Consider the following 44,315-nt stretch of genomic DNA (forward strand, 5'->3'; position numbering starts at 1 on the left):
CGGACGTCGCGGTCGTCGTGTGCGAGCCGACGGCGGACAAGGCGCCGATGCTGGCCCCCCTGTTCAAGTTCCTCGACGACAACGGCATCCCGCACATGCTGTTCGTCAACAAGGTGGACGCCATGGGCACCCAGGACGTCCGGGTGCGCGACCTGATGCAGGCGCTCCAGGCCGTTTCGGCCCGCCCGCTGGTGCTCCGCCAGGTGCCGATCCGCGAGGGCGACGCCGTCACCGGCTGCGTCGACCTGGTCAGCGAACGGGCCTACCACTACAATCCCCACGCCCCGTCCAACCTGGTCCAGGTGCCCGACACGGTGCGCGAGCGCGAGCAGGCGGCCCGGCAGGAACTGCTGGAGGCGCTGGCCGATTTCGACGACAGCCTGCTGGAGCAGCTGCTGGAGGACGTGGCGCCCGACAAGGAGGAGGTCTACCGGCAACTCGCCAAGGACCTCGCGTCCGACCTGATCGTCCCGGTCTTCATCGGCTCGGCGGAGAACGACAACGGCGTCCGGCGCCTGCTGAAGGCCCTGCGTCACGAGACGCCCGAGGTCGCCGCGACGGCGGCCCGGCTGGAGATCCCCGGGGCCGCGGGCGTGGTGGCGCAGGTCTTCAAGACCTACCATGCGCCGCACGCCGGCAAGCTCAGCTTCTCCAGGGTTTGGAAGGGCGAGGTCACCGACGGCATCACCCTGGGAGGCGACCGGGTCAGCGGCATCTACCGCATGCACGGGCACGAGCAGCACAAGCAGCAGGCAGCGGGAACCGGCGAGGTCGTGGCTTTCGGGCGGATGGACCATGTGGCGACCGGCGACGTGCTCGACGACCAGGGCGGCCGGACCCGGGCGCCGTTGTGGCCGTCGCCGCCGTCGCCGGTCTACTCCGCCGCGATCTCGGCCGAGCAGCGTAACGACGAGGTCAAGTTGAGCGCCGCGCTGGCCAAATTGACCGAGGAGGACCCGTCCCTGTCGGTCAACCAGAACGCCGATACCGGCGAGATCGTGCTGTGGGGGCAGGGCGACATCCATCTCCAGCTCGCGATGGATCGCCTGCGCACCAAGTACAACCTGCCGGTCCGGTCGCGGGCGCCGCAGGTGGCCTACCGGGAGACGATCCGCAAGGGAACCGCCCAGCATGCCCGCTTCAAGCGGCAGACCGGCGGCCACGGCCAGTTCGCCGACGTGCATGTGGAGGTCAGGCCGCTGCCGCGCGGCAGCGGGTTCGCGTATGACGACAAGGTGGTCGGCGGCGTGGTGCCTCGCCAGTTCATCCCGGCGGTGGAGGCCGGCGTGCGGGAATATCTGGCGCAGGGGCCGCTGGGCTTCCCGGTGGTCGATGTCGGGGTGACCCTGACCGGCGGCCAGTTCCACGCCGTGGACAGCAGCGAGCAGGCCTTCAAGACGGTCGGCCGCATGGCCATGGCCGAGGCGATGCCGAAATGCGATCCCGTGCTGCTGGAGCCGATCCTTCAGGTGACCATCGCGGCTCCGACGGAGTTCACGCCCAAGGTGCAGCGGCTGATCACCGGCCGCCGGGGCCAGATCCTGGGATTCGACGGACGCGCCGGCTGGGACGGCTGGGACGAGGTCAAGGCCCTGATGCCGGAAGCGGAACTGCGGGACCTGATCGTCGAGCTTCGCTCGCTGACCCTGGGTCTCGGCATCTTCACCACCAGCTTCGACCATCTGGCGGAACTGACCGGTCGGCTGGCCGACCGGGCGGTCGAGATGCGGCAGTCGCTGGTCGCGGCGCAGTGACGAACGGCGGGTCCGGCTCCCGGCAGGGGGCCGGCCCGCCCGCTCGGCCCGCGGCAAGCCGCGCCCGCGTCAAATATGCCGGCTCACGGCACCTTTTCCCCGATTTCTCGTTGAAACAGTGAAATCCGCCTGCCCCGAGCCCCTATGCGGCGGATGTGCCGCGACGGGGTTGACTTGGCCGAGGTGCGGCCAAGTTTGGATTGGCAGGGTGGACAAGTCAATCCACGATGTTTCAAGGAGAAAACCATGGCGTTCGAAAGTACGACCGCACAATCCCATGAGCCGATGGCCGTCCATACCGGTATCGCGGAAGACCAGCGGAAGGCGTTGTCCGATGGCTTGGCGAAGGTGCTGGCCGACACTTACACGCTTCTGGGCAAGACCCATGGCTTTCACTGGAACGTGACGGGTGCCCAGTTCCATAGCCTGCACGAGATGTTCGAGACGCAGTATACGGACCTCACCACCGCGGTCGACGAAATCGCCGAGCGCATCCGCGCCCTGGGCTATTTCGCGCCGGGCAGCCTCAGCCAGTTCCTGAAGCTGAGCACGATCGAGGACGAGCACGGCGTGCCCGACGCGCGCGGCATGCTGGAGCAGCTGGTGCGTGACAACGAGACCGTCACCCAGGCCTGCCGCGCCGTCGTCCAGATCTGCGACGACGCCAACGATACCGTCACCGAAGACCTGATGAACCATCGCATGGACGCCCACGAAAAGGCGGCCTGGATGCTTCGCTCGTCCATGAGCTGATCGGGCGAGCTGATCGGGCGAGCCTAACCCCCCACTGCCGCCGGCGGCGTCCAGCCCCCGGCGGCCGAAGGAACAGACGATCCGATGCCGTTCTTCGTTCTGGAACCCGTGCTCCCCCTGGCCCGCAAATGGGAGCATTACCGCAAGACCCGCCGGCTGATCGTCCGCGCGCCGGACGAGGCGGGAGCGCGCAAGGTCGCCGCCGACCAGGCCGAGCTGGCCGGGCGCGAAGGGATGCATCTGCTGCTTCCCGAGGCCGACGAAGGCGAGGTCCTGGCAAATCCCTGGCTCGACCATGAACTGGCCGTCTGCACGCCGCTCGATCCGGACGGACCTCCCGAAGTGCTGAGCGCCCAGGTCGACTGACGCTTTCGTGATGGGCCGGAAGGCATCCGGCCTGGATCGTTACGCTATGCGATTCGTGCAGGTCACAAACATTGGAACGATTCTAAAAAGAACCTTTGCCGGTTCGTGTCCGGTCCCCACATCTGTGCTACGGATCAGGTTCGGATCCGAGTTTCCAGGGGGACGAATAATGCAGATCGATATTGGCATCGCCGAGAACGACCGGCGCGAGATCGCCGAAGGCCTGTCCCGGCTGCTGGCCGACACCTACACGCTCTATCTGAAGACCCACAGCTTCCACTGGAACGTGACCGGGCCGATGTTCAACACGCTGCATCTCATGTTCGAGACGCAGTACAACGAGTTGGCGCTGGCCGTGGACCTGATCGCCGAGCGCATCCGCGCCCTGGGCTTCCCGGCTCCCGGCAGCTACGCCCAGTATTCGGCCCTGACCTCCATCCAGGAGGCCACCGACGTGCCCAAGGCGGAGGAGATGATCCGCCAGCTGGTCGCCGGCCAGGAAGCCGTGGTGCGCACCGCGCGCTCGGTCTTCCCCGCCGCCGAGAAGGTCGGCGACGAGCCGACGGCCGACCTGCTGACCCAGCGCATGCAGCTCCACGAGAAGACCGCCTGGATGCTGCGCAGCATGCTGGAAAGCTGAAGCCCGTCGGGGTCCCGGTGATCGCGCGTCACGGCGCGATCACCCGAACTTGATTTGCACGCGCACCGCTCCAAGGTCAAATCTGCAAGCGACGGGTCCGCGGACCCGAACGGAGATTGCCGAGGAAGGAATGCCATGCTGATCCGATCCAGACGGGGGTGGGAACTGCCGGAATCGGCGGCGACGCCCGAAGACGTCTTCCTGAACCGGCGCAGCCTGCTGAAGGCCGCCGTGGCCGCCCCGGCCATCGCTGCGGCCGGCTCCGTCTTCGGCGGACCGGCGTTCGGCCAGACGGAGGTGGCGGCGGACGATCCGACCGCCGGCCTCTACCCGGTGCCGCGCAACGAGCGATTCACTCTGGACCGCGCCGTCACCGACCCGGCCGAATCCACCACCTATACGAATTTCTACGAATTCGGTTCCCAGAAGAACATCTGGCGGGCGGCGCAGAAGCTGAAGCTGCGGCCTTGGACCGTGACGTTCGACGGCATGGTCGAGCAGGAGCAGACCGTCGATATCGACGATCTCCTGAAGCGGATGCCGCTGGAGGAGCGCCTCTACCGCCACCGATGCGTCGAGGCCTGGTCCATGGCGGTGCCGTGGAGCGGCTTTCCCATGAAGGCCCTGGTCGATCTCGCCCGGCCGCTCGGCTCCGCGAAATACGTGGTGATGCGGACCTTCCAGGACCCCGGGATGGCGAGCGGGCAGCGCCAGTTCTGGTACCCGTGGCCCTATGTCGAGGGCCTCACCCTGGCCGAGGCGACCAACGAACTGGCCTTCCTGGTGACCGGTATGTACGGCAAGCCGGTGCCCAAGCAGAACGGCGCGCCGCTGCGGCTCGCCGTGCCCTGGAAATACGGGTTCAAGTCGATCAAGTCGATCGTCAGCTTCACGTTCACCGACCAGCGCCCGGTCAGCTTCTGGGAACAGATCCAGGCCGCCGAGTACGGCTTCTGGGCCAACGTCAACCCCGAGGTGCCCCACCCCCGCTGGAGCCAAGCCAGGGAGCGGGTGCTGGGCACGGGCGAGATGGTGCCGACCCAGCTCTACAACGGGTACGGCGAGTACGTCGCGGATCTCTACAAGGATCTTGAGGGAGAGCGGCTGTACGTCTGAGCAGGGCGCGCCGTCACTCGGACCCGGTTTCCACGCGAACCGCGTCCAGGCAGGCCAGGATGGCGTCGCTGTCCTCGGCCATCGCCTCGGCCGCTCGGGCGGCGGGTCCGTCCGGCTCGATCCCGTTGTCGGGAGCGCCCTCGACCAAAAGCTGGGCGCCGCCCTTGATCGCGTTCAGGCAGTTGCGGATGGCGTGCCGGTGCGGCCGGCTCAGCAGGTCGGCCGGGGTACCAGTGCCGGTCAGGTCCTGGAGCGACGCGATCGAGACCGTGATGTATCCCAGCATCTTGAGGTCGTCCTCGTCGGTGATCGAGGGCTCGGCCTCCTTCACGCGGGCGCCGTGGCCGGCGATGCTCCCGGTCAGCCGCTTCAGTTCGCCGTGGGCCGCCTCGATGGTGAACGGGGCGTCGCTCATGACCCGCTCACCGCGGGGAAGCGGGTCAGCAGAGCCTCGATCTTCGCCAGCAGGCGGTCGATGTCGACCGGCTTGGTCTCGAACTCGTCGCAGCCCGCCGCCATGGCGCGCTCCCGGTCCTCCGTCATGGCATGGGCCGTCAGCGCCATCACCGGGATCGCCGAGGTCGCCGGATCGGCCTTGATGGTGCGGGTCGCCTGCCACCCGTCCATCACCGGCAGGCTCATGTCCATCAGGACGAGGTCGGGATGCTCGCGGATCGTCGTCTCCACACCGGCGGCGCCGTCGACCGCGACGATCACCCGGAACCCGCGTCGTGTCAGGCGGCGCGACAGCATGTCGCGGTTCAGGTCGTTATCCTCGACGATCAGGATACAAGTCAATCGACGCCTCCCGTCACGGTCCCGCAAGATCTGCAAGTTCGCGATCGGCCAGTTCCCCGACGATCAGCCGGCGGACCGTCCTGACCAGATCGTCCCGTTCATATGCACCTTTACGTAACACACGATCAACCTGCCCGTCCATTCGGACAACCTGCTCCTCGTCCAGGTCCAGCGCGGTCACCACGACGATGGGAATGCCGCTGAGCCGGCCGTCCCCGCGCATCATCTCCAGCACCCGGAAGCCGTCGGGCACCGGCATGTCCAGGTCGAGGACCACGGCCAGCGGCCGGCGGGTCTGCATCCGGTCTAGTGCCGCCAGCCCGTCCTCGGCCTCGGCGACGGTGAAGCCTGCGCGTTCCAGCGTCCGGCGCAAGACGTCCCGGGCGGCGGCATCGTCATCGACCACCAGCACGTCGCAGGCGCTGGCGACCTGCGCCGACGGCATCGGGGCGTCGGTGCCGGCGACGCGGCGGATCGCCTCGGCGATGGCGTCGGCGGAAGCGGGCTTGGCCAGGCACTCGGCGGCGTCGGCCAGCAGATGGAACGGGATCGGTTCCGAACCCGACGGCACCAGCAGGATCTGCGGCGGGCAAGCCATGCCGAATTCCGCGAGCAGGCTTTCCGGCAGCGACCGGCCGTCGCGGCAGGGCAGTTCCGCATCGAGCACCAGGATGTCCGGACGCAGCGCGCGGGCCATCCGAAGCCCCTCGGTCCCGCCGAAGGCATGGAGAACCATCAATATGCCGGCCAGCGGATCGGCCAGGCGGTCGGCGGCTCGGCGGCGCTCCACGACGCCGTCGACCGCGTCGTGCAGGTCGGGGTCGTCGCCGATCATCAGCACGCGGACCGTCCGGCCGGGCGCCGCCGGATCAGGATCGCCCGCCGGACCGGGTGCCGCGGCATCCGGCCGTGAGTCCTCCGCGGCCGTTCCGGGCGGCGCGGCCGCCGTGCCCCTGAACTCCGCAGGCAGGGTTATGGTGAAGGCGCTGCCCTTGCCGGGCTCGCTCGACACGTTGATCCGGGCGCCCAGCATGTCGGCGAAATGCCGGCTGATCGCCAGTCCCAGCCCGGTCCCGCCGTAGCGCCGCGTGGTCGAGGCGTCGGCCTGGGTGAAACGGCGGAACAGCCGGCTGAGCTGCTCCGGCGTCATGCCGATGCCGGTGTCGCTCACCGTGAACTCCACGGCAGGGGCGGGCGCCCTGATGCCGCGGGAGGAAATGCGGATGACTCCCCCGGAGGTGAACTTGCAGGCGTTCCCCACCAGGTTCAGCAGCATCTGCCGAAGCTTGGTCTGGTCGGACAGGACGATCCCCAGGGGAGGGCCGGCCTCGACCTCGATCCGGTTGCCGTTGGCGTCCGCCAGGGGGGCCGAGATCGCCCGGACCTCCTCGACCAGCAGGTCGGCGTCGAACGGCGCGATGTCGACCGACATGCGGCCGGCCTCGATCTTGGACAGGTCGAGGATGTCGTTGATCAGGGCCAGCAGGTGCTTGCCGCTGGAGCGGATCTTCTCCAGGTCGGGAACGTAGGCCTCGTCCCCCCGGTCCCCGGCGTCCTCGGCCAGCATCTCGGCATAGCCGATGATGGCGTTCAGCGGCGTGCGCAGCTCGTGGCTCATGTTCGCCAGGAACTCCGACTTGCTGCGGTCCGCCGCCTCGGCCTGCTCCTTGGCGCGACGGAGGGTGTCGGCGGCGCGCTGCGCGTCGGTCACGTCGAAGAAGGTGCCGATCATGCCGGCATCGGCGCCGTCCGCCCCGCGGAAGCCGGCTTCGCCGACCATCACCGTGCGATCCTCGCCCTCCGCCGCGTTGTGCAGCACCGCCTCGTACTGGCGGATCGCGCCGCCGTCCGAACCGGTGCTCGCCGTCGTGCCCGAGGCGTCGCGGCCGAACTGTGCCGCCGCCTCCCCGAACAGGTCGGCCGGCGTCCGTCCCGCCACCTGGTCGCGCGGCACCCCGGCGAACGCGGCGAAATGGCCGTTGCAGCCGATATAGCGGCCGGACGGGCCGATCATGAACAGGGGCACCGGCACGGTGTCGAGCATGGTCGCCAGCAGGCGGTTGCGTGCCTCCAGCGCGTCGGTGGTCGCCGTGATGGCCCGCCGGTGGTCGGCCAGCCGGTGTCCCATCGCCACGATGCGGTCGGCGGTCCGTTCGAGCTCCAGGATGCCGAAGCGGGGCGCCTGTTCCAGGTCCTGGCCGGCGCCGATCCGGTCGGTGATCGCGTCGACCTCGCCCAGCGGGCGGGAGATCGCGCGGCTCATGCCCTGGGCCCGGCGGTACAGAAGTGCGAAGAACCCGGCATAGAACAGGGTCACGGCGGCGATCAGCATCAGGCCGATGCGGTCGAACCGGTCCTTCAGCGCCGTCGCGTCGGCGAAGATGCTGCTTTCCGGCGCCAGCACCAGCAGCCTCCAGCCGGTCTCGCCGATGGTCGCCCAGGATGCCAGGCGCGACCCGCCATCGCCGTTTCCACCCCCGGCGGCACCGTCGAGCGCCAGGGTGCCGGCCCCGGCGGCGGAGGCCCCGACCAGGGCCGCCAGCGGCTTCAGGTCCGGCCGCCGGAAGATGTTGAAGTCGTCCGGCTTGAAGGTGTCGGCCATGATGGCCTTGTCGTAATGGTGCTCGGTCAGTTCGGTCAGCCCGAAATCGCGCTCGGCGGCTGGCGGCACCGCGAGGAGCACGCCGTCGCGGTTGAGCAGGACGGCATAGCCGTCCCAGGGCAGTTCCAGCCCGGCGATCCGCTCGACGAACCGGCCCACCGTGACGTCCACGCCGACCACGCCTTCCAGCGCGCCGTCCACATAGGCGGGGGCTATGGCCGACGCCATCCAGCCGCTGCCCGCCGGATCGACGTAGACGTCCGTCCAGACCGTCCGGCCGTCGGGATTATGGGCGGCGTCAGCCTCGTAGTAGAAATTGAAGGACGGTATGTCCATCAGCTCGGCATACTGGCCGGACACGTCGAAATACGGGTAGATGCGGTTGAGGCTGTCCCGGGTGTTGAGATAGGCCTGGACGATCAGCGGGTTGGTCTGCTGGAGGTTCTTCAGGAACGGATCGAGCTGGGACAGCCGGAGCGCCTTGGCCCGCTCCGCCTCGCCCACCGGCACGATGCCGCTGTAGAAGGCGGCTCCCTGGCCGATGTCGCGCGTGGTGTACCACGACCCCAGGGGCCCGTAGGCGTAGCGCCCGACCTCCTCCGGCGACGGCTCCCAGGGCGTGCGGTAGGCCAGTTCCGCCTGGCGCGCGAGCAGGGCCGTCGCGGAGCTTATCCCGGCCAGCGTCGCGTTCAGCGTCTCCGCCTCCTGCCGGGCGGTGCGCGTCAGCTGGTCGCGGGCGACGGCGCGCATCGCCTCCAGGTTCTCGTCCCGGATCAGGGCGTTGGAGAAGAGATAGACCCCGATCAGCGCCAGTTCGACGAACAGCAGCGGGATCAGGGCGGCGCGCAGGTAGGAGCGCCAGATCCAGCGCAGCAGCGACTGCGGTGCGGCTTGCGCCTCCCCGGCGGACGGCACCGGGATCTGGCTGGCGTGAGGCATGTCGGTGATCCTGGCCGCGGGCGCGTTGCTGAAAAGGCTAATCCAAAAGATCCGGGACGACAATTTCTCCAAATTGCCGGGACTCCGCAAGGCGTGATTGATAGACAGCGTAGCAAAGGCACGCGAACCGGCCCCCGGGGACCGGCAGAAAAGAGGAAACGTGATGACTTCCCAGGACCTGTGCGATCTCGACGCCGTCACCCTCCGGCGGATGATCGGACGCAAGGAGATCTCCCCGCGCGAGTTGGTGGATGCCTGCATCCGCCGAGTCGAGGCCGTGGACCCCACCGTCAACGCCCTGGTCAGCCGCTGCTTCGACCGGGCGCGCATGGAGGCCGCCGAGGCCGAGGCGGCCGTCATGGGCGGCGGCCCGCTGGGACCGTTGCACGGGCTGCCGATCGGCATCAAGGACCTGAGCGACACCGGCGGCGTGCGCACCACCTACGGTTCCCAGCTCTATGCCGACCATGTCCCGGCCGAGGACGAGCGGGTCGTCGCCGCGGTGCGCCGGGCCGGCGCCATCGTGCTGGGCAAGACCAACACGCCGGAATTCGGCACCGGCGCCAATACCCGGAACGCCGTGTTCGGGGCGACCCGCAACCCCTTCGATCCCGCCCGCACCTGCGGCGGCTCGTCCGGCGGTTCCGCGGTGGCGCTGGCCTGCGGCATGGTCCCGCTCGCCACCGGCTCGGACCATGGCGGCAGCCTGCGCACGCCGGCCGCCTTCTGCGGCGTCACCGGCTACCGCCCCTCGCCCGGCATGGTTCCCAGCGATCGCCGGGGCATCGCCTGGTCGCCGTCCTCGGTGGACGGCCCCATGGGCAGGACCGTCGCCGACGCCGCCCTGCTGATGTCGGCCATGGCCGGCACCGACCCGCGCGATCCGCTGCCCGGCTGCGCCGACCCCTCGGCCTTCCTGAACCTGCCGGAGGTGGACACGGCGTCGCTTCGCGTCGCGGTGTCGGAGGACCTGGGCTTCGCGCCGGTGGACGACGGCATCCGCGCCACCTTCCGGGCCGCGGTCGGACGGATGTCCGGCGCGTTCGGCAGCGTGGCGGAGGAGGGGCCGGACCTCGCCGGGATCGACACCGTGTTCGAGATCCTGCGCTCGGTCATCTTCGTCGGGTCCCACCGGGAGAAGTTCGAGAAGCACCGCGACGCCCTGGCCCCGAACGTGGTCGCCAACATGGAATCGGCCCTCAAGCTCGACATCCGGGACATCGCCTGGGCCATGTCCGAGCAGACCCGGTACTTCAGCCGGTTCGTCACCTTCATGGAAGGGGTCGACGTGCTGATCTGCCCCGCCGTGGCGGTCCCGCCCTTCCCGGTCGAGCAGTGGTACCCGGAGACGATCAACGGGGCGCCGACCCGGAATTACATGCACTGGCTCGCCATCACCTATGGATTGACCGTGCTGAGCCATCCGATCGTCGTGGTCCCGTGCGGGCTGGACGCGACCGGAACGCCGTTCGGCATCCAGATTTGCGGCCGCTACGGCGCCGACCGCGCGGTGCTGGGCGTCGCCCGGGCGATCGAGCGGCTGCTGGCCGGAATTCCCGGGCTGGAGCGGCCGGTGCCGGGCTTGGCAAAGACCCCATAGCTCCGTATGGTTCCTGCGGCCCCCACGCCTTTGGCCTGAAGCCGCAAGGAGAACGCCATGACGGAAGAGACCCGCGTCGCCCTGGTGACAGGAGCCAGCCGGGGGATCGGCAAGGCCATCGCCACCGCGCTGGCCGAAGCCGGCTTCGACCTGCTGATCACCTCCAGGACGGCGACCGCGCTGGAGACCCTGGCGAGCCATCTCGCCCGCGAGACCGGGCAGCGGATCGAGATCCTGCACGGCGACCTGCGCGAGCCCGACCTTGCCGAGACGCTGGTCGAAACCGCGGTCGACCTGTTCGGCCGGCTCGACCTGCTGGTCAACAACGCCGGGGCGACCAAGCGCGGGCCGTTCCTGGACCTCGCCGAGGACGACTGGCAGGACGGCTTCGCGCTGAAATTCTTCGGCGCGGTCCGGCTGTCGCGGGCGTCCTGGCCGCACCTGAAGCGGACCGGCGGGCAGGTGATCAACATCATCGGCTCGGGCGGGCGGACCCCGACGGCCGAGTTCACCATCGGCGGCTCGGTCAATGCCGGCCTGATGAACTTCACCAAGGCGCTGGCCGACCTGGGTCTCGCCGATGGCGTCCGGGTCAACGGCATCAATCCCGGACCGATCCGGACCGAGCGGCTGGAAACCCGCATCCGCCAGTTCGCCCAGTCCCAGGGCATCGACACGGAGGAAGCGGCGAGCCGGATGGTGCAGGCCCAGAAGGTCATGCGGTTCGGCGAGCCGGACGAGATCGCCTCGGTCGTGGAGTTCCTGGCCGGGGAGGGCGGCGAGTTCATCCACGGCGCCCTGATCGACGTGGACGGCGGCTCGACCAAGGGCCTCTGAGCCGGCCAGGAGGGTGCCATGAGGGACCGGCGGGGTGAGCCCCTTTCGACGGACGACCCCGCGGCGGTGGAGCGGCTCGACGCGGCGGTAACCCTGATGAACGGCTACTTCACCGACCCGCTGGCGGTGATCGACCGGGCGCTGGAGGAGCGCCCCGATTTCGTCATGGGTCACTGCTTCCGCGCCGGGCTGCTGCTGATCGCGGCGCAGAAGTCGGTCGGGCCGGAACTGCGCCGCAGCGTCGAGGCGGCGGAGGCGCTGGCGGGAACGGCCAACGACAGGGAGCGCGGCCACATCGCCGCGGCGCGGGCTTGGCTGGACGGCGACTTCCACCGCACGCCCGAACTCTACGGGCGCGTGCTGGAGGATCATCCCGGCGACCTGGCCGCCCTCCAGTTCGCCCATCAGTGCGATTTCTTCGTCGGCAATGCGGCGGCGCTCCGCGACCGGCCGGCCGGGGTGCTGGCGCAATGCGACCGGGATCTGCCCGGCCACGGCTTCGTGCTGGGCATGCACGCCTTCGGGCTGGAGGAGAACGGCGACTTCGCCGCGGCGGAAGAGGCGGGGCGCCGGGCGGTCGAACTGATCCCGCGCAATCCCTGGGCGATCCACGCCGTCGCCCACGTGATGGAGATGCAGGGCCGATCGGACGAGGGCATCGCCTGGATGGCGGACCGAGAGGCCGATTGGGCGCCGGACAACCTGCTGGCGGTCCATAACTGGTGGCATCTGGCGCTGCACCATCTCGACCGCTGCGAGACCGCGGCCGTGCTGGACATCTACGACCGCCATGTCCGGCCGCGGCCGGAGGCGATCGGGCTGGAACTGTCCGACGCCACGGCGCTGCTGTGGCGGCTGCACCTGGCCGGCATCGACGCCGGCGACCGCTGGCGCGAGGTCGCCGACGGTTGGGAGCCCATGGCCGGCGACGGCTACTACGCCTTCAACGACATGCACGCGATGATGGCCTTCGTCGCGGCCGGACGGGATGCTGCCGCGAGCCGGCTGGCCGCGACCCTGTCGGCGCGGGTGGCGGGAACCGGCACCAACGCCGCGATGACGCGGGAGGTCGGCCTGCCGGCGTGCCTGGCACTGCTGGCGTTCGGCCGGGGCGATTACGCCGCCGCGACGGACCTGCTGCTGCCCCTGCCGGCGATCTCCCGCCGCTTCGGCGGCAGCGACGCCCAGCGCGACGTCATAGCCTTGACCCTGCTGGAGGCGGCGCAGCGGGCCTGCCGGACGGAGACCGCACGAGACTTGGCGGCGCGGCGGATCGAACTGAAGCCCCGCAGCCGGTTCAACCGCCTGCTTACGGAAAAACGCCTGAACCTTGGGTGAGCAAGCCCGTTCCCCGGAGGATCGGACACACAGGACCTTTCCCATGCTCGCGGCCTTCCTGCTTTTCTGCGGCCTGTTCGGCGCCTCCGCGGCCTTCGCCCAGGAGGCCGGGGGCTTCCTGTCCGAGTCCCGCAGCACGGTCGTCCATCTGGCGGAACTGGTCACGAGCGCGATCGAGGCGGTCGGGATCGCCGTGATCGTTCTGGGGGCGACCATCGCCACGGCGCTTTTCCTGCGGGACGGCTTCGGTGCCGCCGGCTGGGACGATTCCTACGAGCGGTACCGGGCCAATCTCGGCCGCGGCATCCTGATCGGGCTGGAGCTTCTGGTCGCCGCCGACATCATCGCCACGGTCGCGGCCCCTCTGGACTTCAACACCGTCGGCGCCCTCGGAGTGATCGTCCTGATCCGGACCTTCCTCAGCTTCTCCCTGGAAGTCGAGATCAAGGGCCACTGGCCCTGGCAGGAAAGCCGGATCAAGAAGCAGGGAACCGATCCGGGCGGCAAAGCGGGAACGTCGCAAATGTGATTCAAGTTCTTGCCACAGATTACAGCGATGGACAAAGATGCGGCCTGGATGATCTGAGTGTATCGCCGTAATCTGTGGCCAATTCTTTTTCTTCCGGTTCAGAATCGTCCGGGGCAAGTATTATTATCTATCCACAGATGCACGCAGATGGACACAGATAAGATATTGATAAGTATCTGTGTCCATCTGCGTGCATCTGTGGCTAATTTCTCTTCTTCCCGCCCCAAAGTCGTCTATGGCAGGCCGAACCGGGCGATGATCCGGAACGGGGCGTCGCGGGTGTCCTGCTTGAACACGGACAGGGCGTCGATCTCCAGCGGGTCCCGGGTGAAGGGCGCCACCGCCGGTTCCAGCAGGGTCCTGGCGGCGGCCCTGGCATCGTCGTCCAGGCTGCCGGTCAGGGTCATGTGGAAGCGGAATTCCTCGAAGACATAAGGATAGCCCCAGCGCCGGAGATGCTCGTCCTGGCGCGGCGTCAGCCCGTGGGCGCGGCGCTTTTCCAGGTCGGACGCCGACTGGGGCGCTCTGAACGGGTCAAAGAATCGCACGCAGTCGGCGGCGAACGCGTCGAGATCCCCGGATGGGGCCGAGGGGATCAGGGCGAGGAATCGGCCCAGTTCCGCCAAGCGGAGGGAAGGCACGGTGAAACGCGGGTGATCCGCTACGAAGGTCTCGGCCGCCGCCAGCAGTTCCGCTTCGTCCCGGCCCGGCGCCAGCGCCATGGGAGGCTTCAGGGTAGCGTGGAACCCGTAACGGCGCGGATCGGCGGTCCAGTCCGGATGCACGCCGTCCGGGGGATCGAGGGTTTCGCCCGTCGCCGCGTCGCGGCCGAGCCAGCGGCCGGCGAATTTCCACAGGGCGCTGTCCGGGGGCGGGGCGAAATAGAGGGCGTAGCGGGCGGTCATGGGACGGCTTCTTCGGGAACGCGGGTAGCATATGCTATCGCCTTCAGCAGTCCCGGCGCCAGCCGCACGGCACCGGCGGCGAGACCCTGGAGCGCCGGGCGGCGGATCGCCTGCGCCAGCAGCGTGGCGGTGCGGATCTGCCCGGCGAAAGCCGACCCGTCCAGCGCCGGCTGCCCGTCGATCACCCGGCCGGCTGCCAGGAAGGCCGAGTGGAGGGCGATCGCCATGCCGTCGCCGCAGAAGGACGGGATCACCGCGAGCTGGTCGCCCAGCCGGTGCAGCCGCCGCGACGGGATGCCGGCCCGATGCACGAAGCCGTAGGGAATGCCATAGATCGACAGGGGCCGTTCCCAGCACGCCGTGGCGCCGGCCAGCCGGTCCGCGAAGGCGGGAGACTCCTCGCGAAGATGGTCCAGCAGGGTCTCCCACCGCCGCCCGACCCGGTCATGGACAGGCTTGGCGGCCACCAGGCACAGGTTGGCCCTTCCGTTCGCCGCCGGCTGCAACCCGGCATAGCCGCCGGGGAATAGCAGCACTTCCACATGGCCGGCGAGGCGCGCCGCCTGTTCCGGCGCCAGCGTCAGATACTGCTTGAACCCGATCAGGTCGTTGATGGAGCCGGGGGGCCGGCGGTGGCCGCGCAGGTCGTGCTTGCCGGTCGCCAGCAGCGCCGCGCGGGCGGCGACCGGCCCGTCCGCCTGGAGCGTGACGCGATCCTCGCCTTCGGCCAGGGAGCGGACCGTCACGCCGCGCCGGATCTCGGCGCCCCTATCCGCAGCCGCCCGGAGAAGCGCCTCGTCCATAACCTCGCGCGACAGGCTGAAGGCGGGGAAGGGCAGGCGGGTGGTGGTTTCCGACCGCCCTCGGACCAGTCGGACGGAATGGATCGGCAGCGCGCCGAGGTGGTGCAGGTCCAGCCCCAGCTTCCTCAGATACCCGGCGGCCTCGACGCTGACGAACTCGCCGCAGACCTTGTGGTGCGGGCCGGTCTCGCGCTCGAACAGCACGGCGGAGCGCCCGGCCTTCGCCAGCAGGCAGGCCGCCGCGGCGCCGGCGGGTCCGCCGCCGACGATCACGGCGTCATGGATCGCGGAGTTCATTTGATCCGGCCGACGCCGTAGCGGAACGGCGTGAACCACTCGATCGAGACGTCTCCCGGCGCGAATCCCGCCTCGGTGATCACGCGCTCCCAGTCGGCCCGGGTGAAGGCCCGCGCCACCGAAAGCGGGGCGTCGTGGACCACCAGACGGTTGACCGGCAGCGTGGCGACCATCGCGCGGGCGAAGGCGTGGGAGATCGCGTGGCGGTGCAGGTCGTTGCTGAACCAGCCGAGACCGGCGCGGCCCTCCATCCATCGCAGGAAGCGGACCAGGGATTCGTCCTCCAGGTGATGGGTGAACAGCGCGCTGATCACCACGTCGGTCCGGTTGTCCTCGGGCAGGTCGAACAGATCGCCGACCCGATAATCGATCCCGGCGTCCGGCGGGGTCGCCAGACCGGCCGCCCGGGCGGACCAGGGGTTCAGGTCAACCCCGGACAGCTCGACCTCGACGCCGCGCCGGCCGGCCCAGCGGTGGATTTCCCGCAGCATGTCGCCATAGCCGAAGCCCACGTCCAGGATGCGCAGCCTGCGCCGCCCCGTCCGCTTCACCACCCGGTCGAGCCACGACAGGGTCGGGCGGTACGCCAGGGTACACAGGTTGATCCGGCGCAGGTCGCGCAGGCAGTGCTGGAACTCCTCGAAGCCGACCTCCTCCGTGTCCATCAGTTCCGGCCGGGTGCTCCGCCGGGACAGGTCGGTGGCCGCGGTCATGCCGCGGCGAGGCGGAACAGCATGCTTTCCGCCGTCAGCCCCGGCCCGAAGGCCATGGCGCAGCCCAGCCCGTTGCCGCCCATGCCGGTGTCGCGGAAGCGGTCGAGCATGCGCTTCAGCACGAACATGACCGTCGCCGACGACATGTTGCCGTAGTCGCGCAGGATCGCGCGCGAGTCGGCGAGCTGGTCGCCCTTTCCCTCTATGGCCCCGGCGACCGCGTCCAGGATCGAGCGTCCGCCAGGATGGACCGCCCACAGCTCCACGTCGGACGGGCTGCGGCCCTGGAGGATCGACGGCAATGCGTCGGGAAGCCCCTGCCCGATGGTGCCGGGGACGGTCCCGGCCAGCCGCATGTCGAAGCCATGGCGGCCGATATGCCAGGTGATCTGGTCGGCGCTGCCGGGGATCACGGTGGCCCGGAACCCCTGAAGCTCGATCCCGTCCGGCTCGGCGCTGACCAGACAGGCGGAGCAGCCGTCGGCGAAGATCAGGAAGCTCAGCACCTCCTCGATATCCGCGGTTTCCTGGAGATGCAGGGTGCAGAGCTCCAGGTTCACGATCGCGACCTTCGAGGCGGGTTCCGACCGGACGATGTGCCGCGCCGCCTTCAGCGCGTTCATGGCGGCGTAGCAGCCCATGAAGCCGATGATGGTCCGCTCCACCGACGGGTCCAGGCCGAAGTGCCGCGCCAGCTCCAGGTCCAGTCCGGGGGCGTAGAAGCCGGTGCAGGAAGTGACGATCAGGTGGGTGATCCCGTCGCGGTGCCGCTCGATCCCGGCGGCTTCCAGGCTGGCGGTGGCAAGGCCGAGCGCGTGGCCCTCGTAGAACTTCATCCGGGTGGCGGTGTCGGGAAAGGCGCCGCGGGTGAAGAAGCCGCCGGTGTCCAGGACCTCCGGGTCGGGGTCCGGCTCGAAGAAGGAATAGCGGTGCTCGATCTGGCACCGCTCCGCCATGCGGCGGAACAGCTTGCGCAGGCGCTCGTCGGTCAGCAGGGCCGGGGCGTAGCTGACGAACTTGTCGTGGACGTCATGGGTTGGAACCGCGGTTCCGATCGCGTTGATGTAGGCGGCGGTAGGCATCCGGGGCTCCGGTCATACGGTCTTTGCAGCTGCAACAGTCGGGCGGCCCGATCATCATGACTCGCCCGTGGGATAGGCACGCCCGCGCCAGGTGGAGGGCCGGCCGCGCAGCGAGGTCCACAGGGCCGACCACTGGATCGCCAGCATGATCGCGACGCCGACGGGGTGCAGGAAGGCGCTGGCGATGCTCTGCTCGAAGCGGAACGCCAGGGCCAGCCGGGTGCCGAGCGCCACGGCGATACCGACGCAGGCCGGGAACAGCGCTTCGGGCGGCCCGCCGAGGAGGAGCAGGAACGGCAGGATATGGCCGCCGGCCAGCAGGGCGGTCCAGACCGGCAGACCGACGGGGGTCGCCATCCCCTCGGTCGCGTTCTTGGTGAAGCCCTGCCAGACCTCGGTCCCGCTGCGGTACATGCGGCAGGTGGCGACGTCGTCGGCGTCGAACAGCTCGGTATGGATGCCGGCGCGGCGGAAGGCGCGCGGCAGCTTGATCCCGTCGTGCAGCGACTGCTTGATCTCGGCATGGCCGCCGGCGCGGGCATAGGCGTCGGCGCGGGCGATGAAGAGCTGGCCGCATCCGGCCCCCAGCCCCGGCGCCCCGGACAGCCGCATCCCGACGAAGGGCAGGTAGCCCAGCAGCAGGAAATGGATCATCGGGATGACCAGCCGCTCCGGCCATGTCCCGGTTTCCTGGCGCGGAAAGCCGCTGGCCAGGCCGGTCGCCGGGTGCTTCGCCATGAAGGCCGCCATGCGGGCAAGGCCGTCGGGCGCCAGCCTCACGTCGGCATCGACGAAGACCAGCAACGGATATCGGGCCAGCTTCGCCAGATGCCAGCAGGCATGCTGCTTGCCCGACCATCCCGGGGGAAGGGCGGGGGCCTGCTCGACCCGCACCCGCGGATCGCCGATCGCGCGCACCACGTCGGCCGTGCCGTCGGTGGAGTGGTCGTCCAGCACGACCACCTCCAGGTCCAGCCCGCCGTTCGCCAGCGCCGCCCGGACGGAAGCCTCGATCTTGTCCGCCTCGTTGCGGGCCGGGATCAGCACGGAAACGCCGGGCCACCCTCCGGCCGGCGCCTGGCCGGACTTCGGCGGCGGGCGGTAGAGCAGCAGGTTCCACACCGTCATCACGGCCGGAATCATGGCGAGCCAGGCGCAGACCCAGGCGAAATTCTCCATCACGGGTGATCCCTGCCGTGTTCGGGGTGGAAGCGTTCGCCGCGGGCCAGCGCCTTGGCGCGGCGCCACAGGTCGTAGACGCCGCCGACGCCGGCGGCGCCGCGCATCAGCGGCTCGAATCGGGCGGGGTCGCGGGTCATGGAGTCGGCGGCGAGGGCGTCCATGGTTTCGGCCAGCGTCGCTTCAAGCCGGGTCTGCCATTCCTCGACCGTGCCGCCGCCGCTCCGCATCACCGGCCCGAAGCGGCATAGCGCCTCGGGCGTGCGCTCGTCCCAGAACGGATATTCCAGCGCCAGCGGGACGACCGAGGCACCCTCGACCCGGCGCGCCAGATGGGCGATGCCGGGGCGCAGGGAGACCGGCCGGACCCGGGCATCGGTGAAGTTCCCCTCCGCCGTGATCCACAGCATGGTGCGGGGATCGTCCAGCAGCCCGGTGCAGACCTTCAGGAAGGTCGCGGCACCGCGCGGCGTGCCCGGCTCGATCCCGAACAATCCGATCCGGCGCATGAAGCCGTACTGCTCCAGCGCCTTCGCCTCCATCGGGCCGTAGCCGAAGCGTTCGGGGAAGCGCAGCGTCGCCAGCACCATGAACATCGCGGGGTCCCACCACGAGGGATGGTTGGAACAGACGATCACGGGCCGGTCGGGGGGAAGGTCGGGAAGCGTGCCGCGCGCCAGCCGCACGCCGTGGAAGCGGCGCGCGACGTAGCGGCACATGTAGGGGCCGAACAGCCGGACGATGCGGGGCGACCGTGATGACCGCACCGCCTCGGCCGGCGTCATGCCACGCTGGCCGTCGGCCGGGGAGCCGTCTCGAACGTCGCCGGCTGCACGGCGCCGCCCATGTCCTGGTCCAGCGTGTCGGCCGCGATCCAGCCCGACATCATGACCATCGGCATGCCCGGACCCGGATGGGCGGCGCCGCCCGCCAGGTACAGGCCGGCCAACTCGCGGCTCCTGTTGCCCGGCTTGAAGGCGCCGAAGAACCTGCCATGGCTGGCCAGGCCATAGATGGCGCCGTTCAGCACGCGGTAGCGGTCGTGGATGTCCTGGGGCGTCAGCCAGCGCTCGACCTTGATGCGGCTTTCCAGGTCCTTCATCCCGCCGGTCCGCGCCAGCTTGTCCAGGATGACCCGCCGGTAGGCCGGGAGCATCTTCGACCAGTCGTGGTGCGGGCGCAGGTAGGGGGTGTGGACCAGGACATAGAGCGCCTCGCCGCCGGGCGGGGCGACGCCCGGCTCGGTCCGCGCCGGGGCCGCGATGTAGCAGGTCGGGTCCGGCGCCGGCTCGCCCTTGTGGTAGATCCAGTCGAACTCCTCCTCCGCATCGCGGGAGAAGACGAAGTCATGGTGAGCCAGATGCTCGTAGGCGCGGTCGAGCCCCAGATACAGCACGACTCCGGAACAGGCCGGCTCCGGCTTCCGCTTCCGTTCGAAATTGACGCCGACCTCGCCGCCGACCAGCTCGCGGTAGGTCCTGACCGAGTCCATGTTCGACACCACGGCGTCCAGTCCCACGGTCTCGCCCGACGCGGTCTCCACCCCGGTGGCGCGGCCCTGGGACGTGAGGATCTTCCGGATCCCGGTGTTCAGCCGGAACTCGACGCCCAGCTCTCGGGCCAGCTTCTCCAGCGCCATGGGCACGGCGCGGGTGCCGCCCATGGGATACCAGACGCCCCCGTCCGTCTGCATGTGCGCGATGGAGCACAGCACCGCCGGAGCGCCATAGGGCGATGAGCCGACATACTGGACGAAATGGTCCAGCATCTGGGCGATCCGGGCGTCGGGCACATGCTTGCGCACCGTGCCGGCGACGGTGGAGCCCATGCGCAGGCTCAGCACGTCCGACAGGGTGGAGGCGTTGAGGTTGGCCTTGAAGTTCAGGGTGTCCTTGATGTCCTCGACCGACTTCCAGAAGAAGAAGCGGTCCGACACCTCGTGCAGCCGCTTCGAGCGGGCGATGAAGTCGCGGTAGCCCGAGCCGGAATTGCTGCCCGGCGCGTAGCGGTCCAGCTCGGCCGCCATGGTCTCGACGTCCTCGACCAGGTCCAGGACGGAGCCGTCCTCGAAGAAGCAGCGCCATTGCGGGTCGAGCCGCACGAGGTCCAGTTCCTGGTCCAGGTCGCGCCCGGCCTCGGCGAAGATCCGCCGGAGCACGCGCGGCACCGTCAGGATGGTCGGCCCCATGTCGAAGCGGAAGCCGCCCTCCTCCAGCACCGCGGCCTTGCCGCCGGCCCAGGCGTTCGCCTCGAACAGCACGACCTTGTGGCCGCGCGCCGCCAGCGTGCAGGCGGCGGCGAGTCCGCCCAGCCCGCCGCCGATAACGCCGATCCTGCCTTCCGTCCCGCCGCTCATGATGCGCGCTCCTCGATCAGGGCCGACTGGCCGGCCGCCATGCGGGTCCCGGCCTCCCAGTCATGCGACAGCCCGAGCTGGTCGGCCATCAGGCGGCTGGTGATGCGGGCGCTCTCGAAGATCACCGGCAGGCCGCTGCCGGGATGGGTCCCGCCGCCGACGAGATAGACGCCTTCCAGGTCCTCGAAGCGGTTCCGCGGCCGCAGATGGAGCATCTGGTCCAGCGAATGGGCCAGGTTGAAGGTGGCGCCGCGGTAGATCTGCATGTCGTTCTCCCATCCCTCGGGCGTCAGGACTTTCTCGTAGCGGATGCGCTTCTCAATGTCCGTCAGGCCAATCCGTTCCAGGCGCTTCAGCACCAGCGACCGGTAGCGCGCCTTCTCCCGCTGCCAGTCGATCACGCCGGTGCGGTGGGCGACCGGGACAAGCACATAGAGCGTGCTGTGCCCCTTCGGCGCCAGCTCCGGATCGGTGACGCAGGCGTTCTGGACATAGAAGCTGGGTTCGGCCGGAAGTTCGAGCCCGTCCTCGATCTCCTTGATGTTCCGGGCATAGTCCTTGGTCAGGTAGATCGTGTGGTGGGTCAGGTCGGGCAACTCGCCCTCGATCCCGAGATAGAGCATGAAGGTCGAGCAGGAGAATTTCTTGCGCTCGATCTTCTCGTCGGTCCAGCGCCGGCGCAGGTGGTTGGGCACCAGCCGGCTCATGGTCTGGGCGAAGTCGGAATTCAGCACCAGCGCGTCGGCCTTGTACTCGCCGGCGGGGGTGCGGACGCCGACCGCCTTCCGGCCCTCGAACAGGATCTCCTCGACCGGTTCGGACAGGCGGATGCGGACACCCATGTCGGTCGCGGCCCGCGCCATCGCCGCCATCACCGCCCCGGTGCCGCCGCGCGGATGGAACACGCCGAACTCGTATTCCATGAAGGACAGGATGGTGAACAGGCTGGGGCAGCGGAACGGCGACATGCCCAGGTACTTGCTCTGGAACGAGAACGCCAGCCGCACCCGCGGGTCCGAGAAATAGCGGCCCAGGTCGGCATCGACCGACTGGTGCGGCCGCATCAGCGGCAGCGACTTCAGCAGCGCCGGGTCGAGCAGGTCGAGCGCGCTGGAGAACGCCTTCTCCAGAACAGGGCGGAATGCCGCCAGCTTGCGCCGATTGTCGGCCATGAAGCGCGGCAGGTTGGCGGCGTCGGCCGGGCACAGCTTGGCGACCTGTTCCGCCATTGTGGCCGGGTTGCCGGATGCCTTCAGCTCGCCGCCGGATTCGAAAACCAAGTGATACTGCGGGTCGAGCCGGATCAGGTCCACCTCGCGGTCCAGGTCCTTGCCGCAGGCGGCGAAGATGTCCTTGAGGACGCGGGGGTACAGGAAGAAGGTCGGACCCATGTCGAACCGGTAGCCGCCCTCAGCCTCGATGGTGGACGAACGGCCGCCGATCCGGTCGAGCCGCTCAACGACGGTGACGTCGGCTCCCGTCTTGGCCAGCAGCATGGCTGACGCGAGACCGCCCGGTCCCGCACCGACGATCACGATCCGGCGGCTCATGGCGTGTCACCATGGCTTCGCGACACTGGATACGGGGACCCGTTCGGCATTCTGGAATCCGCTCCCTGTTTGTTGAATGAGGCAAGGTTCGACGTATCTGCCCATTTCCAGCCCAGTCAAAGGCGTTTCGCGAGCGAATGGGTAAACTCTTTCGATTGGTTTTAATCGATGGGGAGTTTGGCGAGAGTCCGCCGGAAGGAATGGGGCATAATGGATCGTCATGGCACGACAGAAACTGGATTGATGATTCCCGAAGTCCAGCACCCTCTTGGCATCGCCGAGATTATTCCGGAGGTGCGGTCCGCCCAGGTCGCCTGGGAACGGACCGCCGTGGCCGGCCGGCTGGACGTGGTCGCCCGGCTGCGCCGCCTGATCGCGCGCGATGCCCGCGCCCTGGCCGACGCGGTCGGCGAGCGTCCGGGCCGCGCGCCGGGCGAGACGGCGGCGCTGGAGATCCTGCCGCTGCTCGACGCCTGCCGGTTCCTGGAGCGGGAGGCGGCGGCCCTGCTGGCGCCCCGCAGGCTGGGATCGCGCGGCCGGCCGGCCTGGCTGTTCGGCGTGGCGGCGGAGATCCGGCGCGACCCGCTGGGCGTCGTGCTGGTGATCGCGCCGTCCAACTATCCCCTGTTCCTGCCCGGCGTCCAGATCGTCCAGGCGCTTGCCGCCGGCAACGCCGTCCTGGTCAAGCCCGCGCCCGGCTGCGTCGCTCCGATGGAGGCGCTGCTCGGCCTGCTCGCCGAGGCGGGATTGCCGGACGGCCTGTGTTGTTTGCTGGACGATTCGGTCGAGGGGGGGCGGGAAGCGATCGCCGCGGGGGTGGATAAGGTGGTGCTGACCGGCTCGGTCGCGACCGGCCGGCGCGTGCTGGCCGACCTGGCGGAGCACCTGACGCCGGCGGTGATGGAGCTGTCGGGCAACGACGCCGTCTTCGTGCTTCCCGGCGCCGACCCGGATATGACGGTCCGGGCGCTGGCTTACGGGGTGCGGCTGAACGGCGGAGCCACCTGCATAGCGCCCCGCCGGGTCTTCGCCGCCCGGCAGCTGGCGCTCGACCTGGAGCGCCGGCTGACGCCGCTGCTCGCGGTAGCGCCGCCCGTCGCCGTGCCGGAGCGCATCCGGCAGCAGGTCGCACGCCTCGTGGAGGAGGCGGAGGCCGCTGGCTGCCGCCTGATCGGCCGGCCGTTCCGCGCCACGGAGCCGGAGATGGCACCCCTGCTGGTCGCCGATGCGGTGCCCGAGCTGGGATTGCTGCGCGAGGACATCTTCGCGCCCGTCCTCTCCCTGGTGCCGGTCGCCGACGAGGAGGACGCGCTGGCGGCGGCTTCCCACTGCGGCTACGCCCTGGGAGCGGCGGTCTTCGGCCCGGAGAACCACGCCCTGGCGCTGGCCGGCCGCATCCGCGCCGGGGCGGTGACGGTCAACGACCTGATCGTCCCGACCGCCGATCCCAGGCTGCCGTTCGGCGGACGCGGCGCCAGCGGCTTCGGCACGACGCGCGGGGCGGAAGGGCTGCTGGAAATGACCGCGCTGAAGGCCGTCGCGGTGCGCGGCGGCCGGTTCCGCCCGCACTACGATCCGTTGGGTCCGTCCGACGCGGCCATGATGTTCGACTATATCGAAGCCGCCCACGGCCGCGGCGCGCGGTTGCCGGCGGTGAAGCGGCTGGTGCGGGGTCTTATGGGGCGGGGTTGAATCCCGCTAGCGGCTCGGCGCAGCGTTCTTGATTGATTTATCGTAGGTCGGCCTCGGCCGAAGGCCGACGCCGACAGCGCGGCCGGAGCGTTGAAGCAAAGTGTCGGCGTTCGCCCTGACGAGCGAAGGCCGACCTACCGCACTCCGCTCCGCTGCTGGGGTGAATGCCTGGCTGGTCCCGACACACCCTCCATGGAAATCACTGCGCAGGGCCGTTGAAGCGGGGATCGTTCAGGAAAGGATTGTCGCGGTCGTTGCCGCCGCCCTGACGCTGTTGGGCGGATGGGCCAGGGTTGCGAGGATCGCTGTCGCGCTGGAAGCGGGGATCGTTCAGGAAGGGGTTGTCGCGGTCGTTGCGGTCCATGGTCCGGTTGCGTTCGGCATCCCGGCGCCGTTCGGCGGCCAGCCCCGGGTTGGGTGGAGGGTTGTCGCGCTGGACGCGAGGTTGCGGCATGTAGCGGCTGTCGCGGTCATGGCGATGCCAGTCACGGTCGCGCCGGCCCCAGCGGTCGTGCCGATCCCAGGGGTCTTGCCGGGCATACTGTTGCCGCTCGACGGCCGCCCCCAGTGCTACGCAGGCACGCCGGTTCCCGGCTTGGCAGGCCCAGCGAAGGTCCTGAACCTGGCTTCGGCCGGAGTATCCACCCCGGTCCGAAGAATAGCGTTCGCCGGAGGTCGGCACACAGGACATGACCAGAAGCGACAAGATGACGAGTGCGCTGCGCGCGTTCATGACATTGCCTGAAAATCAGATGCACAATTACATGAACAGCTGGCCAAAATAATAATTCCGGGATGGAGCCGCGATGGCTCACCCGTCCACCACCACCTGCACCCGGTTCCCGGCGAACCGTGCCACGCCGAATTCCAGCGGTCGGCCGACTGGGTCGATGTTGACCGCCTCGGTCACCAGGACCGGGGTCGTCCGCGCGATCCTCAGGTGGCGCATTTCGTAGCTGTCGGGAAGCCGCGCGGTCACCCGCGTGGTCTTGCGGGTGTAGTCCGGAACCCCCAGCCGGCGCAGCGTCTCGGTGATCCGGCCGGCCTCGTGGTACGTGGCGATCAGGTCGGGGAAGCGCGCCTCCGCGAAATGGTGCGCCGCGATGCCGATCGGCTGGCCGTCGGCCAGAGACAGCAGTTCGACCAGTGCCACCGGGTCGCCGACCGCCAGGCCCAGCGCCCTGGCCGCGGCGGCGTCGGCCGGAATCACCGCCGCGCGGAGCACCTCGCCCGACGGAGTGCGCGCCTGCCTGCGGATGTTCTCGCTGAAGCGGGTCCGCTCCGTCAGCGGATAGTCGATCACGCCCTCCTGCACGAAGGTGCCGCGGCCCTGCTCGATCCGCACCAGCCCCTGGTCCTGGAGCAGGGCGCAGGCCCGCCGGACGGTGTGCCGGTTGACCCCGAAGCGGGCGGCCAGCTCCTCCTCGGTGGCGAGGCGGCTTCCGGGCGGAAAGGTGCCGCGCTCGATGTCCCCATGCAGTTCTTCGGCGATCTGGCGCCACAGGGCGATGCCGGCGCCGCGGTCGAGGTTCATGGAGGCTGCGTCCCCGGTAAGGTTGCCGATATGGATTGTTTACATCGCCGCCGCCGCTTCACATACTCGGGCATCGGCAGTCATCTAGATGAATCCCTTCATAGACGGTTCGCGAGGGCATGGAAACCAACATCACCAATGCCCGCATCGTCGGGCGCGACGGCATCGCGACCGGCAGCCTCTCGATCCGCGACGGCGTGATCGCGGCGATCGACGACTCGGCCGGCACCCTTCCCGGCGCGCTGGACTTCGAAGGCGATTTCCTGCTGCCCGGCCTGATCGAGATGCATACCGACAACCTGGAAAAGCATTTCTCGCCGCGCCCCGGCGTGATGTGGCCGTCGCCTAAGGCCGCGGTGATCGCCCATGACCTCCAGGTCGCCGGCGCCGGCATCACCACCGTGTTCGACGCGGTGTCGGTCGGCGACTATGACAGCGGCGGGGAGCGGCGGCGGATGCTGGCCGACGCGGTCTGGGCCATCGGCACCTGCGCCGGGCAGGGCCTGCTGCGCGCCGACCATCTGATCCACCTGCGCTGCGAGGTCTCCGACGCCGGCGTGGTGGAGATCTTCGAGCAGTTCGCCGACCATCCCCTGCTGCGGCTGGTGTCGCTGATGGACCACACGCCGGGGCAGCGGCAATGGGCGGAAATGTCCAAGTACCGCCTGTTCTACCGATCCAAGAACTGGACCGAGGCGGAGTTCCAGGCCCATCTGGACAGCAGGATCGACAGCCAGCACCGCTACGCCCGCCTGCACCGCGACCGGATCCTGGAACTGGCCCGCCCGCGGGCATTGCGGCTGGCGAGCCACGACGACACCACCGAGGATCATATCGCCGAGGCGGTGGCCGCCGGCATCACGATCTCGGAGTTCCCGACGACCCTCCACGCGGCCCAGGCCGCGCGGCAGGCCGGCATGCAGGTGATCATGGGCGCCCCCAACCTGGTGCGCGGCGGCTCCCATTCCGGCAACGCCTCGGCGGCGGAACTGGCGGGGCAGGGGCTGCTGGACGGGCTCTCGTCGGACTATGTGCCGGCGAGCCTGCTGCATGCCGCGTTCCTGCTCCATGGCGCCGTCGGCGTCCCGCTGCACGGGGCGATCGCCACGGTGACCGCCAACATGGCCGACATGCTGGGCCTGCCCGACCGCGGGGTGATCGAGCCGGGCCGCCGCGCCGACCTGATCCGGGTCAGGCTCGACGGCGACCTGCCGGTGGTGCTGACGGTCTGGCGCGAGGGCCGGCGCGTCGTCTGAGACCCTACTTCTTCTTGTCCTTGCCCTTGAGGTGGGTCTCGCGGACCCGGCGGTTGATGGCGTCCTTCTCCTCGTCGGAGAAGGACTTCCACGCCTTCACTTCGGTCCGGGTGCGGCCGCAGCCTTTGCAGACCTTGTCGCTGTCGTACTTGCAGACGTCGGTGCAGGGGTTCCTGGTTTTCAGCTTTGCCATGATTCCCTGATGCCGGATTGCTGCCCGTTCTTCAGGTCGCCTTTACCTGAACCACGGGGAGACCAGTTGGTCAGGCTCTGCTCGATGATCGCGCTGGGCCGGGTCGGCGGCACCCGCAGGATGCCGGCGGCATCCATGTCGGGAATGGGCTCCGCCTCGGCCGCCGCCAAGCGGCGCAGTTCGGCCGGCGGGTCGGTTTCCTCCGGCGTCAGGAACAGGCCGGCGCGGCGCGCCGCCTGGCCGGCGTCGGTCCGGCTGGTCCAGACGGTCAGCCAGACCGACAGGACGAGGCCGGTGATGACCGGCACCAGCCACCAGAAGAAGTCCGGCGCCACGTTCAGCACCAAGGCGCCCCAGGCGAGGCCCAGCGCCACGTGAAGCCCGTTCCGGCCCAACGCCTCGCGGAAGCTCAGGCCGCGCTCGCCGCGCGCCTGGGCGTTCCAGGTCACGCTGCGGCCCATCAGGGTCGCAACGACGAAATGGGTGTGGAACAGCATCATGGCCGGCGCCAGCAACATGGAGAACAGCAGTTCCAGGAAAGCGCTGCCCCACAGCTTGCCGGCCCCGCCGAAACCGCGCCGGAGCGTCGGGTCCGCCACCGTCAGGATCAGGCTGTACAGCTTGGGCAGCAGCAGGATCGCGATGGTGACGCCGAACAGCGAGATGGTCTCCGCCATCTTCGAGACCGGCCAGTCCGGGAACAGGTTGTAGCCGGGCTGGAAATAGCTGTGGCCGGTCACCGTCTGGTGCAGGATGTCGACCGTGCTGAGCGTCAGCAGCAGCAGCCACAGCGGCGACGAGACATAGCCCAGTACGCCCATGATCAGGTGGAGCCGGCTCAGGGGATGCAGGCCGCGGGTCGGCAGCAGGCGCAGGTGCTGCAGGTTGCCCTGGCACCAACGGCGGTCGCGCACGGCATAGTCGATGCTGTTCGGCGGCAGCTCCTCGAAGCTTCCGCCCAGCTCCGGCACGATCCAGACCTGCCACCCGGCGCGCCGCATCAGCGCCGCCTCGACGAAATCGTGGCTCAGGATCTCGCCGCCCAGCGGCGCCTGGCCCGACAGCACCGGCAGCCCGCAATGCTCGATGAAGGCGCCGGTCCGGATGATCGCGTTGTGGCCCCAGTAGTTGCCCTCGCCGAGCTGCCACCAGGACAGGCCGCTCGCCAGCGCCGGGCCGTACAGCCGGCTGCCGAACTGGAGGATGCGGCCGAACAGGGTCTCCTGGTTCACCGGCGCCGGCAGGGTCTGGATGATGCCGGTGCCGGGGTTGTCCTGCATCAGCTTGGACAGCGCCACCATGGTGTCGCCCGACATCACGCTGTCGGCGTCGAGCACCAGCATGTGGTCGTATGCGGCTCCCCACTGGCGCAGGAAATCTGCGATGTTGCCGGCCTTCCGGCCGGTATTGTCCTCGCGCCGGCGGTAGAAGATGCGCCCCTCGCCGCCGACCCGGCGGCACAGCGCCGCCCAGCCGGCCTCCTCGGCCTGCGCGATCTCAGGCTTGCGGGTGTCGCTGAGGACGAACAGGTCGAAATGCCGGTCCTCCCCGGTGCCTTGGAGCGAGCGCCAGCTCGCCTCCAGCCCGGCGAAGACCCGGTCGGGATCCTCGTTGTAGATCGGCATGATGATCGCCGTCCGGGCGGTCAGGTCCACCGGCCTGGTCGGGTCCAGGCCGGCGGGGTCGCGCCCGACCAGCCGTACCAGGAAGCCCACGGTCGCCGTCCAGAACGAGGTGGAGATCCAGGCGAAGCTGATCGTGAACAGGGCGAAGATCGCCATCTCGATCGCGGTGAAGCCGTTGGCCCTGAGCACGTCGGCCATCAGGTACGAGGCCGCCAACGTGGACAGGATCACCAGCGCGAAATAAAGCGTCCGGCGCCAGAGCGCCGTGCGCCGGAGGGTCTTGGCGTCTGACATGGACGTTTTTCCTTCGGAAATGCAGTGCAGCTTTGTCGGGAATCAGGCGGGCGACCAGAGATAGACCCAGGTCTCGCTGATCGCCTGCCCGCGCAGGCGCAGCACGCAGCGCATGTCGGCCGGCCTGCCGTCGGGCAGCAGGTCGAAGAAGACCCGCCAGCCGCCGGTCTCCCCGTTGCGGTGGGCGATCACCGGCCGAAGCTCGCCGGCCGTGGTCGTGACGACGGCCTCCACCGGCTGCTCGGGCCGCAGGGCTTCCAACTCGCCGCCCTGGAACTCCAGCACGAAATGGCGTCCATCCTCCGGCAGGTCGGGCCGCCCCGGCACCCGCGCCGACCCGATCCGGGTGGAGATCACGCGGGCCAGTGGCGGCTGACCGGGCGTCTCCAGCACCGAGCGCAGGCGGTAGGCGAAGTCCAGCCCCTCGCCGGCGCGGACCGGGCGCTCGGGCACCCAGTAGGCCGCGATATTGTCGTTGATCTCCTCCTCGGTCGGGATCTCGACCAGCTCGATCCGTCCCTTGCCCCACTCTCCGGCCGGCTCGACCCAGTAGCTGGGCCGCCGGTGGTAAAGCGATTCGAGGTCCTGGTAGTGGCCGAAGTCGCGGTCCCGCTGGACCACGCCGAAGCGCCGCGGGTTCTCGTCGCTGAACGAGCTGACCCGCAGGTCCCGGGGATTGGTCAGCGGCCGCCAGATCCACTCGCCGCGCCCGGTCTCGATCTGCAGTCCGTCGCCGTCATGCACCTCCGGCCGGAAATCGTCGAAGGTGCGGGTCCGGTTCTCCCCGAAGAAGAACATGCTGGTCAGCGGCGCTACGCCCAGCTTGGCGATGTCGCGGCGCGGGTAGACCGATGCCGTCACGTCCGCCTGGGTATCGGTGCCGGGGTGCAGCACGAAACGGTAGGCTCCCGTGGCGCTCCGGCTGTCGAGGAGGGCGTAGAGAGTCAGCTGGGTCGCGTCGGCGCCCGGCTCCTCGATCCAGAACTCCCGGAAGGCGGGGAAGTCCTCGCCGCTCGGCGCCGCGGTGTCCACCGCCAGCCCGCGCGCGGAATTGCCGTAGATCTGGTTGCGGCCGAGGATCCGGAAATAGCTGGCGCCGAGGAAGACCGCCAGCTCGTCGGCATAATCCGGCCGGTTCAGCGGATAATGGATCCGGAACCCGGCGAAACCCAGGTCGGCCGGCAGGTCGCCGCCGAACCGGTTGGCGCCGTAGTCGAACATGCCGGGACGGTACTCGACCAGGTTGGCCCGGCCCTCCTGCAGCAGGTTGATCCGCACCGGGCGCTGGTAGAGGAAGCCCAGATGGAAGAACTGGAGCTGGAACAGCTTGTCGCCGCGCCAGACCGCCTGGTCCGGCTTGAACCGGATATCGCGGTACTGGTCGTAGGACAGGTCGCGCAGAGGCTGCGGCACCCGCCCCTGGTCGTCCGAATAGTCCCGCTCCGCCAGATCGCGCGCGAGACCCTGCACCGTCTCGAAGGTGAACGCGGGAGCGGGCGCGGCCGGCGTCCCCGGCGCGGTTCCCTGCTGCGGGCCGGCGTCCTGGGCCAGGGCGGGCCCGAACGGCAGCAGGCCGGCGGCACCGGCGCCGGCCGTGGCGAGCAGGAATTTGCGGCGGTCGAAACCCGGCGAAGGGCGCGGGCGGAGCGGTTCGTCGTTCATGTATCCTGACTGGATCCGGTGGTGGACGATGCAGGCCATGGCGGCCCGTACATCCGGGAAGAAAAACACTCAACGCTGTTAATTAGTCCCGGGATGCATGACAAAAAAGGGCTGCCTCTGATTATGGCGGCGTTGCGGCCAAAGCATGGCGAGTAGCCGCGACAGAGTTGCCGGATCTGGTTGCAAGCGTTTGGAAGGCTATATGTTACCGTCATGCTCAGGTTCTTGCTTTTTCTTGTCGGCGTCATGGCGGGTGCTGCCGCAGCATTGATCTATGCTGGGTTGGTGACGGTACCGCCTTCGTGGACCCCTTGGGGGCCGCTCGACCTGACGGAAGAGCCCGGGGCTTTCACGAGAATCCAGCTCGCCGGATTGAAGGAGGAGCCCGGCGCATGCTTCGCAGCACTGGAGCGGGCCGGCGTCGGCGCGGTGCCCCAGCCGCGGCGGCCGGTCGAGAACGGCTGCGGGCTGGTCGATACCGCCCGCGTCGGCCAGGTCGCGGCCGCCTACAGCAGCGGGTTCGTCGCGACCTGCCCCCTGATCGCGGCGCTCTACCTGTTCGAGCGACATGTGCTGGACCCGGCGGCACGGCTTCACCTGGATAGCGGCGTGGCGCGGGTCAACCATGTCGGCACCTACAATTGCCGGAACGTCTATGGCCGGACGGTGGGGCGGCGCAGCGAGCATGCGACCGCCAATGCGATCGACATACGGGGCTTCGTGCTGGACGACGGCAGGATCGTCTCGCTGGCCCGCCACTGGGGCGATGCCCGGAGCGCGGAAGGAGCCTTCCTGCGCGAGGTGAACGACGGTGCCTGCCGCTTCTTCAATGCCGTGCTGGGGCCGGATTACAACGCGGCCCACCGCGACCATTTCCACCTGGACATGGGGCGCTGGCGCGTCTGCCGGTGACGATGCTGCAAGGCAAAAGATCGGGATATGCCGTCTGCGGCAGGAAAGCGGGGCAGGAATTCGGCAATAAAAAAGCCCCGGCGCTGCCGAGGCCTAATCTTGGACTTTCTGGAACGATCTTCTTTTGGATCGTCTGATCTAGTCTCAAGCTCCTTTTGAGAGCGTTTCTTCCCTGTTCGATGGCCGCTTTTAATCAAGCAGTCCGTTTGGTGTGAGCATTTCTTAACAGAATTTCGTCATGCTTTTAAACCGGCAATAAGTCATATGACTTTCGGCGGGGCTCCCAGGTCCGGCCGATCCGGCGATGCCGGTGTCCGGTCTGAAGGATGGCCCCTAAGCCTTGCATATTAGGAGAATTTTTGTGATTTATGAGCCTTATTGGTCGCTGATGGATGGCGGGTTTCCACCGTCAGGATTCATGTCGTGATTTTTTGGTCGAAACAGGACCGCACGGTTTAGATTTGTTGAGGTATAGCATGGCTCGTCAAGGCCGGGCGGCGGTCGCCGCCCCGTTGCTTTTCCTGCTGTTCGCCGGGCTTGCCGGTCCGGCGGCGGTCCCGGCCGTGGCGCAGCCCCTGCCGCCGGCATCCGGTTCCAACGCTCCCGGCAACGGCGCCCCTGGCATTCCCCCCGACGTGCTGACGATTCCCCAGCTCCCGGTCCCGCCGAGCAGCAGTTTCGCGATCGACGACACGGTCCTGGTCGGCAACGACGACGACTGGACCGGCCAGGTCATCCTGAACGCCCCCTATTCCGTCATCCAGGTGACCCAGTTCTACCGGACCGAGATGCCCAAGATGGGCTGGGCGGAAACCGCCATCGTCCGCGCCCGCCGCACCTCGATCTCCTTCGTGCGCGACCAGCGCGTGGCGACCATCCGGATCAGCATCCAGAAGGACGACACCAAGCGGACCGACATCGACGTGGTGGTCTCGCCGATCCAGACCAAGCTCGCGCCGGGGGGCGGCGGCGCCTCGGTCCCGGTGCCGCGCCTCAAGTAGCGGCGGGTTCCCCTCATCGATCGCTTGCGCGGAGGCGGCCAGTCGGGTCACATCGGGGCCTGACCGGCGGAACAGCCGGAGCGAACAACCGAGGGGGACTCCCATGACCAGCCGATATCCGGCCGACGACCCGATCGTCATCGCCGCCGCCGTGCGCACGCCGATGGGCGGTTTCCAGGGCGACCTCGCCACCGCGACGGCGCCCGAACTGGGCGCCACCGCGATCCGCGCCGCCGTGGAGCGCGCCGGGCTGGCATCGGACCAGGTCGACGAAGTCATCATGGGCTGCGTGCTGCCGGCCGGGCTGGGCCAGGCGCCGGCCCGCCAGGCGTCGCTCGGCGCCGGCATTCCCGAGTCGGTCGGCTGCACCACCATCAACAAGATGTGCGGGTCGGGCATGAAGGCGGCCATGATGGCCCATGACCTGATCGCCGCCGGCACCAATGCGGTGATGGTGGCGGGCGGCATGGAGAGCATGACAAACGCCCCCTACCTGCTCGACCGGGCCCGGGGCGGCTACCGCATGGGCCATGGCCGGGTGCTCGACCACATGTTCCTGGACGGGTTGGAGGACGCCTACGACAAGGGCCGCCTGATGGGCACCTTCGCGGAGGACTGCGCCCAGCACTACCAGTTCACCCGCGAAGCCCAGGACGCCTACGCGGTCGCCTCGCTGACCCGCGCCCGCACGGCGGTCGAGGACGGCACCTTCGACGCCGAGATAGCGCCCCAGGCCGTCCGGACCCGCAAGGGCGAGGCGGTGGTGAGCCGCGACGAGCAGCCGGGCAAGGCGGTGCCGGACAAGATCGGCACCCTGAAGCCGGCTTTCCGCCCGGACGGCACGGTGACCGCCGCCAATTCCAGCTCGATCTCCGACGGTGCCGCGGCCCTGGTGCTGATGCGCCGGTCGGAGGCGGAACGCCGCGGCATCGCGCCGCTGGCCGCGATCGTCGGCCACGCGACCCACGCCCAGGCGCCGGGCTGGTTCACCACGGCGCCGGTCGGCGCCATGCGCAAGCTGTTCGACCGGGTCGGTTGGCAAGCCCGCGACGTCGACCTGTTCGAGGTCAACGAGGCCTTCGCCGTGGTCGCCATGGCGGCGATGCGCGAGCTGGACCTGCCCCACGACAAGGTCAACATCCATGGCGGCGCCTGCGCGCTGGGACACCCGATCGGGGCGTCGGGCGCCCGCATCCTGGTGACGCTGCTGGCGGCACTGGAGAAGCACGGCCTGCGGCGCGGCGTCGCGTCGCTGTGCATCGGCGGCGGCGAGGCCACGGCCATGGCGGTCGAACGGCTGAATTGACGGAAGGCGGTGAAGCGATGACAGCGCGCAGGCTGATTTCCGGCGGCTCGGAGTTCGAGCGGATCGCCGGCTACTCGCGTGCGGTGGTTGACGGCGACTGGATCTTCGTCGCCGGCACCACCGGGTTCGACTATGCCGCCGGCACTATTTCCGACGATGTGGCGGAGCAGGCGCGCCAGACTTTCCGCACCATCGCGGCGGCGCTGGCCGAAGCCGGCGCCGGCCTGGAGGACGTGGTGCGGGCGCGCTACTACATCACCGACGCGTCCTATTGGGACGAACTCCATCCCGTGCTGGGCGACGTGTTCGGGGAGATCCGGCCGGCGGCCACCTGCGTGGTCTGCGGCCTGATCGATCCCCGCATGAAGATCGAAATAGAGGTGACCGCGCGCCGCGTCACCGACAAAGGGTAGGGAGTGGAGCGGGAAGCATGCTGATCACCGAGGAACAGGCCATGGTGCGCGACATGGCGCGCCAGTTCGCGGCCGAGCGTCTGGCCCCCTTCGCGGCGGAATGGGACCGCACCTCCCGCTTCCCGGCGGAAGCGCTCGCCGAGATGGGCGGGCTGGGCCTGCTCGGCATGGTCGTGCCGGAGGAGTGGGACGGCGCCGGCTCCGACTATGTCTCCTACGCGCTGGCGCTGGAGGAGATCGCCGGCGGCGACGGCGCCGTGTCCACCATCATGAGCGTCCACAACTCGGTCGGCTGCATGCCAATCCTGAAGTTCGGCACGCCCGACCAGAAGGAGCGGTTCCTGCGCCCGATGGCGCGCGGCGAGATGCTGGGCGCCTTCTGCCTGACCGAGCCGGAGGCCGGGTCCGACGCCGCGGCGATCCGCACCCGGGCGCGGCGGGACGGCAACCACTGGGTCCTGGACGGCACCAAGCAGTTCATCACCAACGGGCGGAACGGCGGAGTCGCGATCGTCTTCGCCGTGACCGATCCCGCCGCGGGCAAGCGGGGCATCAGCGCCTTCATCGTGCCGACCGACACGCCCGGCTACAATGTCGCCCGGATCGAGCACAAGCTCGGCCAGCGCTGCTCCGACACGGCGCAGATCGTGCTGGACGGCTGCCGCCTGACCCCGGACCTGATGCTGGGAGAGGAAGGCCGGGGCTACGGCATCGCGCTCGCCAACCTGGAGGGCGGGCGCATCGGCATCGCCGCCCAGTCCGTCGGCATGGCCCGCGCCGCCTACCGCCACGCCCTGGCCTATGCCAAGGAGCGGCGCAGCATGGGGGTGCCGATCATCGAGCACCAGGCCGTGTCGTTCCGCCTGGCCGACATGGCCACCCGGATCGAGGCGGCGCACCAGCTCGTGCTGCACGCGGCGGCCCTGCGCGACGCAGGCATCCCGTGCCTGAAGGAGGCCGCCATGGCGAAGCTCTACGCTTCCGAGATGGCCGAGCGGGTCTGTTCGGACGCGATCCAGATCCACGGCGGCTACGGTTACCTGGAGGATTTCCCGGTCGAGCGGATCTATCGCGACGTCCGGGTCTGCCAGATCTACGAGGGGACCAGCGACATCCAGCGGCTGATCATCGGCCGGCAGATCGCCGCCGAAGGCTGATCGCCCGACCGAGAATCGCCCGATCCAAAAAGACGCATGCTCCCGGGCTCGACCGCCATTGCGTGTCGATCTCATATTGCCCTATCTCTTTTGGAGAATGGGCCCGGGACTTTTCCCGCGGCCTGGAAGCATCGTCAATCCGGGCCGGGTATCGTGACACATATTCTTGCGGTCGATGACGACGAACAGGTCCAGGACATGCTCTCCGAGTACCTGACTCGCGAGGGCTTCCGGGTATCGCTGGCGGCGACCGGGGCCGCCATGGAACAGGCGCTGGCGGCGGAGCCGGTCGACCTGATCCTGCTCGACCTCAGGCTTCCCGACGGCGACGGGCTGGCGCTGGTCCGGCAGCTGCGGGCGGACAGCCAGCTTCCGGTCATCATCCTGTCCGGCAAGGTGGAGGCGGTCGACCGGATCGTCGGGCTGGAACTGGGGGCCGACGATTACCTGACCAAGCCGTTCGACCCGCGCGAGCTGCTGGCCCGCATCAAGGCCGTGCTGCGCCGGGTCGGGGAGGGGGCCGCGCGCGGCACGGACGGGCTGCGGGCTTCCGTCAGCTTCGCGGGCTGGCGGTTCGACCTGACATCCCAGCGGCTGACGTCGCCCGACAACCGCGACGTGGACCTGACCAAGGCCGAATTCGCCCTGCTGGCGGCCTTCGTGAAGCAGCCCCAGCGGGTGCTGTCGCGCGACCAGCTGCTGGACCTGACCCGGATCGACGGGGCGGAGGTGTTCGACCGGAGCATCGACGTCCTGATCCTGCGCCTGCGCCGCAAGATCGAGGCGAACCCCAAGGAACCCCAGATCATCCGGACCGAACGCGGCCTCGGCTACTCGTTCGACGCCAAGGTCAAGCCGGTCTAGCGCGCTTGTCCCGGCCAGCCGCGCCCGATAGGGTGTTCGGAAAACCAGGGGGAAAACACGCCGATGACCGCACCGATCGACTTCTATTTCGACTTCGCCTCGCCCTACGGCTATCTCGCGGCCACCCAGATCGACGGGATCGCGGAGCGCCATGGCCGCGCGGTGCGCTGGTGCCCCATCCTGCTGGGGGCGGTGTTCAAGGTCAGCGGCATGAAGCCGGTGATGGAGCAGCCGCTGCGCGGCGACTACCTGTCCCACGACGCGCCGCGATTCGCCCGGCTGCTGGGCGTGCCGCTGACCATGCCGGCCAAGGTGCCGCTCAACGGGCTGGCGGCGTCGCGGGCCTACTGGTGGCTCGAAGGCCGGGATCCGGCCAAGGCCCGCGACCTCGCCAAGGCGGTCTATCACGCCCACTGGGGCGAGGGGCGGGATATGACCACGGCCGAGCAGGTGGCCGAGGCCGCGGAGCCGCTGGGGATCGCCGCCGCCGACTTGGCGGCCGGGGTCCAGGACCCCGTGGTGAAGGACCGGCTGCGGGCGGAAACCGACGAGGCGATCCGCCGCGGCGTGTTCGGCGCCCCCTTCTTCATCGTGGACGGAGAGGCGTTCTGGGGCGCCGACCGGCTCCACCATGTCGAGCAATGGCTGGCGCGCGGCGGCTGGTAGTCGCCGCGCGCCAGCGGCATCGCGGGAATCAGAGCAGGTTGAGCTTGTACAGGCCCTTCATCAGGTAGTCGTGCAGGTCGGCCTTCTCCGCCATGGTGTCGATCGCCGTCTCGCTGGCGCTGCCGTCGGCCCGGGCCATCGCCTTGTCCCATTCGCCGGCCGCGAAATCGCCGCGGCCGACCCACATCACCGCCCGGAGCTCGATCTGGGCATCCTGCGGCAGGTCGGCGATCATGCCGCGCAGCCGCTGGTACTTGCCGCTGTCGTCCGCCGCCTCGACCACTTCCAGGCTGTCGAACGAGCTTGGGTTGCGCTCGCCCCTGGCGCGGGGCACCTCGTCGACGTCGGTCTGGTACGTCTTGTTCAGGATAAGGTCGCGGATCGCCCGGCACTCGTTGGAAAGCTCCGCGATCTGCTTGATCTGATCGATGCTCAAGTGGTTCAGCATGGTGTCCTCTGTCACTGGGGCGGGGCGATTCCGCATTGCCCTACCCGGTAGAAGCACCCAACAGGAGTGGGGCGAGGCGGTTCCGGACACGGTGCCGCACTGGACCCGGCAACTTGATACGTATAGGAATTGTCGCGACGGGAAACATCCCTGGTCCGGCGGCGTGCCCCGGCAGAAGGGATTTCGAGCAGGCGGACCTCCCATGCCAGATCATCCGGAAGCACCGCCCTCGAAACGTTCCTTGAGGCGCAGCCGGTTTCATGGCGGCCTCAGCGCGGTCGTGTTCACCGGCGTGCTGCTGGCCCTGATCTCCCTGTCGATCAAGACGGTGGCCGGCGACCTTGCCTTCGTGCTGCTCGCGTCGGTCGCGGTGGTGGTCTACATCTTCCATCGGCTGTTCCCCGGCGGCGAGTTCTTCACCATCGCGCTGGCCAATTTCATCGGCATCTACGCCTCGATCTTCGTCCTGTTCGTCGAGGGGAACTTCAAGGCGGTGACGCCGATGGTGCAGGCCTGGGGCTTCGTCATGCCGCTGGCCGCCTTCGTCGGCGGCGCCTGGTGGAAGCGCCATACGATCCGGGCTATCGTGCTGACCGACGTGCTCCGCGCGGGCCGCCGGTTCGACCACGTCTTCCTGTGGCTGCTGCCGGTCTTCGCGATCGGCGCGCTGACCTTCCTCACCCCCTCCCACGACATCACCCCGCTGGCGGTTACCGAGCTGTTCCTCCTGGCCATGGCGGCGATCTCGCTGATCGTCCTGTTCGTCAGCCGCGACATCGCGATCTTCCTGCTGGACACCGGGCTGCTGTTCGAAGGATTCTTCCAGGCCGCCGCGAAGCTGGTGGTTCCGGCCTTCGCCTTCCTGACTTTCTATTCGCTGCTGGTGATCGTCTTCGCGTCGCTCTACACCATCCTCGACCGCTTCACCGATCCGCCCAACTTCCTGATCGACGGCAGGCCCCGGGACATCACCTTTCCGGAGAGCCTCTACTTTTCCCTGGTCACGCTCAGCACCGTGGGTTACGGCGATATCCAGCCGCATACCGGCCTCTCCCGCCTGATCACCGCGGCCGAGATCCTGCTGGGCATCCTGCTGCTGCTGTTCGGCTTCAGCGCGATCATCAGCCACCGGAACGACCGGCACGGTGATTGACGCCAGGGAAGTGCGCATGCGGCCGATACCCAGGGCGGCGGATATCTGTTTCACTGCCGGAACCATCAATCGCGGGTCGGGGCGCCAGCTCCCCGTCGCATTCGCCATGACGGAGGCCTGAAATGGCAAATCCAACGACCGGCTCCTTCACCGGGCTGAAGAGCCAGATCAAGATCGTCGAGGTCGGCCCGCGCGATGGCCTTCAGAACGAGAAGCGGATCGTTCCGGCGGCGGTGAAGATCGAGCTGATCGACCGCCTGACCGAGGCCGGCCTGCCGGTCGTGGAATCCGGTGCCTTCGTCTCTCCCAAATGGGTTCCGCAGATGGCCGACACCGCCGAGGTGCTGGCCGGCATCCATCGCCGCGCCGGCGTCTCCTATCCGGTGCTGGTGCCCAACGCCAAGGGCCTGGAGGCGGCGATCGCCGCCAGCGTGGACGAGATCGCGATCTTCGGCGCCGCGTCCGAGTCGTTCAGCCGCCAGAACATCAACTGCTCGATAGAGGAAAGCTTCGAGCGCTTCCGGCCGGTCGTGGAGACCGCGCTGGGCCACGGCATCCGCGTCCGGGGATATGTCAGCTGCGTGCTCGGCTGCCCCTACGAGGGGCCGGTCGAGCCCGGCACCGTGGCCGACGTCGCCGAGCGCATGATGAAGCTCGGCTGCTACGAGGTCTCGCTGGGCGACACGGTCGGCGTCGGAACGCCGGGGCAGGCCCGCGACCTGATCGACACCGTCGTGCAGGCGGTGCCGATCGACCGGCTGGCGGTCCATTTCCACGACACCTACGGCCAGGCGCTCGCCAACATCCTGGCGACCCTGGAGGCCGGGATCGGCGTGATCGACAGCTCGGTCGCGGGGCTGGGCGGCTGCCCCTACGCCAAGGGGGCGGCCGGCAACGTGGCGACGGAGGACGTGCTCTACATGCTGAACGGTCTCGGTATCGAAACGGACGTCGATCTGGACCGGGTCGCCGCTGCCGGCGTGTGGATCTCCGAACAGCTCGACCGGCCCAACGCCTCCAAGGTCGGCCGCGCCATGGCGGGGGCCGCATCCTGAGCGTCCTCGCCTCCGGCCGGGTCCGCCGGCCGCTGCCCGTCGCGCCCGTCCTGGCGGCCGCCGCCGCGATCCTCGCCGCGGTGCCGGTCCTGATGCCGGCCCTGCTCGGCCTGGAACCGCCTGCCGGGCGGGCGGCCGGGCTGGTGGTGCTCACCGTCGGGCTGTGGGCCACCGGCGTCGTGCCGGAATTCGTGACCGCCCTGATATTCTTCACGCTGGCGATGCTGGCGCGGATCGCGCCGCCGGACGTGATCTTCGCCGGTTTCCAGTCGACCGCCTGGTGGCTGGTGTTCGGCGGCCTCGTGGTCGGTGTCGCGGTCACCCGGACCGGCCTGGGCGAACGGCTGGCCAGGACGCTGGTCGATGCGCTGGCCTCGTCCTATCCGCGCCTGATCGCGGGAGTGGTCGCGATCTCCGGCGGCATCGCCTTCCTGATGCCCTCCACCATGGGCCGGGTCGTCCTGCTGCTGCCGATCGTCCTGGCCCTGGCCGACCGCGTCGGGTTCGGCCCGGGGCGGCGCGGCCGGACCGCCATGGTGCTGGCCGCGGCGTTCGGCACCTACATGATCCCGGCGGCGATCCTGCCGGCGAACGTTCCCAACATGGTGATGGCCGGCACGGTCGAGACGGTCTTCGGGGTGACCCTGACCTATGGCGGCTATCTGTGGCTCCACATGCCGGTGACCGGGCTGCTGAAGGGCGTCGTGCTGGTGGCCCTGCTGTGCCGGCTGTTCCCCGACCGGCCGGACCCCGTGGCCGGGCGGGAGGAGAGCCGGCCGCTGTCGTCGGCGGAGCGCCGCCTGGCGGTCATCCTGGTGGTGACACTGGGGTTCTGGACGACCGATTTCCTCCACGGGATCTCCCCCGCCTGGGTCGGGCTGGCGGCGGCGCTGGTCTGCCTGATGCCGGTCAGCGGCCTGGTGCCGGCGGCGGAGTTCAGCCGCTCGGTCAATTTCGCCTCGCTGATCTATGTGGCCGGCGTGCTGGGAATGGCGTCCCTGGTCACCCACAGCGGCCTGGGCGCGGTGCTCAGCGCCGGGCTGCTCGGGATCATTCCGCTGGAACCCGGGGCGGATGCGCTCAACTTCGCGTCCCTGGTAGGGGCCGCGGCGGCGCTGGGCGTCGTTTCGACCATGCCCGGCCTTCCCGCGATCCTGTCGCCCCTGGCGGGCGAACTGGCGGGTGCGACGGGCTGGCCCCTGGTCACTGTCATCATGACGCAGGTGGTGGGCTTCTCCGTCGTCTTCTTTCCCTACCAGGTGCCGCCGCTGGTGGTGGCCCTCCAACTCGGCAACGTCCGGATCGCCGAGGCGCTCCGCCTGTCGATCCCGCTGGCGCTGGTCACCCTGGCCGTGCTCACGCCGTTGAATTTCCTGTGGTGGCGCCTTACCGGCTGGATTCCCTGACCTTACGCCTAGCGCCTTTACTGCTTTCGTGCGAGCGGGCTGACAACTTTTTTTAACGGAATTGCGCTAATCTGACGGCAATTCGATCCGAACGAGGCCCCGCTGTCCCGGCGTGGGTTGATGGAACCCATGTCAAGATCCACCGAAGACGTCAAGAATTGGATGAACATGTTCCGCTGGATCGTGAAGCTGATCCGGGACGAGTTCGGCATCGACGAGAAGATCCTGGTTCGGACCGCCACCCTCGAGACCGACATGGGGCTCACCATCGAGCAGGTCGAACAGGTGCTGGAGTTCATCGCCGAGAGCTTCCAGATCAGCTTTCCCGACGGCACGCTCGACGAGATCGTGAAGCTTGAGGAACTCTGCATGCTGGCGAGCTGGATCAAAGGCTACTACAAGCGGCCGGAGTTCATCTCCGACGCGTTCGAGGCGCGGTGCCGCGGCATCAACCAGATCGCCGCCTGAAGCCCGGAAAATCGGCTCCAAGGGGTTGGGTCCTCACCCTTCGCTACAGGAACAGCGCTGATCGCGACGGGCTGCTTAATCCTGGCGAGTTCGGCGCATATCCCGATTCATGGCGACCGATTCCCGACATTCCGCTTAGGATCGCCCGTCTGACGCAACTGCGAGACGGCAATGCGGACTGGTCCCCTGGCGCCGACGATCATGACCCGAGAGAGCGTCATGGCGCGGTCGCCGTTCGCCCCCCTGGCACTGGCGCTCGGGGTGCAGATCGTCATGATCGCGCTGATCACCCGACTGGTCGGGGTCCATGCCTGGGATGACGGGGCGATCACGCTCGCCTTCTCGCGCACTTTCGCGGAAAGCGGCCTGATCGCGCTCACGCCCGTGTCGGAACAGGTCGAGGGATACTCCTCGACCGCATGGTTCCTGATCAACGCCGTCATAGCGCTTTTCCGGCCCGGCTTCGAAGGGGCGATTCATGCCTCGCAGGTGGCGGCCGGCATATGCCTCGGCATCGCCACCGTCTTCGTCTGGCTGATCGCCCGGGACCTCGGCCTGCGTTCCCGGACCACTCTGGCGATCCTCCTCGTCTTCTCCCTGTTCGGGCCGGCGGTGTCGGAAGTGTCGAACGGCATGGAGATGACGCTGCTGACGGCTGCGGGGCTTGCCCTGTACCATGCGCTGTACGTCCGGGAGAACCGTCTGCTCCTGGCCGTGGCCATCGTCGTCTTCCTGACGGTCCGCTTCGAGGCGATGATCTACTACGCGGCGCTGCTGACGCCGCTCCTCTTCCGCGGGCGGTACCGGAGCTTCGTCCTGCTGGCCGCCGCCGGCATGGCGGTCGTCGCCCTGCACGAGACCGCGAGATACATGGTCTTCGGGGACATCTTCCCGAATCCCGTCCATGCCAAGATGCACGTGCCCTACAGCCTGTCGGGCCTTCAGGGCGTCAAGCTCCGCCTGATCGCCGCGGTCGAGATCACCGCGACGCTCCTGCCGCTTGTCCTGGCGGTATCGGCACTCCTCCTCGTCCCGTGGAACAGGCTGTCCGACCGGCTTTCCGCCCTCGGGGCCGTCCGGAACGACGTGCTGGCCCTCGCGGCTCCTGTCGCCGCCGTCGTGTTGTTCGCCGTCCTGATCGGGAAGAACTGGGGCTATGTGGGCCGGATGCAGTTCCTCGCCCTGCCTTTCGTCCTGCTCATCTTCGGGCTCGTCTACGACAGGCTGGCGGAGTCGGCCCGGGCGGCGTCCGCGCGCCCGCTCCTGGTCGCGGTGTGCGCCGTCACGGTCCTGTTCAGCTGGGTCGTCAGCGCCAGGCAGCCGATCGCCCAGATGGCACGGACACTGTCCAGCGGCGGCGGCGAGGTCGCGGAAGTCTACGGCACGACACCCGAGACCTATCGCAGGACGGGGCTCGCGGTAGATCGTCTGAGGCAGCTGGTCGGCAAGGACACGATCACCTTCGCCACCCCCGACGTCGGCGGTCTCGCTCTGTGCTGCGATCGGATCCGCGTCGTCGACCTCGGCCTCCTGGCGAGCCGCAAGCTGGCCAAGCATGGTTACGGGGCCCTGCCGGCCATCCTGGCCGAGGAGAGGCCGGATGCGATCGAGGTTCATCAGCACTGGGGAGTGAACTCGAAGATCTACACGATCCCGGAGTTCCGCGACAATTATCAGCCGGTGATCATAGACCGCACGCGCCTTTACCTTCGAAACGAGCATGCGGCGAAACTGATCGAGCTACGCCGGGCGGAATGGTGTTCCGCGGAGGAGGCGAATTGCGCGGCGTCGGCTCTCCGGACCCACCGCTACGCCACCTCCGTGACGAAACTCGACGATTTGGCCTTCCTCGAAAGAAAAAGGGTTCTGATGGTCGGCGACATGCGCTGACCGGATCGGCGCAAGCTCGGTCGTGAAATGGCCCGGGCCGGCCTTCAGGCGTCGAAGCGGGCCAGGGGATTCATGCAGGGATTCACCAGGGGATCGGCGTAGGCGACGTAGCTCACGACCGGCCCGGATTCGGGTCCGCGCAGGAAGAAGTCGGTCGACAGCAGGAACATGTTCATGACGCTGTTCTCGAACGCCGCGAGCTTGTCTCGCACGCCGCCCGGAAGGCGATCCCTCAGCTGGTGGCTCAAGCTTACGCCGGGCATCGATCCCGCCAGGCGCAGCAACCAGACCTCCTCCGGGGCTACCTTGTGGGTGAGGTAATCCGACGCGAAACGACTGAGATCCTCCTCGGTCACCTGGATTTCCGGGAAGCGGTCCCGGAGCACGGCGCGGATCAGGGCTTCCGCAGGGTCGATGTTCTTCGCCAAGACGCCGCCGACCAAGCCGGTGACGGCGACGACGGCTCCGCCTCCGACGAGCAGGGTCCTTCGGGATAGCCGCATCATGAGGAGCGCCCTCCGGGGCGATGCTGGTGTTCGGCGGCGCGCAGCGCCAGCGCGCTGATGGTGAGGGACGGGTTGGCGGGGGCGCCGGTCGGGAACGCCCCGCTTCCCATGACCATCAGGTTGCGGACCTGATGATGCACCAGACCGCCGTCGATGACGCTGTCGGACGGGTCGTCGCCCATGACCGTGGTGCCAAGGACATGCGCCTCCGTGACATTGACGGACCGCTTGATTTCCACGCGCTCGACCGGCAGCTTTGCCAGAATCCTGGGCAGCGCCTCGTCCAGGGCGGCGACGCCCCGCGTCGCGTAATCGCTCCGCGCTTCGAAATGAAGGACGGGTTTGTCCGGGTGCTCGTGCGAGAGGGCGACGCGGTTGCGTTCCTGCGGCAGGTCCTCGACGATGCATTTCAGGAGCTGGATCTGCCGCCAGCGGCCGGGCTCGTTGCGGAATTCGGGACGGTTCCAGCTCTCTATCAGGCAGGCCCCGTGCCGCGACCGGTGAGGCCCGTCATAGAGCATGTAGCCGTGCCCGGTGATCGACGTGCTGCCCTGGAAATTATCCACGCCGTCGAGATACACCAGCGCATCGACGGACGTCTGCTCGTGCAGGCGACGGCCGAGGAGCGGGTGGTCCAGGCCCGACTTCATCAGGATG

Annotated in this window: 42 protein-coding genes (2 of these 42 only partly in view); 23 read left to right on the plus strand and 19 right to left on the minus strand. The window is 68.8% G+C overall.

Annotated elements, in window-relative coordinates:
* The 5 genes from JL100_RS01045 to msrP all read left to right on the plus strand — a co-directional run.
* Window positions 1-1,754 carry the 3' portion of an elongation factor G gene (locus tag JL100_RS01045; RefSeq protein WP_202685031.1) on the plus strand. The gene continues 292 nt to the left of window position 1, outside the view, so only the last 1,754 of its 2,046 coding nucleotides appear in the window; the start codon falls outside the window, past its left edge; it ends in the stop codon at window positions 1,752-1,754.
* Window positions 1,755-2,000: 246 nt separating this feature from the next.
* On the plus strand, window positions 2,001-2,507 hold the full coding sequence (locus tag JL100_RS01050) for a Dps family protein (protein ID WP_228421010.1): 507 nt from the start codon (window positions 2,001-2,003) through the stop codon (window positions 2,505-2,507).
* A gap of 84 nt (window positions 2,508-2,591) precedes the next feature.
* Entirely contained in the window at window positions 2,592-2,873 is a 282-nt protein-coding gene (locus JL100_RS01055; protein ID WP_202685030.1) for a hypothetical protein, read from the plus strand.
* A 169-nt stretch (window positions 2,874-3,042) separates the two neighbouring features.
* The gene (locus tag JL100_RS01060; RefSeq protein WP_202685029.1) at window positions 3,043-3,513 is read left to right on the plus strand and encodes a Dps family protein; all 471 of its coding nucleotides are present in this window, start codon (window positions 3,043-3,045) and stop codon (window positions 3,511-3,513) included.
* 135 nt (window positions 3,514-3,648) lie between these two features.
* Window positions 3,649-4,629 (plus strand): protein-methionine-sulfoxide reductase catalytic subunit MsrP, encoded by a 981-nt coding sequence (gene msrP / locus JL100_RS01065; RefSeq protein WP_202685028.1) that lies wholly within the window; start codon window positions 3,649-3,651, stop codon window positions 4,627-4,629.
* A 13-nt stretch (window positions 4,630-4,642) separates the two neighbouring features.
* Here msrP and JL100_RS01070 read toward each other — a convergent pair whose 3' ends face one another.
* From JL100_RS01070 to JL100_RS01080, 3 genes are read right to left on the minus strand one after another with little or no spacing between them, the layout of a single operon-like run.
* A complete protein-coding gene (locus JL100_RS01070; RefSeq protein ID WP_202685027.1) occupies window positions 4,643-5,044 on the minus strand; it encodes a hypothetical protein in 402 nt (133 codons plus the stop codon).
* Window positions 5,041-5,427, minus strand: coding sequence for a response regulator (locus tag JL100_RS01075; RefSeq protein ID WP_202685026.1), 387 nt, complete (start codon window positions 5,425-5,427; stop codon window positions 5,041-5,043). The genes JL100_RS01070 and JL100_RS01075 overlap by 4 nt, the downstream gene beginning before the upstream one ends.
* A gap of 13 nt (window positions 5,428-5,440) precedes the next feature.
* Window positions 5,441-8,968, minus strand: coding sequence for an ATP-binding protein (locus tag JL100_RS01080; RefSeq protein WP_202685025.1), 3,528 nt, complete (start codon window positions 8,966-8,968; stop codon window positions 5,441-5,443).
* A 163-nt stretch (window positions 8,969-9,131) separates the two neighbouring features.
* Between JL100_RS01080 and JL100_RS01085 the strand changes: the two genes are divergently transcribed.
* From JL100_RS01085 to JL100_RS01100, 4 genes are read left to right on the plus strand one after another with little or no spacing between them, the layout of a single operon-like run.
* Entirely contained in the window at window positions 9,132-10,568 is a 1,437-nt protein-coding gene (locus JL100_RS01085; RefSeq protein ID WP_202685024.1) for an amidase, read from the plus strand.
* 57 nt (window positions 10,569-10,625) lie between these two features.
* The gene (locus JL100_RS01090) at window positions 10,626-11,405 is read left to right on the plus strand and encodes an SDR family NAD(P)-dependent oxidoreductase (protein WP_202685023.1); all 780 of its coding nucleotides are present in this window, start codon (window positions 10,626-10,628) and stop codon (window positions 11,403-11,405) included.
* A gap of 18 nt (window positions 11,406-11,423) precedes the next feature.
* Window positions 11,424-12,743, plus strand: coding sequence for a tetratricopeptide repeat protein (locus JL100_RS01095; protein ID WP_202685022.1), 1,320 nt, complete (start codon window positions 11,424-11,426; stop codon window positions 12,741-12,743).
* A 43-nt stretch (window positions 12,744-12,786) separates the two neighbouring features.
* Window positions 12,787-13,272, plus strand: a complete 486-nt coding sequence (locus JL100_RS01100) for a DUF1622 domain-containing protein (RefSeq protein WP_202685021.1) — start codon at window positions 12,787-12,789, stop codon at window positions 13,270-13,272.
* A gap of 233 nt (window positions 13,273-13,505) precedes the next feature.
* On the opposite strand, the gene JL100_RS01105 is transcribed toward JL100_RS01100, so the two are convergent.
* Genes JL100_RS01105 through crtI form a run of 8 tightly spaced genes read right to left on the minus strand, consistent with a single transcriptional unit; the run spans window position 13,506 to window position 22,157 of the window.
* Entirely contained in the window at window positions 13,506-14,177 is a 672-nt protein-coding gene (locus JL100_RS01105) for a DUF1045 domain-containing protein (RefSeq protein WP_202685020.1), read from the minus strand.
* Window positions 14,174-15,277, minus strand: a complete 1,104-nt coding sequence (locus JL100_RS01110; RefSeq protein ID WP_202685019.1) for an NAD(P)/FAD-dependent oxidoreductase — start codon at window positions 15,275-15,277, stop codon at window positions 14,174-14,176. Before JL100_RS01110 ends, JL100_RS01105 begins: the two co-directional genes overlap by 4 nt.
* The gene (locus JL100_RS01115; protein WP_202685018.1) at window positions 15,274-15,990 is read right to left on the minus strand and encodes a methyltransferase domain-containing protein; all 717 of its coding nucleotides are present in this window, start codon (window positions 15,988-15,990) and stop codon (window positions 15,274-15,276) included. Before JL100_RS01115 ends, JL100_RS01110 begins: the two co-directional genes overlap by 4 nt.
* Entirely contained in the window at window positions 15,987-17,072 is a 1,086-nt protein-coding gene (locus tag JL100_RS01120) for a type III polyketide synthase (protein ID WP_202685017.1), read from the minus strand. The genes JL100_RS01115 and JL100_RS01120 overlap by 4 nt, the downstream gene beginning before the upstream one ends.
* Before the next feature lie 54 nt (window positions 17,073-17,126).
* Complete coding sequence (locus JL100_RS01125) at window positions 17,127-18,251, minus strand: glycosyltransferase (RefSeq protein ID WP_202685016.1); 1,125 nt, start codon at window positions 18,249-18,251, stop codon at window positions 17,127-17,129.
* Entirely contained in the window at window positions 18,251-19,036 is a 786-nt protein-coding gene (locus JL100_RS01130) for a lysophospholipid acyltransferase family protein (RefSeq protein WP_202685015.1), read from the minus strand. Before JL100_RS01130 ends, JL100_RS01125 begins: the two co-directional genes overlap by 1 nt.
* Window positions 19,033-20,607 (minus strand): phytoene desaturase family protein, encoded by a 1,575-nt coding sequence (locus tag JL100_RS01135; RefSeq protein WP_202685014.1) that lies wholly within the window; start codon window positions 20,605-20,607, stop codon window positions 19,033-19,035. Before JL100_RS01135 ends, JL100_RS01130 begins: the two co-directional genes overlap by 4 nt.
* The gene (crtI, locus tag JL100_RS01140; protein ID WP_202685013.1) at window positions 20,604-22,157 is read right to left on the minus strand and encodes a phytoene desaturase family protein; all 1,554 of its coding nucleotides are present in this window, start codon (window positions 22,155-22,157) and stop codon (window positions 20,604-20,606) included. The genes JL100_RS01135 and crtI overlap by 4 nt, the downstream gene beginning before the upstream one ends.
* A gap of 243 nt (window positions 22,158-22,400) precedes the next feature.
* Here crtI and JL100_RS01145 point away from each other — a divergent pair, with 243 nt between their 5' ends.
* Window positions 22,401-23,849: an aldehyde dehydrogenase family protein gene (locus JL100_RS01145; protein ID WP_202685012.1), complete on the plus strand. Its 1,449-nt coding sequence runs from the start codon at window positions 22,401-22,403 to the stop codon at window positions 23,847-23,849.
* A 199-nt stretch (window positions 23,850-24,048) separates the two neighbouring features.
* Here the strand turns inward: JL100_RS01145 and JL100_RS01150 are convergent, their stop codons facing one another.
* Together JL100_RS01150 and phnF are read right to left on the minus strand one after the other, a co-directional pair.
* Window positions 24,049-24,582 carry a hypothetical protein gene (locus tag JL100_RS01150; protein ID WP_202685011.1) on the minus strand — a complete coding sequence of 178 codons (534 nt, stop codon included), beginning with the start codon at window positions 24,580-24,582 and terminating at the stop codon, window positions 24,049-24,051.
* 78 nt (window positions 24,583-24,660) lie between these two features.
* Window positions 24,661-25,383 (minus strand): phosphonate metabolism transcriptional regulator PhnF, encoded by a 723-nt coding sequence (phnF, locus tag JL100_RS01155; protein ID WP_202685010.1) that lies wholly within the window; start codon window positions 25,381-25,383, stop codon window positions 24,661-24,663.
* Between the two features lie 119 nt (window positions 25,384-25,502).
* Here phnF and JL100_RS01160 point away from each other — a divergent pair, with 119 nt between their 5' ends.
* Window positions 25,503-26,639 carry an alpha-D-ribose 1-methylphosphonate 5-triphosphate diphosphatase gene (locus JL100_RS01160; RefSeq protein ID WP_202685009.1) on the plus strand — a complete coding sequence of 379 codons (1,137 nt, stop codon included), beginning with the start codon at window positions 25,503-25,505 and terminating at the stop codon, window positions 26,637-26,639.
* Between the two features lie 4 nt (window positions 26,640-26,643).
* Here the strand turns inward: JL100_RS01160 and JL100_RS01165 are convergent, their stop codons facing one another.
* Genes JL100_RS01165 through JL100_RS01175 form a run of 3 tightly spaced genes read right to left on the minus strand, consistent with a single transcriptional unit; the run spans window position 26,644 to window position 30,452 of the window.
* Window positions 26,644-26,832, minus strand: coding sequence for a DUF1289 domain-containing protein (locus JL100_RS01165; protein WP_202685008.1), 189 nt, complete (start codon window positions 26,830-26,832; stop codon window positions 26,644-26,646).
* Window positions 26,820-28,751, minus strand: coding sequence for a glucans biosynthesis glucosyltransferase MdoH (gene mdoH / locus JL100_RS01170; RefSeq protein ID WP_202685007.1), 1,932 nt, complete (start codon window positions 28,749-28,751; stop codon window positions 26,820-26,822). The genes JL100_RS01165 and mdoH overlap by 13 nt, the downstream gene beginning before the upstream one ends.
* A gap of 42 nt (window positions 28,752-28,793) precedes the next feature.
* On the minus strand, window positions 28,794-30,452 hold the full coding sequence (locus JL100_RS01175) for a glucan biosynthesis protein (protein WP_202685006.1): 1,659 nt from the start codon (window positions 30,450-30,452) through the stop codon (window positions 28,794-28,796).
* Window positions 30,453-30,626: 174 nt separating this feature from the next.
* Here JL100_RS01175 and JL100_RS01180 point away from each other — a divergent pair, with 174 nt between their 5' ends.
* The 7 genes from JL100_RS01180 (at window position 30,627) to JL100_RS01210 (ending at window position 36,732) form a co-directional block, all read left to right on the plus strand.
* Window positions 30,627-31,325: an extensin-like domain-containing protein gene (locus tag JL100_RS01180; protein WP_202685005.1), complete on the plus strand. Its 699-nt coding sequence runs from the start codon at window positions 30,627-30,629 to the stop codon at window positions 31,323-31,325.
* Between the two features lie 476 nt (window positions 31,326-31,801).
* Window positions 31,802-32,326, plus strand: a complete 525-nt coding sequence (locus tag JL100_RS01185) for a hypothetical protein (RefSeq protein WP_202685004.1) — start codon at window positions 31,802-31,804, stop codon at window positions 32,324-32,326.
* 103 nt (window positions 32,327-32,429) lie between these two features.
* A complete protein-coding gene (locus tag JL100_RS01190; protein ID WP_202685003.1) occupies window positions 32,430-33,632 on the plus strand; it encodes an acetyl-CoA C-acetyltransferase in 1,203 nt (400 codons plus the stop codon).
* A 17-nt stretch (window positions 33,633-33,649) separates the two neighbouring features.
* Window positions 33,650-34,045: a RidA family protein gene (locus JL100_RS01195; protein WP_202685002.1), complete on the plus strand. Its 396-nt coding sequence runs from the start codon at window positions 33,650-33,652 to the stop codon at window positions 34,043-34,045.
* A gap of 17 nt (window positions 34,046-34,062) precedes the next feature.
* Window positions 34,063-35,202, plus strand: a complete 1,140-nt coding sequence (locus JL100_RS01200; RefSeq protein ID WP_202685001.1) for an acyl-CoA dehydrogenase family protein — start codon at window positions 34,063-34,065, stop codon at window positions 35,200-35,202.
* Window positions 35,203-35,355: 153 nt separating this feature from the next.
* The gene (locus tag JL100_RS01205; RefSeq protein ID WP_228421011.1) at window positions 35,356-36,066 is read left to right on the plus strand and encodes a response regulator; all 711 of its coding nucleotides are present in this window, start codon (window positions 35,356-35,358) and stop codon (window positions 36,064-36,066) included.
* Window positions 36,067-36,129: 63 nt separating this feature from the next.
* Complete coding sequence (locus JL100_RS01210; RefSeq protein ID WP_202684999.1) at window positions 36,130-36,732, plus strand: 2-hydroxychromene-2-carboxylate isomerase; 603 nt, start codon at window positions 36,130-36,132, stop codon at window positions 36,730-36,732.
* Window positions 36,733-36,760: 28 nt separating this feature from the next.
* Here the strand turns inward: JL100_RS01210 and JL100_RS01215 are convergent, their stop codons facing one another.
* Entirely contained in the window at window positions 36,761-37,180 is a 420-nt protein-coding gene (locus tag JL100_RS01215) for a DUF3775 domain-containing protein (protein WP_202684998.1), read from the minus strand.
* A 241-nt stretch (window positions 37,181-37,421) separates the two neighbouring features.
* Here JL100_RS01215 and JL100_RS01220 point away from each other — a divergent pair, with 241 nt between their 5' ends.
* The 5 genes from JL100_RS01220 to JL100_RS01240 all read left to right on the plus strand — a co-directional run bounded on the left by JL100_RS01220 (window position 37,422) and on the right by JL100_RS01240 (window position 43,152).
* Complete coding sequence (locus JL100_RS01220) at window positions 37,422-38,333, plus strand: ion channel (protein WP_228421012.1); 912 nt, start codon at window positions 37,422-37,424, stop codon at window positions 38,331-38,333.
* Between the two features lie 122 nt (window positions 38,334-38,455).
* Entirely contained in the window at window positions 38,456-39,388 is a 933-nt protein-coding gene (locus JL100_RS01225) for a hydroxymethylglutaryl-CoA lyase (RefSeq protein ID WP_202684996.1), read from the plus strand.
* Window positions 39,316-40,794, plus strand: a complete 1,479-nt coding sequence (locus tag JL100_RS01230) for an SLC13 family permease (RefSeq protein ID WP_228421013.1) — start codon at window positions 39,316-39,318, stop codon at window positions 40,792-40,794. Before JL100_RS01225 ends, JL100_RS01230 begins: the two co-directional genes overlap by 73 nt.
* Window positions 40,795-40,923: 129 nt before the next feature.
* On the plus strand, window positions 40,924-41,262 hold the full coding sequence (locus tag JL100_RS01235) for an acyl carrier protein (RefSeq protein WP_158043435.1): 339 nt from the start codon (window positions 40,924-40,926) through the stop codon (window positions 41,260-41,262).
* Between the two features lie 171 nt (window positions 41,263-41,433).
* A complete protein-coding gene (locus JL100_RS01240) occupies window positions 41,434-43,152 on the plus strand; it encodes a hypothetical protein (protein WP_202684995.1) in 1,719 nt (572 codons plus the stop codon).
* Between the two features lie 44 nt (window positions 43,153-43,196).
* On the opposite strand, the gene JL100_RS01245 is transcribed toward JL100_RS01240, so the two are convergent.
* Complete coding sequence (locus JL100_RS01245; protein ID WP_202684994.1) at window positions 43,197-43,658, minus strand: hypothetical protein; 462 nt, start codon at window positions 43,656-43,658, stop codon at window positions 43,197-43,199.
* Window positions 43,655-44,315: the 3' portion of a GMC oxidoreductase gene (locus tag JL100_RS01250; protein WP_202684993.1), read on the minus strand. 683 nt of this gene lie beyond the right edge of the window; only the last 661 of its 1,344 coding nucleotides appear in the window; its start codon lies beyond the right edge, outside the window; it ends in the stop codon at window positions 43,655-43,657. Before JL100_RS01250 ends, JL100_RS01245 begins: the two co-directional genes overlap by 4 nt.

It is taken from the genome of Skermanella mucosa (assembly GCF_016765655.2).
In the GTDB taxonomy this organism is placed as follows: Bacteria; Pseudomonadota; Alphaproteobacteria; order Azospirillales; family Azospirillaceae; genus Skermanella; species Skermanella mucosa.

Bases quoted from the DNA above. Each gene is read 5' to 3' on its own strand.
- JL100_RS01050 (WP_228421010.1), top strand. From the start codon at position 2,001: ATGGCGTTCGAAAGTACGACCGCACAATCCCATGAGCCGATGGCCGTC.
- JL100_RS01055 (WP_202685030.1), top strand. From the start codon at position 2,592: ATGCCGTTCTTCGTTCTGGAACCCGTGCTCCCCCTGGCCCGCAAATGG.
- JL100_RS01060 (WP_202685029.1), top strand. From the start codon at position 3,043: ATGCAGATCGATATTGGCATCGCCGAGAACGACCGGCGCGAGATCGCC.
- msrP (WP_202685028.1), top strand. From the start codon at position 3,649: ATGCTGATCCGATCCAGACGGGGGTGGGAACTGCCGGAATCGGCGGCG.
- JL100_RS01070 (WP_202685027.1), bottom strand. From the start codon at position 5,044: ATGAGCGACGCCCCGTTCACCATCGAGGCGGCCCACGGCGAACTGAAG.
- JL100_RS01080 (WP_202685025.1), bottom strand. From the start codon at position 8,968: ATGCCTCACGCCAGCCAGATCCCGGTGCCGTCCGCCGGGGAGGCGCAA.
- JL100_RS01085 (WP_202685024.1), top strand. From the start codon at position 9,132: ATGACTTCCCAGGACCTGTGCGATCTCGACGCCGTCACCCTCCGGCGG.
- JL100_RS01090 (WP_202685023.1), top strand. From the start codon at position 10,626: ATGACGGAAGAGACCCGCGTCGCCCTGGTGACAGGAGCCAGCCGGGGG.
- JL100_RS01095 (WP_202685022.1), top strand. From the start codon at position 11,424: ATGAGGGACCGGCGGGGTGAGCCCCTTTCGACGGACGACCCCGCGGCG.
- JL100_RS01100 (WP_202685021.1), top strand. From the start codon at position 12,787: ATGCTCGCGGCCTTCCTGCTTTTCTGCGGCCTGTTCGGCGCCTCCGCG.
- JL100_RS01105 (WP_202685020.1), bottom strand. From the start codon at position 14,177: ATGACCGCCCGCTACGCCCTCTATTTCGCCCCGCCCCCGGACAGCGCC.
- JL100_RS01110 (WP_202685019.1), bottom strand. From the start codon at position 15,277: ATGAACTCCGCGATCCATGACGCCGTGATCGTCGGCGGCGGACCCGCC.
- JL100_RS01115 (WP_202685018.1), bottom strand. From the start codon at position 15,990: ATGACCGCGGCCACCGACCTGTCCCGGCGGAGCACCCGGCCGGAACTG.
- JL100_RS01120 (WP_202685017.1), bottom strand. From the start codon at position 17,072: ATGCCTACCGCCGCCTACATCAACGCGATCGGAACCGCGGTTCCAACC.
- JL100_RS01125 (WP_202685016.1), bottom strand. From the start codon at position 18,251: ATGGAGAATTTCGCCTGGGTCTGCGCCTGGCTCGCCATGATTCCGGCC.
- JL100_RS01130 (WP_202685015.1), bottom strand. From the start codon at position 19,036: ATGACGCCGGCCGAGGCGGTGCGGTCATCACGGTCGCCCCGCATCGTC.
- JL100_RS01135 (WP_202685014.1), bottom strand. From the start codon at position 20,607: ATGAGCGGCGGGACGGAAGGCAGGATCGGCGTTATCGGCGGCGGGCTG.
- crtI (WP_202685013.1), bottom strand. From the start codon at position 22,157: ATGAGCCGCCGGATCGTGATCGTCGGTGCGGGACCGGGCGGTCTCGCG.
- JL100_RS01145 (WP_202685012.1), top strand. From the start codon at position 22,401: ATGATTCCCGAAGTCCAGCACCCTCTTGGCATCGCCGAGATTATTCCG.
- JL100_RS01150 (WP_202685011.1), bottom strand. From the start codon at position 24,582: ATGAACGCGCGCAGCGCACTCGTCATCTTGTCGCTTCTGGTCATGTCC.
- phnF (WP_202685010.1), bottom strand. From the start codon at position 25,383: ATGAACCTCGACCGCGGCGCCGGCATCGCCCTGTGGCGCCAGATCGCC.
- JL100_RS01160 (WP_202685009.1), top strand. From the start codon at position 25,503: ATGGAAACCAACATCACCAATGCCCGCATCGTCGGGCGCGACGGCATC.
- JL100_RS01165 (WP_202685008.1), bottom strand. From the start codon at position 26,832: ATGGCAAAGCTGAAAACCAGGAACCCCTGCACCGACGTCTGCAAGTAC.
- mdoH (WP_202685007.1), bottom strand. From the start codon at position 28,751: ATGTCAGACGCCAAGACCCTCCGGCGCACGGCGCTCTGGCGCCGGACG.
- JL100_RS01175 (WP_202685006.1), bottom strand. From the start codon at position 30,452: ATGGCCTGCATCGTCCACCACCGGATCCAGTCAGGATACATGAACGAC.
- JL100_RS01180 (WP_202685005.1), top strand. From the start codon at position 30,627: ATGCTCAGGTTCTTGCTTTTTCTTGTCGGCGTCATGGCGGGTGCTGCC.
- JL100_RS01185 (WP_202685004.1), top strand. From the start codon at position 31,802: ATGGCTCGTCAAGGCCGGGCGGCGGTCGCCGCCCCGTTGCTTTTCCTG.
- JL100_RS01190 (WP_202685003.1), top strand. From the start codon at position 32,430: ATGACCAGCCGATATCCGGCCGACGACCCGATCGTCATCGCCGCCGCC.
- JL100_RS01195 (WP_202685002.1), top strand. From the start codon at position 33,650: ATGACAGCGCGCAGGCTGATTTCCGGCGGCTCGGAGTTCGAGCGGATC.
- JL100_RS01200 (WP_202685001.1), top strand. From the start codon at position 34,063: ATGCTGATCACCGAGGAACAGGCCATGGTGCGCGACATGGCGCGCCAG.
- JL100_RS01210 (WP_202684999.1), top strand. From the start codon at position 36,130: ATGACCGCACCGATCGACTTCTATTTCGACTTCGCCTCGCCCTACGGC.
- JL100_RS01215 (WP_202684998.1), bottom strand. From the start codon at position 37,180: ATGCTGAACCACTTGAGCATCGATCAGATCAAGCAGATCGCGGAGCTT.
- JL100_RS01225 (WP_202684996.1), top strand. From the start codon at position 38,456: ATGGCAAATCCAACGACCGGCTCCTTCACCGGGCTGAAGAGCCAGATC.
- JL100_RS01235 (WP_158043435.1), top strand. From the start codon at position 40,924: ATGTCAAGATCCACCGAAGACGTCAAGAATTGGATGAACATGTTCCGC.
- JL100_RS01240 (WP_202684995.1), top strand. From the start codon at position 41,434: ATGCGGACTGGTCCCCTGGCGCCGACGATCATGACCCGAGAGAGCGTC.
- JL100_RS01245 (WP_202684994.1), bottom strand. From the start codon at position 43,658: ATGATGCGGCTATCCCGAAGGACCCTGCTCGTCGGAGGCGGAGCCGTC.